This window comes from Achromobacter sp. 1014246743, from assembly GCF_059760725.1.
This window is the reverse complement of the sequence record NZ_JCBANA010000044.1, coordinates 1-54,084: the sequence shown is the minus strand read 5'-3', so window position 1 is coordinate 54,084 and position 54,084 is coordinate 1. Positions and strand designations below refer to the sequence as shown.

Annotated in this window: 59 protein-coding genes, 1 tRNA gene and 1 pseudogene (1 of these 61 only partly in view); 40 read left to right on the top strand and 21 right to left on the bottom strand. The window is 67.8% G+C overall.

Translation table 11 applies throughout. The annotated features are described in order from the left end of the window. From AC6LJ2_RS19005 to sctC, 23 genes are all read left to right on the top strand, one after another. Positions 1-368: the 3' portion of a hypothetical protein gene (locus tag AC6LJ2_RS19005; RefSeq protein WP_445658156.1), read on the top strand. The gene continues 358 nt to the left of window position 1, outside the view; 368 of the gene's 726 nt are visible here — the last part of the coding sequence; the start codon falls outside the window, past its left edge; it ends in the stop codon at positions 366-368. 31 nt (positions 369-399) lie between these two features. After that, positions 400-1,203, top strand: a complete 804-nt coding sequence (locus AC6LJ2_RS19000) for a hypothetical protein (RefSeq protein WP_263914225.1) — start codon at positions 400-402, stop codon at positions 1,201-1,203. A gap of 82 nt (positions 1,204-1,285) precedes the next feature. Then, positions 1,286-1,882 (top strand): hypothetical protein, encoded by a 597-nt coding sequence (locus tag AC6LJ2_RS18995; RefSeq protein ID WP_498151936.1) that lies wholly within the window; start codon positions 1,286-1,288, stop codon positions 1,880-1,882. A 38-nt stretch (positions 1,883-1,920) separates the two neighbouring features. Beyond that, entirely contained in the window at positions 1,921-2,232 is a 312-nt protein-coding gene (locus tag AC6LJ2_RS18990; protein WP_263914223.1) for a hypothetical protein, read from the top strand. Between the two features lie 25 nt (positions 2,233-2,257). Continuing rightward, positions 2,258-2,761, top strand: coding sequence for a SycD/LcrH family type III secretion system chaperone (locus AC6LJ2_RS18985; protein ID WP_498151935.1), 504 nt, complete (start codon positions 2,258-2,260; stop codon positions 2,759-2,761). A gap of 1 nt (position 2,762) precedes the next feature. Continuing rightward, on the top strand, positions 2,763-3,581 hold the full coding sequence (gene sctB, locus AC6LJ2_RS18980) for a type III secretion system translocon subunit SctB (RefSeq protein ID WP_263914220.1): 819 nt from the start codon (positions 2,763-2,765) through the stop codon (positions 3,579-3,581). Between the two features lie 22 nt (positions 3,582-3,603). Continuing rightward, entirely contained in the window at positions 3,604-4,887 is a 1,284-nt protein-coding gene (gene sctE / locus AC6LJ2_RS18975) for a type III secretion system translocon subunit SseC family protein (protein WP_263914218.1), read from the top strand. Positions 4,888-4,912: 25 nt separating this feature from the next. Continuing rightward, a complete protein-coding gene (locus tag AC6LJ2_RS18970) occupies positions 4,913-5,392 on the top strand; it encodes a CesD/SycD/LcrH family type III secretion system chaperone (RefSeq protein WP_445658159.1) in 480 nt (159 codons plus the stop codon). A gap of 12 nt (positions 5,393-5,404) precedes the next feature. After that, entirely contained in the window at positions 5,405-5,842 is a 438-nt protein-coding gene (locus AC6LJ2_RS18965) for a tetratricopeptide repeat protein (RefSeq protein ID WP_263914217.1), read from the top strand. A 7-nt stretch (positions 5,843-5,849) separates the two neighbouring features. After that, a complete protein-coding gene (gene sctI / locus AC6LJ2_RS18960) occupies positions 5,850-6,278 on the top strand; it encodes a type III secretion system inner rod subunit SctI (RefSeq protein WP_263914216.1) in 429 nt (142 codons plus the stop codon). After that, positions 6,278-7,114 (top strand): type III secretion system inner membrane ring lipoprotein SctJ, encoded by an 837-nt coding sequence (gene sctJ, locus AC6LJ2_RS18955; RefSeq protein WP_263914214.1) that lies wholly within the window; start codon positions 6,278-6,280, stop codon positions 7,112-7,114. Before sctI ends, sctJ begins: the two co-directional genes overlap by 1 nt. Before the next feature lie 2 nt (positions 7,115-7,116). Further along, positions 7,117-7,773: a SctK family type III secretion system sorting platform protein gene (locus AC6LJ2_RS18950; protein ID WP_498151934.1), complete on the top strand. Its 657-nt coding sequence runs from the start codon at positions 7,117-7,119 to the stop codon at positions 7,771-7,773. Beyond that, the gene (locus tag AC6LJ2_RS18945) at positions 7,743-8,381 is read left to right on the top strand and encodes an HrpE/YscL family type III secretion apparatus protein (protein ID WP_263914212.1); all 639 of its coding nucleotides are present in this window, start codon (positions 7,743-7,745) and stop codon (positions 8,379-8,381) included. Before AC6LJ2_RS18950 ends, AC6LJ2_RS18945 begins: the two co-directional genes overlap by 31 nt. A gap of 2 nt (positions 8,382-8,383) precedes the next feature. Then, positions 8,384-9,715 (top strand): type III secretion system ATPase SctN, encoded by a 1,332-nt coding sequence (sctN, locus tag AC6LJ2_RS18940; protein WP_263914211.1) that lies wholly within the window; start codon positions 8,384-8,386, stop codon positions 9,713-9,715. Next, a complete protein-coding gene (sctO, locus tag AC6LJ2_RS18935) occupies positions 9,712-10,218 on the top strand; it encodes a type III secretion system stalk subunit SctO (protein WP_445658162.1) in 507 nt (168 codons plus the stop codon). Before sctN ends, sctO begins: the two co-directional genes overlap by 4 nt. Further along, positions 10,215-10,778 carry a hypothetical protein gene (locus AC6LJ2_RS18930; protein ID WP_263914209.1) on the top strand — a complete coding sequence of 188 codons (564 nt, stop codon included), beginning with the start codon at positions 10,215-10,217 and terminating at the stop codon, positions 10,776-10,778. The genes sctO and AC6LJ2_RS18930 overlap by 4 nt, the downstream gene beginning before the upstream one ends. Before the next feature lie 12 nt (positions 10,779-10,790). Continuing rightward, on the top strand, positions 10,791-11,855 hold the full coding sequence (gene sctQ, locus AC6LJ2_RS18925) for a type III secretion system cytoplasmic ring protein SctQ (protein WP_498151933.1): 1,065 nt from the start codon (positions 10,791-10,793) through the stop codon (positions 11,853-11,855). Continuing rightward, positions 11,852-12,520 carry a type III secretion system export apparatus subunit SctR gene (gene sctR / locus AC6LJ2_RS18920; RefSeq protein ID WP_025137539.1) on the top strand — a complete coding sequence of 223 codons (669 nt, stop codon included), beginning with the start codon at positions 11,852-11,854 and terminating at the stop codon, positions 12,518-12,520. The genes sctQ and sctR overlap by 4 nt, the downstream gene beginning before the upstream one ends. A 7-nt stretch (positions 12,521-12,527) precedes the next feature. Beyond that, positions 12,528-12,794, top strand: a complete 267-nt coding sequence (sctS, locus tag AC6LJ2_RS18915) for a type III secretion system export apparatus subunit SctS (protein ID WP_008163300.1) — start codon at positions 12,528-12,530, stop codon at positions 12,792-12,794. A 15-nt stretch (positions 12,795-12,809) separates the two neighbouring features. Further along, positions 12,810-13,610 (top strand): type III secretion system export apparatus subunit SctT, encoded by an 801-nt coding sequence (gene sctT / locus AC6LJ2_RS18910; RefSeq protein ID WP_025137538.1) that lies wholly within the window; start codon positions 12,810-12,812, stop codon positions 13,608-13,610. After that, the gene (gene sctU, locus AC6LJ2_RS18905; RefSeq protein ID WP_498151932.1) at positions 13,607-14,665 is read left to right on the top strand and encodes a type III secretion system export apparatus subunit SctU; all 1,059 of its coding nucleotides are present in this window, start codon (positions 13,607-13,609) and stop codon (positions 14,663-14,665) included. Before sctT ends, sctU begins: the two co-directional genes overlap by 4 nt. Beyond that, entirely contained in the window at positions 14,662-15,054 is a 393-nt protein-coding gene (locus AC6LJ2_RS18900; RefSeq protein ID WP_498151931.1) for a CesT family type III secretion system chaperone, read from the top strand. The genes sctU and AC6LJ2_RS18900 overlap by 4 nt, the downstream gene beginning before the upstream one ends. A gap of 47 nt (positions 15,055-15,101) precedes the next feature. Then, complete coding sequence (sctC, locus tag AC6LJ2_RS18895) at positions 15,102-17,003, top strand: type III secretion system outer membrane ring subunit SctC (RefSeq protein WP_263914283.1); 1,902 nt, start codon at positions 15,102-15,104, stop codon at positions 17,001-17,003. A gap of 82 nt (positions 17,004-17,085) precedes the next feature. Here the strand turns inward: sctC and AC6LJ2_RS18890 are convergent. The 4 genes and pseudogenes from AC6LJ2_RS18890 to AC6LJ2_RS18875 form a co-directional block, all read right to left on the bottom strand. Next, positions 17,086-17,697: pseudogene (locus AC6LJ2_RS18890) on the bottom strand (RNA polymerase sigma factor). Between the two features lie 27 nt (positions 17,698-17,724). Further along, on the bottom strand, positions 17,725-18,471 hold the full coding sequence (locus tag AC6LJ2_RS18885) for a BspR family type III secretion system anti-sigma factor (RefSeq protein WP_498151930.1): 747 nt from the start codon (positions 18,469-18,471) through the stop codon (positions 17,725-17,727). Positions 18,472-18,670: 199 nt separating this feature from the next. Beyond that, the gene (locus AC6LJ2_RS18880) at positions 18,671-19,882 is read right to left on the bottom strand and encodes an ABC transporter substrate-binding protein (RefSeq protein ID WP_263914203.1); all 1,212 of its coding nucleotides are present in this window, start codon (positions 19,880-19,882) and stop codon (positions 18,671-18,673) included. Continuing rightward, entirely contained in the window at positions 19,879-21,882 is a 2,004-nt protein-coding gene (locus AC6LJ2_RS18875) for a SpoIIE family protein phosphatase (protein ID WP_498151929.1), read from the bottom strand. Before AC6LJ2_RS18875 ends, AC6LJ2_RS18880 begins: the two co-directional genes overlap by 4 nt. 109 nt (positions 21,883-21,991) lie before the next feature. On the opposite strand from AC6LJ2_RS18875, the gene AC6LJ2_RS18870 reads away from it, so the two are divergent. After that, on the top strand, positions 21,992-24,460 hold the full coding sequence (locus AC6LJ2_RS18870) for an MFS transporter (protein ID WP_445658166.1): 2,469 nt from the start codon (positions 21,992-21,994) through the stop codon (positions 24,458-24,460). A gap of 36 nt (positions 24,461-24,496) precedes the next feature. On the opposite strand, the gene alr is transcribed toward AC6LJ2_RS18870, so the two are convergent. Together alr and AC6LJ2_RS18860 are read right to left on the bottom strand one after the other, a co-directional pair. After that, on the bottom strand, positions 24,497-25,648 hold the full coding sequence (gene alr, locus AC6LJ2_RS18865) for an alanine racemase (protein WP_498151941.1): 1,152 nt from the start codon (positions 25,646-25,648) through the stop codon (positions 24,497-24,499). A gap of 134 nt (positions 25,649-25,782) precedes the next feature. Next, a complete protein-coding gene (locus tag AC6LJ2_RS18860; RefSeq protein ID WP_263914200.1) occupies positions 25,783-26,214 on the bottom strand; it encodes an ATP-binding protein in 432 nt (143 codons plus the stop codon). 194 nt (positions 26,215-26,408) lie between these two features. Here AC6LJ2_RS18860 and AC6LJ2_RS18855 point away from each other — a divergent pair, with 194 nt between their 5' ends. Then, positions 26,409-26,744: an STAS domain-containing protein gene (locus tag AC6LJ2_RS18855; RefSeq protein ID WP_025137527.1), complete on the top strand. Its 336-nt coding sequence runs from the start codon at positions 26,409-26,411 to the stop codon at positions 26,742-26,744. Between the two features lie 27 nt (positions 26,745-26,771). Here the strand turns inward: AC6LJ2_RS18855 and AC6LJ2_RS18850 are convergent, their stop codons facing one another. Then, on the bottom strand, positions 26,772-27,002 hold the full coding sequence (locus AC6LJ2_RS18850) for a hypothetical protein (RefSeq protein ID WP_263914199.1): 231 nt from the start codon (positions 27,000-27,002) through the stop codon (positions 26,772-26,774). Between the two features lie 189 nt (positions 27,003-27,191). On the opposite strand from AC6LJ2_RS18850, the gene AC6LJ2_RS18845 reads away from it, so the two are divergent. The 3 genes from AC6LJ2_RS18845 (at position 27,192) to AC6LJ2_RS18835 (ending at position 30,153) form a co-directional block, all read left to right on the top strand. Continuing rightward, entirely contained in the window at positions 27,192-28,127 is a 936-nt protein-coding gene (locus AC6LJ2_RS18845; RefSeq protein ID WP_263914198.1) for an NUDIX hydrolase, read from the top strand. A gap of 128 nt (positions 28,128-28,255) precedes the next feature. Beyond that, a complete protein-coding gene (gene nadC / locus AC6LJ2_RS18840; protein ID WP_445658167.1) occupies positions 28,256-29,137 on the top strand; it encodes a carboxylating nicotinate-nucleotide diphosphorylase in 882 nt (293 codons plus the stop codon). A gap of 29 nt (positions 29,138-29,166) precedes the next feature. Then, a complete protein-coding gene (locus AC6LJ2_RS18835; protein ID WP_263914196.1) occupies positions 29,167-30,153 on the top strand; it encodes a tripartite tricarboxylate transporter substrate binding protein in 987 nt (328 codons plus the stop codon). A 38-nt stretch (positions 30,154-30,191) separates the two neighbouring features. On the opposite strand, the gene AC6LJ2_RS18830 is transcribed toward AC6LJ2_RS18835, so the two are convergent. Then, positions 30,192-30,869 carry a tellurite resistance TerB family protein gene (locus AC6LJ2_RS18830; protein WP_445658169.1) on the bottom strand — a complete coding sequence of 226 codons (678 nt, stop codon included), beginning with the start codon at positions 30,867-30,869 and terminating at the stop codon, positions 30,192-30,194. A 182-nt stretch (positions 30,870-31,051) separates the two neighbouring features. Between AC6LJ2_RS18830 and AC6LJ2_RS18825 the strand changes: the two genes are divergently transcribed. After that, on the top strand, positions 31,052-31,450 hold the full coding sequence (locus tag AC6LJ2_RS18825) for an OsmC family protein (protein WP_006392867.1): 399 nt from the start codon (positions 31,052-31,054) through the stop codon (positions 31,448-31,450). 91 nt (positions 31,451-31,541) lie between these two features. On the opposite strand, the gene fabI is transcribed toward AC6LJ2_RS18825, so the two are convergent. The 3 genes from fabI to gloB form a co-directional block, all read right to left on the bottom strand. After that, positions 31,542-32,327 carry an enoyl-ACP reductase FabI gene (fabI, locus tag AC6LJ2_RS18820; protein ID WP_029953785.1) on the bottom strand — a complete coding sequence of 262 codons (786 nt, stop codon included), beginning with the start codon at positions 32,325-32,327 and terminating at the stop codon, positions 31,542-31,544. A gap of 164 nt (positions 32,328-32,491) precedes the next feature. Next, the gene (locus AC6LJ2_RS18815; protein ID WP_263914193.1) at positions 32,492-33,907 is read right to left on the bottom strand and encodes a transglycosylase SLT domain-containing protein; all 1,416 of its coding nucleotides are present in this window, start codon (positions 33,905-33,907) and stop codon (positions 32,492-32,494) included. Between the two features lie 7 nt (positions 33,908-33,914). Beyond that, on the bottom strand, positions 33,915-34,736 hold the full coding sequence (gene gloB, locus AC6LJ2_RS18810) for a hydroxyacylglutathione hydrolase (protein ID WP_263914192.1): 822 nt from the start codon (positions 34,734-34,736) through the stop codon (positions 33,915-33,917). 20 nt (positions 34,737-34,756) lie between these two features. Here gloB and AC6LJ2_RS18805 point away from each other — a divergent pair, with 20 nt between their 5' ends. From AC6LJ2_RS18805 to AC6LJ2_RS18775, 7 genes are all read left to right on the top strand, one after another. Beyond that, entirely contained in the window at positions 34,757-35,536 is a 780-nt protein-coding gene (locus tag AC6LJ2_RS18805; protein ID WP_263914191.1) for a class I SAM-dependent methyltransferase, read from the top strand. Positions 35,537-35,586: 50 nt separating this feature from the next. Continuing rightward, complete coding sequence (rnhA, locus tag AC6LJ2_RS18800) at positions 35,587-36,048, top strand: ribonuclease HI (RefSeq protein ID WP_498151940.1); 462 nt, start codon at positions 35,587-35,589, stop codon at positions 36,046-36,048. A gap of 198 nt (positions 36,049-36,246) precedes the next feature. Beyond that, positions 36,247-37,326, top strand: a complete 1,080-nt coding sequence (locus tag AC6LJ2_RS18795) for an efflux RND transporter periplasmic adaptor subunit (RefSeq protein WP_498151928.1) — start codon at positions 36,247-36,249, stop codon at positions 37,324-37,326. Positions 37,327-37,353: 27 nt separating this feature from the next. Next, positions 37,354-40,461 (top strand): efflux RND transporter permease subunit, encoded by a 3,108-nt coding sequence (locus tag AC6LJ2_RS18790; RefSeq protein WP_263914188.1) that lies wholly within the window; start codon positions 37,354-37,356, stop codon positions 40,459-40,461. A 4-nt stretch (positions 40,462-40,465) separates the two neighbouring features. Further along, on the top strand, positions 40,466-41,188 hold the full coding sequence (gene dnaQ / locus AC6LJ2_RS18785) for a DNA polymerase III subunit epsilon (RefSeq protein WP_263914187.1): 723 nt from the start codon (positions 40,466-40,468) through the stop codon (positions 41,186-41,188). 60 nt (positions 41,189-41,248) lie between these two features. Continuing rightward, a tRNA-Val gene (locus AC6LJ2_RS18780) sits at positions 41,249-41,323 on the top strand. A gap of 225 nt (positions 41,324-41,548) precedes the next feature. Next, on the top strand, positions 41,549-41,716 hold the full coding sequence (locus AC6LJ2_RS18775; protein WP_183003513.1) for a hypothetical protein: 168 nt from the start codon (positions 41,549-41,551) through the stop codon (positions 41,714-41,716). Between the two features lie 45 nt (positions 41,717-41,761). On the opposite strand, the gene AC6LJ2_RS18770 is transcribed toward AC6LJ2_RS18775, so the two are convergent. Genes AC6LJ2_RS18770 through AC6LJ2_RS18750 form a run of 5 tightly spaced genes read right to left on the bottom strand, consistent with a single transcriptional unit; the run spans position 41,762 to position 45,806 of the window. Further along, a complete protein-coding gene (locus AC6LJ2_RS18770; protein WP_263914186.1) occupies positions 41,762-42,229 on the bottom strand; it encodes a YaiI/YqxD family protein in 468 nt (155 codons plus the stop codon). Beyond that, entirely contained in the window at positions 42,229-42,492 is a 264-nt protein-coding gene (locus AC6LJ2_RS18765; RefSeq protein ID WP_263914185.1) for a hypothetical protein, read from the bottom strand. The genes AC6LJ2_RS18770 and AC6LJ2_RS18765 overlap by 1 nt, the downstream gene beginning before the upstream one ends. A 42-nt stretch (positions 42,493-42,534) precedes the next feature. After that, positions 42,535-44,064, bottom strand: coding sequence for a TAXI family TRAP transporter solute-binding subunit (locus AC6LJ2_RS18760; RefSeq protein ID WP_263914184.1), 1,530 nt, complete (start codon positions 44,062-44,064; stop codon positions 42,535-42,537). Continuing rightward, positions 44,061-45,269: a sodium/glutamate symporter gene (gene gltS, locus AC6LJ2_RS18755; protein WP_263914183.1), complete on the bottom strand. Its 1,209-nt coding sequence runs from the start codon at positions 45,267-45,269 to the stop codon at positions 44,061-44,063. The genes AC6LJ2_RS18760 and gltS overlap by 4 nt, the downstream gene beginning before the upstream one ends. A 33-nt stretch (positions 45,270-45,302) precedes the next feature. Further along, entirely contained in the window at positions 45,303-45,806 is a 504-nt protein-coding gene (locus AC6LJ2_RS18750) for a GNAT family N-acetyltransferase (protein WP_498151939.1), read from the bottom strand. A 279-nt stretch (positions 45,807-46,085) separates the two neighbouring features. Here AC6LJ2_RS18750 and AC6LJ2_RS18745 point away from each other — a divergent pair, with 279 nt between their 5' ends. Both AC6LJ2_RS18745 and AC6LJ2_RS18740 read left to right on the top strand, forming a co-directional pair. Beyond that, positions 46,086-47,138, top strand: a complete 1,053-nt coding sequence (locus AC6LJ2_RS18745) for a glycosyltransferase family 2 protein (RefSeq protein ID WP_263914182.1) — start codon at positions 46,086-46,088, stop codon at positions 47,136-47,138. Next, positions 47,138-48,727, top strand: coding sequence for a glycosyltransferase family 39 protein (locus AC6LJ2_RS18740; RefSeq protein ID WP_263914181.1), 1,590 nt, complete (start codon positions 47,138-47,140; stop codon positions 48,725-48,727). Before AC6LJ2_RS18745 ends, AC6LJ2_RS18740 begins: the two co-directional genes overlap by 1 nt. Here AC6LJ2_RS18740 and AC6LJ2_RS18735 read toward each other — a convergent pair. Further along, on the bottom strand, positions 48,684-49,079 hold the full coding sequence (locus AC6LJ2_RS18735) for a GtrA family protein (RefSeq protein WP_263914180.1): 396 nt from the start codon (positions 49,077-49,079) through the stop codon (positions 48,684-48,686). The genes AC6LJ2_RS18740 and AC6LJ2_RS18735 overlap by 44 nt on opposite strands. A gap of 36 nt (positions 49,080-49,115) precedes the next feature. On the opposite strand from AC6LJ2_RS18735, the gene AC6LJ2_RS18730 reads away from it, so the two are divergent. After that, positions 49,116-49,982, top strand: coding sequence for a ChbG/HpnK family deacetylase (locus AC6LJ2_RS18730; RefSeq protein ID WP_498151927.1), 867 nt, complete (start codon positions 49,116-49,118; stop codon positions 49,980-49,982). 42 nt (positions 49,983-50,024) lie between these two features. Here AC6LJ2_RS18730 and AC6LJ2_RS18725 read toward each other — a convergent pair whose 3' ends face one another. Further along, on the bottom strand, positions 50,025-50,888 hold the full coding sequence (locus AC6LJ2_RS18725) for a LysR family transcriptional regulator (RefSeq protein ID WP_498151926.1): 864 nt from the start codon (positions 50,886-50,888) through the stop codon (positions 50,025-50,027). Between the two features lie 104 nt (positions 50,889-50,992). Between AC6LJ2_RS18725 and AC6LJ2_RS18720 the strand changes: the two genes are divergently transcribed. Then, complete coding sequence (locus AC6LJ2_RS18720) at positions 50,993-51,478, top strand: multidrug/biocide efflux PACE transporter (RefSeq protein ID WP_263914177.1); 486 nt, start codon at positions 50,993-50,995, stop codon at positions 51,476-51,478. Here the strand turns inward: AC6LJ2_RS18720 and AC6LJ2_RS18715 are convergent. From AC6LJ2_RS18715 to AC6LJ2_RS18705, 3 genes are read right to left on the bottom strand one after another with little or no spacing between them, the layout of a single operon-like run. Then, entirely contained in the window at positions 51,465-52,115 is a 651-nt protein-coding gene (locus AC6LJ2_RS18715) for a GntR family transcriptional regulator (protein WP_025137502.1), read from the bottom strand. The genes AC6LJ2_RS18720 and AC6LJ2_RS18715 overlap by 14 nt on opposite strands. Continuing rightward, complete coding sequence (locus AC6LJ2_RS18710) at positions 52,115-53,080, bottom strand: branched-chain amino acid ABC transporter permease (RefSeq protein WP_498151925.1); 966 nt, start codon at positions 53,078-53,080, stop codon at positions 52,115-52,117. The genes AC6LJ2_RS18715 and AC6LJ2_RS18710 overlap by 1 nt, the downstream gene beginning before the upstream one ends. A gap of 1 nt (position 53,081) precedes the next feature. Then, positions 53,082-53,984 (bottom strand): branched-chain amino acid ABC transporter permease, encoded by a 903-nt coding sequence (locus AC6LJ2_RS18705; RefSeq protein ID WP_498151938.1) that lies wholly within the window; start codon positions 53,982-53,984, stop codon positions 53,082-53,084. Positions 53,985-54,084: the final 100 nt, after the last annotated feature.

Here is a 54,084-nt window from a genome sequence, read left to right as displayed (position 1 = left end):
ACACCCTGGCCCAGATCAAGGCGGCCGGCTTGACGATCCCGACCGGCGACGACGCGCCCCGCGACGTCGACCGCAACGGCACCATGGACGCCAAGGGCCGGGTCGTGCAGAACTTCGTGGACCAATTGAACGGCAAGATCGCGGCGCTGGAAGCGAAGATCGTCGACAACGGCAAGACCATCGACGCCAACAAGCAGGCCGTGAACGAGATCAAGTCGTCGCTGGACAACCTGAGCAACACCCAGCAGATGGAAATGCTGCGCCTGCAAAGCCTGACCGGCAAGCGCAACGAAGCCTTCGACGTCATGACCAATTTCCTGAAGAAGATGCAGGAAAGCCGCTCGTCGATCATCGGCAACATGCGTTGAGCCCGGGGCGGCCAATGAACAGGGGCGATCGATGAGCGGACCGGTAAGCGGCAGCCAGCCCGTGCTGGGCGGCGTCGGCCTGGAAAGTTCCAGCGGCGTGCGTGGCGCGGACCTGGTGGGCGCCGACCAGGAAACGGCCATGTTGAGCGTGCAGGGCGAGCGTGGCCGCCTGCTGGACAAGCAGATCGAGACCCAGATCCAGGAATTGCGCGCGCTCAACCGCCGGCTGGAACTGCTCAATACGGTGCAGGCCGGCCTGAAGGCGGTGCAGGCGCAATTCAATGCCGACGCCAAGTACAGCAAGGAATGGGACGATGCCAGCGGCGGCTGGAGCTTTCGCCGCGCCGACGAGATCAACCGGGCGGCGGCCGAGGCCGGCTTGAACCTGGGGTTTGCCTCGGACAGCAATACCTGGCGCCTGTTCGGCCACATGGGCGACATGAAGGAATTCGCCCATGCCTACCTGCCGCCCGACCAGGCCGACCTGCTGGTGAAGTGGCGCGACAAGGGTGATCTGCGCGGGCATTTCGTGGCCGAGACGCTGGTCAAGAAAATGGCCGGCCACGAGGGGTTCATGACGCCCGATTACCCCGGCCAGACCTTGAACCGCTGCCCGGGGGGCATCCGCTACGACTCGGAATACGGCGAACTGCGCCAGGCCGTGCAGCGGGTGCAGGGCGCGATCGACGAGACGTCCAGCCGGCAGCAGGACCAGATGCTGCGCCTGCAGGCCCTGACCAACCGCCGCAACGAGTCGGCGGAAATGCTGAGCAACTACGTCAAGAAGATGCAGGACAGCAAGATGGCGATTTCCGAAAAGATTCGTGGAACCTGAGGCCGGGTTCCGTTACTTACGCTGCATCGTCGGTCAACCGAAACATTGAAGCCGGGCAGCCCGCCCGGGCCAGGAGCTCACCGTGAACGTAAACGTCAACACGTCCAATATCGGAAACATCGGTCAGATCGATCTTTCCAGCATGGATATCGAGACCGCCCTGATGATGGTGCAGTCCGAACGCACCAAGCTGCTGGACAGCCAGCTCAAGAGCCAGATCGAGGAAGTGCAGAAGCGCAACGAACTGACCGGCGCCCTGAACGACATGCAGGCCAAGCTGAACGGCATGAAGGGTTCGCTGGAGTCCAAGGACGCCAAGCCGGGCGACGTGGTCAAGGGCAGCGCCGGCACGCCGACGAATGACGCGCTGGCGAAGGACTACGCCATCCTGGCGTTCAAGCTGGGCATGGACCCGGCGCCGGTCAAGGCCACGCCGGTCAAGGATGCCCAGGGCAACGTCATCAGTGCGAACGTCACCGGCCTGCCGACCCGCGAGGGCCTGGAGAAGGCGATTCCCGACCTCAAGAGCAAGCTGGATGCCGCCAGCAACAGTCAGCAGATGGACATGCTGCGACTGCAAAGCCTGTCGAACAAGCGCAACGAAGCCTTCGACACGATGACCAACTTCGTCAAGAAGATGCAGGACAGCCGTTCGTCGATCATCGGCAACATGCGCTGATCTGCCCCTGATAAATACGCCCACCCCGGAGAACGGCAATGGCCGACACCCAAGACCAGAACATCCAGGACATCATCGAGCGCGCCGAGGCCGCCGTGCGCGACGCCCAGCGGTCCATCGAGGAATCCGACGACAAGCTGCGCAAGCTGGGCCTGGACCCGGAAAAGGTTCGTTCCACGCTGCAGGCGCAGCCGATGGACGAGCGCCAGCGCGACGAGGCGCAGGCCCTGTTCCGCCAGGACATGGAAGCGATCGAACGCGAAGTCGAGCAAGAGGCGGCCTACGCCCGCCAACGCAGCGCCCCGCGCGCCGCGGGCGCGCCGGTCAAGCGTCCGCGCACGATGGTCTGATTCCGAACGCACCAGGAGCCCCCCGATGAATACCGCCGTCCAGGCGCCGATGACCGGCGAAGAGTACGCAGCGCTGCACGACCAGATCGTCGGCCAGTTGGCCCGGGGCGGCAGCCTGGGCCAGCTCAAGGGCATGACCGCCGACGAATGCGAGGCGCTCTACAGCCTGGGCTACGGCCTGTACGAAAAGGCGCGCTATGCCGACGCCCTCAAGGTGCTGGCCTACCTGGTGTCGCTGGACCACACCGAACACCGTTACCTGGTGGCGCTGGGCGCCACCGCCCAGGCCATGGGCAAGCACGCCGACGCACTGCAGCAATACATGGCCGCCACCTTGCTGGACCCGCTGGAGCCGGCCCCGGTGTTCTACGCCGCCCAGTGCCTGCTGGAAATGGGCCAGCCCGACGCCGCGCTGCAATCGTGCGACCTGGCGCTGGCCATGTGCAAACCCGACCGCTACGCCGTGCTGGCCGAACGCGCGCAGGCCCTGCGAACCCTGCTCGCCGCGCGCGGCGCCAAGGAGAATTGACATGATCAACATCAACAACGCCGGCATCAATCCGGCGCTGCTCAATCCCCTGGCCGGCGCCGATGGCGCGCCGCCGCCGGCCGCCGGGTTCACCGAACTGGACGCCACGCAGTACGTGGCCAAGGGCAGCGCGGCCGACAAGCTGGCCGCGCTGGGCCTGCCCCTGCCGTCGGGCAACGCCGCTGCGGGCGCCGCGGACGCACTGAGCAAGCTGATGGGGTCGGCCGAGACCGACATGTACGCCGTCATGGCGCTGTTTCAGAAGATGGCGCAAGAGCAGCGCAACGCCGCGCGCACGGAACGCGCCGCGTCGATGGACGCGCAGGTCCAGGCCCTGCATTCCGCGGCGGACAAGATCAAGGAAGCCGCAGAAGAGCGCTTCAAGGGCGCGCTGGCCCAGGGCATCAGCCAGATCGTGGGCGGCGTCATGCAGGCCGGCGTGGGGCTCGGCGGGATGGCCGCGATGGGCGCGTCGGCGCGCATGACGACCACCTCCAGCCCGCTTACCGCACAGCAGACGGTCACGCAGGCCAAGCTGGACGGCTTTGCCGCCAACTCCTCCGGCATCGGCCAGGGCCTGAGCGGCGTGGCCGGCGGCGTCGGCGGCATCATCCAGGCGAACTACGACCGCAAGGCAGGCGAAGCCGACGCCGCGCGCGCCCACCTGGAAGCCGACGCCAAGGTATTCGAGTCGGGCGTGCAGCATGCCAACGACCTGATGCAGCAGATGATGGACGTCATTCGTGATGTTCGCGACAAGCTCGGCGCCATCGAACAAAGCCGCAGCGAGACGAATCGCGGCATCGCCCGCAACCTCTGAACCCGCCTGGGGAGCCATCACTATGGATATCCGGCCTTCTACCGGCAACGCCGGCCTGACACCCGCGCTGGACCCGTCCGGTGCCGGCGCGGTCGCGGGCGCCGCGGCCCAGGCCGCCTTGCAGGCGGCCAGCGGCTTGGACCTGGCCGCGCTGGCCTCGCAATGGGCTTCGAGCGTGGCGCAGGCGCGCAACGGCGCCGGCGACGGCGTCACCAATGCCAACGGCAAGCCCGCCATCGCGCCGCCGGCGCGTGAATTCTCGGCCTCGGAAATGGTGGACCTGCTGCGCGCGCTGCAAGGCAAGACGCAGGACGCGCAATTGCGCAGCGCCAAGGAAAACATCGAGAACAACCGCATCGAGCAGGCCAAGAACAACGAAGAGCAGCTGCGCAAGGTCGACGAGTGGATCCAGAAGAGCAAGGACGCCGAGAAGGGCGGCATCCTGGGCAAGATCTTCGGCTGGATCGGCGCCATCGTGGCGGCGATCGCGGCGGCCCTGATGGTGGTGGCGGCCGTGGCGGCCACCGCGGTGACCGGGGGCGCGGCAGGTCCGGTGATGGTCACGCTGGCGGCGATTGCGGTGGCAGGGGCGGTGAGCATGCTGGCCAACCAGATATCGGCCGAGTGCGGCGGGCCCGAGATCAGCATCAGCAACCTGGTCACGCAGGCGGTCAGCAAGCTGTTGCAGGCGTTTGGCGTCGAGCCTGAAATGGCCGAGAAGATCGGCAACATCGTCGCGGGCGCATCCATGCTGCTGACCGGCGCGATCCTGATCGAACCCGGTGCGCTGGGCAAGATGGCCGGCGCCATTGCGGTGCTGGCCGGGGCAGATCCGCAGACCGCCGGCTATATCGCCATGGCCGTCGGCCTGGCGGCCACCATCACCGTGGGCATCGTGATGGCGGTGGCCACTTTCGGCGCGGGCGCCGTGTCGGCCGGGGCCAACGCGGCGGCCAATGTCGGTTCCCAGACGGCGCGCACCGTGGCCGATTCGGTCAAGACAGCCGGGCAGGTGGCCTCGGGCGCGGCGGCGGTGGTCAAGGGCGCGGGCCAGATCGCCACCGGCGTCGAAACCATCCAGTCGGCCCAGGCGCAGGAGGCGGCCGACAAGGTGCTGGCCGACAAGAAGGCGCTCGAGGCCCTGCTGGTCAAGCTGCAGGCCTCGATGGAAGAAGACCGCGAACAGATCAAGACCGTGATGCAGGCGATGGACGAGTCCATGCAGCTGGTCAGCAAGATGATCAACGCCGCCGCCGACAGCATGAGCCAGGTCACCGCCAATATCGGCAAGCGCGCCATGGTTTGACCAGCGCAACATCGGAACCCACACCATGTCCCAATCTTCATCCGCGAATGTGCGCAGCCCCTTCGGGCAGCAACTGTATGACGGCCTGGCGGCGCTGCCCGGCAGCCAACGCCTGACCGCCGACCAGCTCGAAGTGATCTACGCGATGGCCTATGCCCACGTGGCCCAGGCCCAGTACGCGCAGGCCTTGCCGCTGTTCGCTTTCCTGTCGCAGTACGGGCCGACCCGCAAGCACTACCTCGCGGGCCTGGCGTTGTGCCTGCAGATGCAGGCCCGCTTCGAAGAAGCGATCCGCATCCAGTCGCTGATCGGCGTGCTGTTCCCGCCATCGCCGGAAGCCACCTTGCGCGTGGCCGAATGCCAGCTGGCGCTGGCCCAATCCGAAGCCGCGCGGGAATCGTTGCGGCTGGTGGTGGCGGCGGCCGAGGCCGACAGCGCCTATGCCCAGGCCGGCGCGCGCGCCGCCTCTTTGCTGGCGCTGGCTGAGAAGGAGGTCCGCCCATGAGTCGGGAACGCCATGAACGATAGGGTGGGCACAGCCTCGGCAACGGCCGTCTCGGGTGAGACGGCTTTTGTACTTGAGGCGGACGACGCGCGTTGCCTGGCCGAAGTGGGCTTTCTGGCCGCGGGCCGCGGCGACGTCGCGCGCGCCGATGCCATCTTCCACGCGCTGCGCGCCTTGCGCCCCGGCCGCGCCTACCCCTGGCTGGGTTTGGCGGTGGCGCGCCTGAACGCGGGCCGGGCCGACGAGGCCGTGCGGCTGCTGGAGCAGGGCGAGGCCAGCGCCGCGGGGGAACGCACGCTGCTGGCCGCCTGGCGCGGCCTGGCGCTGCAGCTGGCGGGCCGCAACGCCGAAAGCGTGCGCCTGCTGCAGGCCTGCGCCGAGACAGACGCCGACGGCGAGGGCGCTGTGCTGGCGCGTTCGCTGTTGGGATTGCAAACCGATCAACGCTAGGAAAATCATGGAAATCACCGCGCTTTCCGCCGCCTTGTCGCCCGCGCTGGACTCGGTCAAGGCCGCGCCGGCCGCCACGCCGTCCGAGCTGGCCACCGAACGCTTCAACCAGTTGATGGCCGCGCCCGAGGCCGGCGCGCCGGCCTTGACCGGCCTGCAAGCGGCGCTGCAATCGGCATTCACGCCCGGCGTCGACGCGGCCCCGGCCACGCTGGGCAACCAGATCCTGTCCAGCCTGCGCAGCACCACCACCGAGTATTCGGAAAAGTGGCAGAACATCTCCGGCCGCCTGGACGCCATGTCCACCGAGCCGTCCATCGCCGACATGCTGCGCCTGCAGGCCGATCTGGTGCAGATCTCGGTGCAGTACGAAATGGTCGGCAAGGCCGTTTCGCGCACCACGCAAAACATCGATACGCTCGTCAGGATGTCCTAATGCACGCCGTTGCCCCGTTGTTCCTTCCCGCCGTTCCCGGCGCCTCAGCGCTGCGGCATCTGCGCTGGCTGCTGTTCGCGCTGGCGCTGCTGCTGGCCGCGTGCGGCTCGCGCGTCGAGCTGTTTTCGGCCGCCAATGAAAGCGAGGCCAACGAGGTGCTGTCGGTGCTGCTCGATGCCGGCATCTCGGCGCAGAAGGCCACCACCAAGACCGGCGTGGCCGTGTCGGTGGACGGCCAGCAGGTGGCCCGCGCGCTGGATATCCTGCGCGCCCGCGGCCTGCCGCGCGAACGCTTCGACGGCATGGGCCAGATCTTCCGCAAGGAAGGCCTGGTGTCGTCGCCGCTGGAAGAGCGCGCCCGCTACATCTACGCCCTGTCGCAGGAACTCACCAACACGCTGTCGCAGATGGACGGCGTGCTGGCCGCCCGGGTGCACGTGGTGCTGCCCGAGCGCGGCGGCGTCGGCGAAACCACCACGCCGTCCACGGCCGCGGTGTTCATCAAGCACCAGACCGGCTACAACCTGGACGCGCTGCAGCCGCAGATCCGCAAGCTGGTCACGCATGCCATTCCCGGGCTGACCGAAGACCGCGTGTCGATCGCGCTGGTGTCGGCGCAGCCGGCCGGCGCGGCGGCGGCCGCGGCCAATGCGGCGCGCCAGGCCATGGGGGGGGATGGGGGCGAAGGCACTTCTCCGGCGCTGACCGCGTGGCTGATCGGGCTGATCGTGCTGGTGCTGGCGCTGGCCGGCGTCATTGGCTACCTGCTCTGGCGCTATGGCATGCCCCGCCGCGCCCGGCCCGAGCGCCGCGAACCCGTGGCGGACGGGCGCTAGCGATGACGCTGGCGTTGACCGCGCTGGACCGTCGGCTGGTTGAATTCAACCAGTTGCCCAGCCGCACCCTGCACCCCAGCCGCCATGCGGCCTATGCGCCGCCGGCCACGCTGGCGGCGATCGCCGCCGCGCCGGCGCTGGCAGCGAGTTGGCACCGGCACTGGTCGCGCGACATCCTGGACGCCTTGGGCCTGCGCCAGCGTCCCGTGACGGACCCGGACCGGCCCGAACTGGCGCTGGCGCTGCTGGCCCCCGATGCGTTGGCGCAGTGCGCGCGCCGGCTGGGTGCGGTGCTGTGCGGCCCGCGGCTGCGCCGCGCCATAGCTGGCGACGAGGTGCGCATGCTGATCGCGGCGCTGGGCGCGGACCTGCTGGACTTCACCCGCCGCACCGCCGGCTCGCTGCATGGCGGCATTGCCGCCAGCAGCGCCTGGTCGCTGGCCGAGACCACCGCCGCGGTGGACACGCTGGGGCGCGACGCGCTGCGCGCCGCCCTGGCCCGCGGCGGTCCCGAACTGGCGCAGCGCGCCGAATTGAAACTGCCCGACCTGCCCGCCGGCCCACCGCCCTTGCCGGGGCAAGAGGCGCTGTCGCTGGGCTTGTCGCTACTGAAGAAAACGGATCCCACATGGCTTTCCTCATTCCCCGCGATCCGCTGACGCCGCGAGCCGCCGCCGGCCGCATCGATCCGGCCCTGCGCGTGCTGCGGGCGGCCGATCACGCGGCCTGGGCGGATGCCGGGCAACTGCTGGCGCAGGCGCGGACTCAGGCTGACGAGATCATCGGCGGCGCCCAGGCGGCCTTCGAGGCCGAGCGCGAACGCGGCTATCAGGAAGGCCGCGAATCGGCGCTGCTGGACCAGGCCGAAAAGATGATCGAAACCGTCGGCCGCACGGTCGAGTATTTCGCGGGCGTCGAAAACGAGATGGTCGAACTGGTCATGTCGGCCGTGCGCAAGGTGGTCGATGGTTTTGACGACCGTGAAAAAGTCATGGTGGTGGTGCGCAACGCCCTGGCGGTGGTGCGCAACCAGAAGCAGATGACGCTGCGCCTGAACCCGGCCGAAGTGGACACGGTGCGCGAGCAGATCAACGACCTGCTGGCCGCCTACCCCGGCGTGGGCTACCTGGACATCCTGGCCGACGGCCGGCTGGCGCGCGGCGCCTGCATCCTGGAAAGCGAGATCGGCATGGTCGAAGCCAGCCTGGAAGGGCAGATCCAGGCGCTGCGCCAGGCTTTCCAGCGCACCCTGGGCAGCCGGGTCTAGCGATGCGCCAATTCGACTACATCTCGGAAATGATGTCGCTGGCGCTGCAGGACACGCCGACGCTGCGCATCAAGGGCCGGGTCACGCAGGTGATCGGCACCATCATCAAGGCCGTGGTGCCCTCGGTGAAGGTGGGCGAGGTCTGCATCCTGCGCAATCCGGGCGAGAACTTCGAGATGAAGGGCGAGGTCGTCGGCTTTGCCCGCGACGCCGCGCTGCTCACGCCCATCGGCGACATGTACGGCATTTCCACGGCGACCGAGGTCATTCCCACCGGCCGGGCCCACATGGTGCCCGTGGGCCCGGGCCTGCTGGGCCGCGTGCTGGACGGCCTGGGCCGGCCGCTGGACGAGGCCGAACTGGGGCCGCTGGAAGCCAGCAAGTTCTACCCCGTGTTCGCCGAGGCGCCGGACCCGCTCAAGCGTCGCATCATCTCGCAGCCGCTGGAACTGGGCGTGCGGGCGCTGGACAGCGTGCTGACCTGCGGCGAAGGCCAGCGCATGGGCATCTTCGCGGCGGCCGGCGGCGGCAAGTCGACGCTGATGGGCATGCTGGTCAAGGGCGCCGACGTGGACGTGACTGTGGTGGCGCTGATCGGCGAACGCGGCCGCGAAGTGCGGGAATTCCTGGAACACGAGCTGGGCCGTGAAGGCCGCCGCAAGAGCGTCATCGTCTGCGCCACCAGCGACAAGTCGTCGATGGAGCGGGCCAAGGCCGCCTATGTGGCCACCGCCATCGCCGAGTATTTCCGCGACCAGGGCAAGCGCGTGCTGTTCCTGATGGATTCGGTGACGCGCTTTGCCCGCGCCCAGCGCGAGATCGGCCTGGCCGCGGGCGAACCGCCGACCCGCCGCGGCTATCCGCCGTCGGTGTTCGCCACCCTGCCCAAGCTGATGGAGCGCGCCGGCATGAACGAGCACGGCTCCATCACCGCGCTGTACACCGTGCTGGTCGAAGGCGATGACATGACCGAGCCCATCGCCGACGAAACGCGCTCGATCCTGGACGGCCACATCGTGCTGTCGCGCAAGCTGGGCGCCGCCAACCACTATCCCGCCATCGACGTGCTGGCCTCGGCCAGCCGCGTCATGAACGCCGTCATCACGCCCGAACACAAGCAGGCCGCCGGCCGGCTGCGCGAGCTGATGGCCAAGTACCAGGAAGTGGAGCTGCTGGTGAAGATCGGCGAATACAAGCGCGGCGGTGACGCGGTGACCGACGAGGCCATCGACAAGATCGGCGCCATCAACCAGTTCCTGCGCCAGCGCACCGACGAACGGGCCACGCTGGCCGACGCCCTGGCGCAGATGAGCGCCATCGTGGGGACGCGATGAGCGTCTTTGACGAACTGCTGGCCATCAAACGGTTCCGCGAGGGCCAGGCCGAGATCGCGGTGTCGCGCCAGCGCCTGCGCCAGGCCGAGGCCGATGCTGCGCGGCAGGCCTCGGAACAGGCGCTGGCGGATTTCCGCGAGGCCGCCGACAGGCAGGAACGCGAGATGTACCGCGACCTGTGCAGCCGCGTGGTGCGGGTGCGTGAAATCGAAAACGTACTGCAGGGCGTGGCGGGCCTGCGCGAGGGCGAGCGCCAGTGCGAAACGGCGCTGGAACAGGCCGCCCAGCGCCTGCACGAAGAAAGCCAGGCGCTGGCTGACAGCCGCGTCCGCCATCAGCAGGCGGTGCGACTGACCGGCAAGTTCGTCGAGCTGGCCAGCATCCACCTGGCCGAGCACCTGAAGGCGCTGGAGCACAAGGAAGACATGGAAATGGAAGAGGCCGCCACGTTGTCGCGCGACCGCGAAGACTGGGAACAGCACGAGGAGTTCGAGCCGGCATGAGCATCGACCGACGCATCGGCCTGGAAACCGCCATCCCCCAGGGAACCGGCCTGGCGCAATCCGATGGCCAGGCCCCCGGCCGCCACGCCAGCGACGCCGACCGGCGCGCATTCGAACAGGCGCTTGCGCAGGACGCCGACGCGGACGGCAAGCCGCCCGCGCCGCCCGCTGCGACGCCGTTTTCCTTGTTTGGCGCCGCCGCATCGGTCGCGACCGGACCTGCCGAGGCACCGTCCACCGCGCTGACCGATGCGCTGCTGGACAGCGCCGAACAACTGCTGGTGGCCGATGGCAGCCAGGGCCGGCGCCAGGTGCGCGTGGAATTGAAAGACGACGTGCTGCCCGGCGTGAGCGTGTCGGTCTATGAAGAAGAAGGCCGTGTCGTCGCCGACTTCGTCTGCGCCAACGAAGACTCGCGCGAGCGCCTGACTGCGATGGCGCGGCCGCTGGCCGAGCAATTGGCCGACAGCCTGGCGCGGCCGGCGCGCGTGCGCGTCAGCGCCGACGATCCCGAATATCCCTGCCTGGCCGAGACCGACGCTTCGGCGCCGGCCCGTTGACCCCTGGAACCCATGACCGCAAGTTCGCAACATCTCTTGCCGCGCCTGACCGCCAACGAAGCCCGCGCCCGCTCGCTGATCGCGCGCCACGGCGCCGACCTGTCCGTGACGCTGGCGCCGCTGGCCGGCGCCGACGCCGAACCGGCGCACTGGCGCCTGGGCTTCACGCCCGGTGTGCCCGACGCCCTGCGCCAATCCGCCACCCTGGCGGCCGACCTGGAATGGGCCGGCGCGCGGCTACGCCTGGGCCTGCCTGCCAGCGCCGCCGATGCCTGGCTGGCCGCAAGGTTGCCGGGCCTGGAAGCCGACGCCTTGCCGCCCGCGCTGGTGGCCACCGCCATCGAGACCCTGCTGGCCGAAGTGGTGGCTGGCCTGAGCGAGGCCTCGCCCGGCGGCCCGGTGCGCGTGGTGGGGCGTGACGGCCCGGCGCCCGCCCTGGCGCAGGCCTGGACCCTCGCCGCGCGCCATCCGGCCACCGGCCATACCGTCTACGCCACGCTGGAGGCCGACGGCCTGGGCCTGATGCTGCTGGCCGGCCTGGTGGGCCGCGCCGCGCCCGCCGCCAACGAGATCGACGCCGACGCGGTGCCGGTGCGCATCGCCGCCTGCCTGGGCTGGACCTGGTTGCCGGCCGCGGAACTGCGCACCCTGGCCCCGCGCGACACCGTTTTCCTGGACCACAGCCGGGTGACGCCGGACGGCGAACTGTGGCTGGGCGCCGGCGGCCAGGGGCTGCGCGTGCGCCAGCAGGATTCCTCATACCTCATCACTCAAGGCTGGACTTCCCTCATGACCGAGACGCCGCAAACACCGCCCGATGCCGAGTCGGGCGCCCCGACGCCGCTCGACATCGATGCCATTCCCGTCAGGCTCACGTTCGAGCTGGGCGAACGCCAGATCACGCTGGGCGAACTCAAGCAGTTGCAGCCGGGCGAAACCTTCGACCTGGAACGGCCACTGGCCGACGGCCCCGTGCTGGTGCGCGCCAACGGCGCACTGGTCGGCAGCGGCGAACTGGTCGAGATCGACGGCCGCATCGGCGTGACCTTGCATCGCCTGGGCAAGGCGGGCGCATGAGCGGCGCGGATCCCATCAGCCTGGCGGTCGTACTGGCGCTGTTGGCGCTGGTGCCGCTGGCTGCCGTCATGACCACCTCGTTCCTGAAGATCGCGGTGGTGCTGACGCTGGTGCGCAATGCCATGGGCGTGCAGCAGGTGCCGCCGAACATGGCGCTGTACGGGCTGGCGCTGATCCTGTCGGCCTACGTGATGGGGCCGGTAGTGATGCAGATCGGCGACGAACTGCGCGCCCCGCCTGCCGTGGTGGCGCCGGGCCAGCCCCAGCCTGACCGGCTGGAAGGCATCCTGGATGCCGTGGCGCGCGGCGCCGAGCCGATGCGCGCCTTCATGCTGAAGAACAGCCGGCCCGAGCAGCGTGACTTCTTCATGCGCACCGCGCGCGGCCTGTGGGGCGAGCAACAGGCGCGCAACCTGAAGCAGGACGACCTGCTGGTGCTGATTCCGTCGTTCCTGCTGTCGGAACTGACCGCGGCCTTCCAGATCGGCTTCCTGCTGTACCTGCCGTTCGTCATCATCGACCTGATCGTGTCCAACATCCTGTTGGCCATGGGCATGATGATGGTGTCGCCGGTCACGATCTCGATGCCCTTGAAGCTGTTCCTGTTCGTCATGGTCGACGGCTGGACGCGGCTGATCCAGGGCCTTGTGCTGTCCTACGCCTGAGGCCGCCATGGGAACCGTCGACCTCGTTTCCTACATGACCCAGGCGCTGTACCTGGTGCTGTGGCTGTCGCTGCCGCCGATTGCCGTGGCGGCGATCGTGGGCACGCTGTTCTCGCTGTTCCAGGCGCTGACGCAGATCCAGGAACAGACGCTGTCGTTTGCCGTCAAGCTGATCGCCGTGTTCGCGACCATCATGCTGACGGCGCGCTGGCTCAGCGCCGAGCTCTACAACTTCACGATTTCCGTGTTCGATCTCTTCTACAAGATCCACTAGGAGCGACACGCGGCCATGATCTCGGGCATCACCTACGTCGAAGCGAAAGTCTTCCTGGGCACGCTGGCGCTGACGCAGCCGCGGATCCTGGCGCTGTGCGCGATGCTGCCCCTGTTCAACCGCCAGCTGCTGCCCGGCATGCTGCGCTACGCCATCTGCGCGGCCATCGGCATCGTGCTGGTGCCGGCGCTGTCGCCGCGCTACGTGCAGATGGATCCGTCCGCCATCGAACTGGTGCTGCTGGTCGTCAAAGAAGTCTTCGTCGGCCTGGTCATGGGCTTTCTGGTGGCGATTCCGTTCTGGATCTTCGAGGCCGTGGGCTTCGTGGTGGACAACCAGCGCGGCGCCAGCCTGGGCGCCACCATCAACCCGGCGACGGGCAATGACTCGTCGCCGCTGGGCATCCTGTTCAACCAGGCCTTCATGGTGTTCTTCCTGGTGGGCGGGGGCTTCACGCTGATGCTGACGATGCTGTACGACAGCTTCCGGCTGTGGGACCTGTGGGACTGGGCCCCCACGCTGCGCCGCGAAAGCGTGCCGCTGATGCTGGACCAGCTGGGCCGCTTCCTGCGGCTGACGCTGCTGTTTGCCGCGCCCGCGATCGTCGCCATGTTCCTGGCCGAAGTCGGCCTGGCGCTGGTCAGCCGTTTCGCGCCGCAGTTGCAGGTGTTCTTCCTGGCCATGCCCATCAAGAGCGCGCTGGCCCTGCTGGTGATGGTGCTGTACATGAACACGCTGTTCGAGTACGCCGCCGAGGCCACCGGCCAGATCAGTTCGGCCCTGCCGTTCCTGGACAACCAATGGCGGGCGCCATGAGCGGCGAAAAGACCGAACAGCCAACCACCAAGAAGCTGCGCGACGCCCGCCAGAAGGGCGACGTCGCGCACAGCAAGGACTTCACCCAGACGTTGCTGGTGCTGTCGCTGTTCGGCTACATGCTGGGCAACGCCCACGGCATCGTCGAGGCGCTGGGGCGGCTGATCCTGATCCCCTCGACGCTGGTTGGGCAGCCCTTCGAACAGGCGCTGCCCCTGGCGCTGGACGCGGCGCTGCGCGAGGCGGTGTACCTGGTGCTGCCCTTCGTGCTGATCGTGCTGGTGGTGGGCATGTTCTCGGAATTCCTGCAGGTGGGGGTGGTGCTGGCATTCGAAAAGCTCAAGCCGTCGGCCAAGAAGCTGGACGTGATGAGCAACCTGAAGAACATCTTCTCGAAGAAGAACCTGGTCGAACTGATCAAGTCCATCGTCAAGATCGCCTTCCTGTCGGTGCTGGTGACGCTGGTGGTGCGCGATGCGCTGCCCGAACTGATGGCGGTGCCGCACAGCGGCCTGGCCGGTCTTGAGGTCGGCGTGGGCGGCATGATGCGCACGCTGATCATCAACATCGCCGTCGCCTACGTGGTGATCTCGCTGGCCGATTTCGTCTGGCAGCGCATGCAGTACCGCAAGGGGCTGATGATGAGCAAAGAAGACATCAAGCAGGAATTCAAGGAGATGGAGGGCGACCCCCACATCAAGCACAAGCGCAAGCACCTGCACCAGGAAATGGTGATGCACGGCGCGGTGGCCAATACGCGCAAGGCCTCGGTGCTGGTGACCAACCCGACCCACCTGGCGGTGGCGATCTACTACGAACCCGGCGAAACCCCCTTGCCGATGGTGCTGGCCAAGGGCGAGGGCGCCCTGGCCGAGCAGATGATGCAGGCGGCGCGAGAAGCCGGCGTGCCGGTGATGCAGAACATTCCCCTTGCGCGCGCGCTGATGGCGTCCGCGCAACCCGATCAGTACATTCCCAGCGAGTTGATCGAGCCCGTTGCCGAAGTCTTGCGGCTCGTCAGGAAACTGGCTGCCCATCCGGACGCCCCGACATGAACGCACATCCCCTGATTTCCGCCTACGCCGCCCGCCATGGGCTGGCGCCCTCCACCCGGTCCGACGGCCGCGTCACGCTGGTGATCGACGACACCTACCGCGTACATCTGCAACCCGGCCGCGATGGCTGGCTGGCGATGAGCGCGCGGCTGTGCGCCCTGCCGGCCAGGAACGCCGGCCGCGACGAGCTGGTGCAGGAGATCGGCAAGCTCGCCGCCGGCATGCTGGCGCGGCATGCGGCCGCCTGCGTGGTGGATCCGCAGGGCCGGGCGCTGTGGCTGCAGCAGTCGCTGCGCCCGGGCAGCAGCGAATTGGAACTGGACGAAGCCATGGGCGCGTTCGCGAACGCGCTTTCCTTTTGGGCCGGCGCCGTGCGGCGGCTGGCATGAACACGCGATACGGGCGCAGCGCCCGAGGAGAAAGAGTGTTGAAGCGGATGATACTGGCGACCGCGTTGTCGCTGGGCCTGGCGGCAGGCGCGCAAGCCGCGCCGAACTGGCCGAACGTGCCCTATAGCTACTATGCCCGCGACGAAAACCTGCAGACGCTGCTGCGCGAGTTTGCCGGCGGCTTCAGCCTGTCGCTGCAGCTCGGGCCCAACGTCACGGGCACCGTCAACGGCAAGTTCAACGCCAATACGCCTACCGAATTCCTGGACCGGCTGGGCGGCGTCTACGGCTTCAACTGGTTCGTCTATGCGGGCACGCTGTTCGTCAGCCGCACCAACGACATGAAGACGCGCTCGGTCAGCGCCATGGGCAGCTCGATCAGCGCGCTGCGCCAGGCCTTGCAGCAACTGGGCGTGCTGGACCCGCGGTTTGGCTGGGGCGAATTGCCGGACCAGGGCATTGCGCTGGTGTCCGGCCCGCCGGGCTATGTGGACCTGGTCGAACGCACCGTGGCCGCGCTGCCGATGGGCGCGGGCGGCCAGCAGGTGGCGGTGTTCCGGCTCAAGCATGCTTCGGTCAATGACCGCACCATCAGCTACCGCGACCAGAAGGTCGTGACGCCCGGCCTGTCGACCGTGCTGCGCAACCTGATCACGGGCGGCGGCGGCGGGGCCAACAACGAAACCCTGGCGGCCATCGCCGCGCCCCTGCGCGACAACCCGCCGGCCTTTCCGCAGGTGGGCGGCGACAGCGCGGCGCCGCCAGCCAATGCCGGCGGCGGCCAGGCGCCGGCCCCGGCAGGTGCCGCCAAATCGGGCCTGCGCCTGCGCGAACCCACGGTGCAGGCCGATGCGCGCCTGAACGCCATCATCGTGCAGGACATTCCCGACCGCATTCCCATCTATCGCAGCCTGATCGAACAGCTGGACCTGCCCAGCACGCTGGTCGAGATCGAGGCCATGATCGTGGACGTGAATTCCGACCTGGTCAGCGAACTGGGCGTGACCTGGGGCGCGCGCGCCGGCAGCACCTCGTTCGGCTACGGCAACATGGCCTTGAGCCCCAGCGGCGGCCTGCCGCTGGAAAGCGGGGCGGCGCTCTCGCCGGGTACCATCGGCATCAGCGTGGGCAACACCTTGGCGGCGCGCCTGCGTGCGTTGCAGACCAAGGGCCAGGCCAACATCCTGTCGCAGCCGTCCATCCTGACGGCGGACAACCTGGGTGCCATGATCGACCTGTCGGACACCTTCTACATCCAGACCCGCGGCGAGCGCGTGGCGACCGTCACGCCGGTCACCGTGGGCACGTCGCTGCGGGTGACGCCGCGCCATATCGAGGCCAAGAGCGGTTCGCGGGTGGAACTGACGGTGGACATCGAAGATGGCCGCATCCAGGAAGAGCGCCAGATCGACAACCTGCCCACGGTCAGGAAGAGCAACATCAGCACCCTGGCCATCGTCGGCAACGACCAGACGCTGCTGATCGGCGGCTACAACAGCAGCCAGAATTCCGAGCAGGTCGACAAGGTGCCGATCCTGGGCGACATCCCGGGCCTGGGCATCCTGTTCTCCAACAAGTCCAAGACCGTGCAGCGTCGCGAACGCCTGTTCCTGATCCGGCCGAAGGTGGTGGCGATCAATGGCGAAATGGTGGCCACGCCGGGCGGGGCGGGCACCGGGCCGATGCTCAACGCCACCTGGGGGGACGGCCGCATGACGGCGGGACAGTATCTGGACCTGGCGCAAAGCCAGCGCACCCGCATCCTGTTCGGACCGAACGTGGAATTGCGGCGGTCGAGCGGCCCGTTGCGGGCCTCGGAATGGCTGGAGGGCGTGCCGACCGCCGACCCGGTCGCCACGCCGGTGCTCGAAGGCAAGTCCAGCGCGCGCCAGGGGCCGGTGATCCAGATCGAACCGGTGGCGGCGCCGGGGACGGGCAGGGCGCCGTGATGGGGCGGCGCGGCATCGGCTATCGAATGGGGTCGGCGCCGCCGGCACGGGCCGCCGTGCGGTCGCCGGCGCCCGCCGATGCTCAGTCGTCCAGGTGCAGGCCCTTGGCGGCCAGCTTGTCGCGCAGGGCTGTGCGCGCGCGTGACAGGCGGCTGCGCACGGTGCCGATCGGCACCGTCAGCAACGCGGCAGCGTCTTCATAGGAAATGTCGTCCAGCCCGACCATGAGCAGGATGTCGCGCATGTTGGCCGGCAGTTCGTCCAGCGATTCCTGCAGCAGCGCCATAGTCTGGTTCTACTCCAGGATGCGATCCGGGGACAGGGCGTTGGAGGCATGCTCGGCCAGCACGCTGTCGCTGACGAAGTCGTGACGTCGCTCGGGCGCCCGCGACAGGTAGTTGCGCACCAGGTTCAGCGCGATGCCGTACAGCCAGGAAGACAGTTGCGATTCGCCGCGAAAGCTGCGGTAGGACCGGGCGGCTTCGACGAACGCCTGCTGGGCCAGGTCTTCGGCTTCGGTGGTGTTGCCGATGTGCTTGATGATGAAGCGCTGCAGGCGGGTGGAATGTTCGCGCACCAGGTCCCGCAGCAGGTATTCCTCGCCCGTGTCCCAACCCGGCCCGTCGCCGTCAGCGCGAATGGGCGGCAGATCCGCTTCCGGGGAAGCGGTTGTGCAATCGCTGGGGTTGGTCATGGAAGGGGAAAAGAAACGTGTATTAAGCTACAAGTTACTACCGGGATGACGCGAATTATCGCAGCATACCGGTGTCACAATATTTCGAAAATGGAAATATTGAGGCAAAAGTAGCTTTTTTTTAGTCAGAAATGTAAATAGAAGTAAACCGTTACTCGGCGGTATTCCGGCACCCGGAATCAGGGACGGAAAAGTCCTGGCGGGTTTACGCCTTGAGCAGTTCGCGCAGCCAACCGGCTGCGGTGCTGAGTGCGACGGGGCTTTGGCCAGACTGGGCGGCGTGTTCGAAGCGGGCCTGCATGGCCTGGTCGAGCTGGCCGCGGCGCGCGGCATCCAGGCTGGCCGGCGCCACGCCGGCATCGGCACAGGCCTGCTGGAACGCGGGGTGCCGTGTGCGGCCGAGACCGCCAACCGGGTCAGGAAATCCACGCCCGACAGCGCATCGCTGGAGGTCTGCGCCATGTCGAGCGCCAACGAAACCGTGCGGGCGGAGAGGGGCTTGCCGGGGTTGGGCTCCAGGCCCAGCTCGCGCGAGACGGCGCTGGCGATGCCTTGGCCGTAGCTGCGGGCCAGCGCCTGGGCGAACATTTCGGTCGTGTCGACATTGGGTGCGACCCATGCCACGCTGCGGCCGCCGGGCGTGGCGCCCATGCCCAGGACCTGCAGTGTTTCGCCCGCGATGTCGACATAGATGTCTTGACCGCTCTCGGCGGCCTTGGAGAAGGCCTCGAGAGAGACGAATGACGACGAAGGGGTAACCGATGAGATTGTCATGCAGCCAATAAATCCGGCGTGTCCGAAATCCGGCCAGAAAGAGGTCTTAACGGCGGGGTCCGAGAACCCCTGTGATTAAGTAACCCCGATGGCGCTTTGGTTCCATCGCCGGGACACGTACGCGAATTTTAAGCTATTGCGTGGGTTGGGGCAGGCAGCGCGAAACAGGGCGTTACCGCATTGCGGCTGCGCCCGCGCGCTACTTCGCTTCGTAGACCTCGTCAGCCGCCAGCAGGATGTCCACGGGAGGGTCAAAGCCGATGACCCGCGCGGTCTGCAGGTTCAGCGCGATCTTGGCCGGGTCGATCCACACCTGGCTGAGTTCGCGCGGCTTGGCGCCGTTGAAGATGCGCGCCATCGTTTCCGCGTAGAACAGCCCTACGTACGAGTAGTCCGCCTGGGCCAGGCTCAGCAGCAGGCCATGCTTGACCTCTTCGGACCCCAGCATCGAAAAGCTGGGGACCCGCGCCTGGCGCAGGATCTCGGCCACCGTGTCGACCGACGCGGGCGTCACGCCCCGGTGCACCGTCACGTAGGCGGCATCGATCTGCGGCGCCAGCCTGGCATAGCATTCCAGCGCGTTGCGGGTGGCGACTTCGGGGGCGATGCCATTGGACGGCGCGTTGCACGTCAGCACCTTGAAACCCTGTTCGCGCGCCACCTGCTCCACTGCCTCCACCGCGCTGTAGGTGCGCCCTTCGGGGCTGTCCTCATACACCAGTCCCAGCCGCTTGAACGGCACGATCTCGTGGAACAGGCGCACCTGGCGTTGATAGCGTTCGGGCTGCACGCGGGCGTGCAGATTGTCCAGCCCGCTGTCCTGCGCCGAGCGGGTGATGCGGGCGCCGACCGCATCGCTGGTCGAGGCCACGATGGTCGGCACGGGCGCGCCCATGCCCGCCATGTCCTGGCCGGCCCAGGTGCCCATGGCGAGGATCAGGTCGATGTCTTTCTTGCCTTCCAGCCGCTGCTTGATCGATTCGCGCACGGCCGGGCGCTGGGCGGCGTCGAAATTGCCGGGCTGCCACCAGGCGTCGCGCACGAATTCCAGCGTGTCGCTGCGAGCGTTGTCGGCCAGGAACTCCCACATCTGCTTGCCGCTCAGGCCATCGGGAATGGTGGGCACGGTGATCCAGCCCAGCTTCTGCAGGCCGTCCACCGTGACGCGCAAGGTGCGGGGGTATTCGCTGTAGTCGCCGCTTTCGAAATAGCCGATGCGCCACTTCTTGCCATCGGGGCGGGCCACGGGCTTGGTGGGGAACACCTGGGGGGCGGCAGCGGGGGGCGCCGCTGCCGGCGTCCCGGCCGTGGCGCCAGCCGCCGATGCGCCAGACGCCGCGGCCTGGGCCAGGCACGCGGCGGGCGCCAGCAGGGCCAGGCTCAGCAATAGGGTGGGCAGCGATGTCTTCATGGGCGGCGGATCACGATCAAGGTGATGTCATCGGATTGTTCCGCGCCGTCTGCAAAGGCCTGCACGTCTTCCAGCAGACGCTTGGCCAGGCTGGCTGCCGGCACGGGGGGGTTGGACAGCACGGCCAGCAGGCGCGGGTCGCCATACTGCGCATTCTGCGGATTGACGGCCTCGGTGACGCCATCGGTGTAGCCCACCAGCATTTCGCCGGGTGCCAGCAGCGTCGACAGGCAGCGGTATTCCAGGTCTTCCTGCACGCCGCAGGCCGGGCCGCTGCGACCTTGCAGCAGCCGCACCACGCCGTCGGCGCCCACCACTGCGGGCGGCAGGTGGCCGGCGTTGGCCCATTGCAGTTCGCCCGTGGTCATGTCCAGCACGCCGATCAGCAGCGTGACGAACATCATGTTCGGGTTGTTCTCGGACAGCCGGTTGTTGATCTTCTGCATCATCAACGCCGGGTCGGTCTCATCCTCGGCGGTGGCCCGGATCAGCGTGCGCGTGACCGCCATGAACAGCGCGGCCGGGACGCCCTTGTCCGACACGTCGCCGATGGCCAGGCACAGCCGTCCGTCGGGCAGCGTGAAATAGTCGTACAGGTCGCCACCGACTTCCTTGGCCGGCAGCATCACCGCGTTCAGGTCGATCCGCTCGCGCGTGATGGCCGACAGCGGCACCGGCAGCAGACCCAGCTGGATCGCGCGGGCGATGTTCAGTTCGCTCTCGAAGCGTTCGCGCGCGGTGGTTTCGCGCATCAGGCGGGCGATGTTCTCGCGCAGCTTGCGGTCCATGAACAGGAACGACGATGCCAGCCGGCCGACCTCGTCCTTGTGCCTGGCCGGCAGCGCCGCGATGTGGGCGGGTACGCTGGATTCGGCGGTCAGGTCCTGCTCGGGCAGCTGGCGGGCATAGCGGGTCAGCGTTTCCAGGGGGCGCACGATGCGCGCGGCCACCAGCCAGGCGCACACCAGCGCCACCAGCATCATGATCCCGAAGATCAGCGCCTGGCGGTTGAGCAGTTCGCGCGCCGGGGCGGTCAGGTCGCTTTCGGGCACCACCGCCACCACCGTCCAGCCCAGCGGCGCGAAGCGCGCGCTGTCGATCTGCCAGGGGCCGTCGCCGCCGTCAAAGCGCAGGCTTTGCAGCTTGCCGCTGTTGTCTTGCCGCGCCAGCAAGGCACGCAGCGTGTCGCCGCCGCTGTTCCTGGCATCCAGCAGGCCGGCCCGGGCCTGGGGCGGCGGCACCACCATGCGGCCGTCGTCGGTGGCGATGAAGATGAAGCCCGATTGCGCCAGCGTCAGCTTCGACAGCGTGTCGCGCACCGAATTCTCAAGCTGGGTGCGGCGCGTGTCGATCTGCTCGATCACGTCCTGGGCGCTGTCCGAAATGGCGAACACCCAGTTCCAGGGGCGGAAGTAACCGAAATAGGCGTAGCGCGTTTCGCCGTCGCCGCGCTGGGCCGAGGGCGGCCAGCGGTAGATGGCAAAGCCGTAGCCTGACGTGCGGCTTTCTTCCAGCAGCGCCTGCGCCAGGGGCCGGTTCTTGAAGTCGGACAGCGTCGACAGATCCCGGTCGACCATGTCGGCATTGCCGCAGGCCAGCACCTGGAAGTCGGCATCGTAGACAAACGCGTAGCGTCGGTCATCCAGCTTCAGGCGGTTGATCCAGGCGCGGGCCATGCCCTTGGCCGCTCCCTGGGTGATGATGCCGCGCTCGGCCAGGTCGGCGTAGGCGCCCAGCGCCGCCGCCACCACGGTGCCGCTTTGCATCAGCTGGCGCCGACCGCTGCGCACGGTGGATATCTTGTCCGCCAGCAGCGCGCCCCAGCGGGCCTCGACGTCGCGCAGCACCAGCTCCATTACGTTGCTGACGGCGTGGCGCTCGCTGTTCATCACCGTGCGCGTGACGTTGCGTTGCGACGTCAGCATCACGAATGCCGCCACCGCCAGGAGCAGCGCTACGACCAGTAGAAAAATCTTGCTACGGAGCGAGCGCAACGACATGGGGGATATAGGGGGCGGGTGAGGTGATGGCGTGAAATAAGATGCAATTTGCATTAATTGTAAATACCATTGGTGCCCGTGTGTAAATACTTTGCGGCGGCGGGGCCCCATGCGTAGCGAACCAATACAAATAGTGCTCGATGGGTTGCGTCGCCGCCCCGTGCTGGAAGTCACATTGGCCTGTCTGGCCGTGTTGCTGCTGGCGCAGGCGCTGATCGGCGCCCTCAGCTTGTCGGCCCTGAACCGGCTGGTGGTGGACACCACCGCCGACCGCGTTGAAGTGGTGGCGCGGCGCGTGGCCGGCAACATCGAAAACGGCTTGCGCCTGGGTAAACCCCTGGAACAGTATTTCGGCCTGCGCGATACCTTGCGCGACGGCGTGGCCGGCTCGCGCGGCGTGCAAGGCGCGGCGGTGCTGCTGGCCGATGGCCAGGCCCTGGCCGCGCAGGGCGAGCTGCCTGACGATGCGGCCGCGCTTGCCCGCACGCTGGACACGCGCGGCACGCCCGGCGCCGGCCTGGCGCGGCGCGGTTCGGGCGCCATCGTGGCGGTGGCCGACGACCGCGTCACCGTGGCCGTGCCCTTGACGGCCGCGGGCGGCAAGGCGGTGGGCGCGGTGGTGCTGTCGGCCGCCAAGGATGGCGAAGCCAGCCGCCGCCTCATCATCGACAACCTGCAGGTGCTGCTGGTCGTCACGGTGCTGGTCGGGCTGGGCCTGGCCGCGGTCTTCAAATATGTCGTGCCGCTGACCTCGCTGGCCGCGGGCGGCCGTGCCCGTTTCGTGGTGCCGCTGTTGGCGCTGGTGGTGGCGCAGGGCGTGTACGCGGCCTACACCATCCATACCTTTCGCAGCGGCTGGCTGGAAGTCACGCGCAACAACGTGGGGCTGCTGGCCGAAGGCCTGCAGCGCGACCTGAACCGCGTGCTGGGCTACGGCCTGGAGGTGGACCGGCTGCGCGGCGTGGACGCGCCCTTCTCGCGGCTGGCCGGGACCTTCCCGGCGGTGGCGCAGATCGAACTGGCCGACCGCAATGGCCGCGTGCTGTACGGAGCCGACGCCCGTGGTCCGCTGGATGTCGCGACGTTGCCGCAGACGCGGGCGCAGCCCGACGACCTGACGCTGGTGCTGCCGCTGGGTGCTGGGCTGGCCGACCCCAAGGCGCATGGCGACCTGGTGCTGCGGCTGTCCGGCGACGTGATCGCCGCGGGCGTGCGCAGCCGCGCCCTGGACGCGGTGACGGTGGTGGGCGTGGCGCTGGTGGCCGCCATCGAAATGCTGTTGCTGCTGTCCTTGCTGATGAACCGTGCATTCGCCGCGCGCGCCACCCTGCCGGATGGGTCGCGCGTGGGGCCCGACGACGAATCCGAAGTCGGCCGCATCGCGCGGCCCGTCATGTTCGGCTTTCTGTTCGCCTGGGCGCTGCCGCTGGGTTTTCTGCCGCTGTACGCGCGCAGCCTGTCCGCGGGCGGCCTGGACCTGCCGGCCAACCTGCTGCTGGCCTTGCCGATCTCGGTGGAAATGGGCTGCGGCCTGCTGACCTCGCTGCTGGCGGGCCGCCTGACCGACCGCAAGGGCTGGCAGGTGCCGGTGCTGGCCGGGCTGGGTGTGTCCGCTGCCGGCATGCTGGCCTGTGCGGCCGCGACCAACCTGCTGATGTTCAGCGCGGCCCGCGGCCTGGTCGGCCTGGGCTACGGCCTGACCTGGATGGGCCTGCAAGGCTTCATCGTCACGCGCAGCCCGCCGCAGTTCCGCGGCCGCAACATGACCGGCGTGATCGCGGGCCTGTTCGCCGGCCATCTGTCGGGCGCCGCGGTCGGCGCGATGCTGATGGAACAAGTGGGGTTCCGCGCGGTGTTCGCGGTGGGCGCCGTGATGCTGGCGATGCCGCTGGCCGGCGTGCTGGTGCTGATGCGGCCTTACATGGACCGCGGCCGCAAGCTGGCCGCGCAGACGGCGGGCCGCGCCCGCGCGCACGTCTCGGACACCTTGAAGCTGCTGTTCACGCGCGATTTCGGCCTGCTGCTGCTGGGCAGCGTGATCCCGTTTTCGATCGCGCAGGTCGGCCTGCTGTCGTTCGCGCTGCCGCTCTACCTGGAAGCCGAAGGCGTGGCTGCGTCCAGTATCGGTCGCGTGCTGATGATCTACGGCCTGTGCGTGATCTACGTCGGCCCGCTGATGGGCCGCGTGGTGGACCGCAGCCGCATCAAGAAAAGCTGGATCGTGCTGGGCGGCCTGGTCGGCAGCGTCGGCATGCTGGGCCTGTATTTCAACAGCGGCCTGGTGGCTGCCGCTGCGGCCGTGTTGTTGCTGGCGCTGGCCAGCTGCTTTGCCGGCGCGTCGCAATCGCCCTACATGCTGGCGCTGCCGGATGTGCAGCGCTATGGCGCGGCAGGGGCCACCAGCGTCATGCGCGCTGCCGACAAGCTGGGCCAGATGGCCGGGCCGCTGGTGGTGGGGGCGATGTTCGGCGCCGCCGGCATGGGCGCGGGCCTGGCCGCGACCGGCGTGATCTACCTGTGCGCCACGCTGTTGTTCCTGCTGTTCGCACCGGCCCGGCCGCGCGAAGAGACGGCCTGATCGAAGGAGGGCGCCGCGCTGCGTGGGCGCCGCCATTCAGCGCGCCGGGCCCGCGCCGGCCAGCGCCACCGGCACCCGGGCCGACAGGCCCGTCAGCAATTGCGCGGCGATGGTGCCCGCCGACGCCGCCACGTCTTCCACCGACAGGCCGTCCGCGCCCCACAGCGTGACAGGCGCGCCGATGCCGGCCTGCGGCACGGGACCCAGGTCCACCGCCATCATGTCCATCGACACGCGTCCCAGGAGGCGCGTGCGTGTGCCCGCCACGACCACGGGCGTGCCGGTGGGCGCATGGCGCGGATAGCCGTCGGCATAGCCGCAGGTGACGATGCCCACGTCCATCGATTCCGTGGCCTGGAACGCGCCGCTGTAACCCACCCCGGCGCCGGCCTTGACGCGCTGCACGCCCACCACTTGCGAGTGCAGCGACATGGCCGGCAGCAGGTCCAGGTCGGCCGCGCTGCGATCGGCGAACGGGCTGGCGCCGTACAGCGCCAGCCCCGGCCGCACCCATTGCGTTGCGGCGGCCTGCGCGCCATGGCGCAGCACGGCGGCGGAATTGCTGGTGGACACCGGACCCGGCAGGCCGCGGATCACGTCTCGGAATTCGGCGTCGGCCGTGGCCACGCCGTCGGCCTCGTCGGCGCGGGCGTAATGGTTCAGGTGGCCGACTTCGCCGACCAGGCCGCGTGCGGCCAGCGCGGCCGCCGCCTCGAAGGCGGCGGGGTAGTCGTCGGCGCAGAAGCCGGTGTGGTGGATATCGCCTGCAAAACGCAGCCACACTGCGGGCCGTTCGGCCGCAGGCGACTCTGCCAGCCATTGCAGCTGCGCCGCATGGGTAATGACCAGGTGCAGGCCGGGCGTGTCCAGCAGCAGCGTATCGGCCTGCGAATACAGGCCGCCGTACACCAGCACCGGGCCGCGCCAGCCCAGCCGGCGGCAGGTGCGCGCCTCGTCCAGGTGCAGCACGGCCAGCCCGTCCGCCTCGCGCAGCGCGGGCAGCACGCGCGCCAGGCCGTGGCCATAGGCATCGGCCTTCACGGTGGCCCACAGGCGCGGCGCGCCGGCGGCCGGCAGCGCCGCGCGCAAGCGGGCAAGGTTATGGGCCACGGCGCCCGCGTCGACGCGGGCATACAGGGGGCGGGCAAGCAATCCTTCTGGACGGTAGGGTGCGTTCACGGGCGGCATCGGGGCGTGGGCTGCACGCAGGCACGCGCGCAGTCTATGCATGAGTGACAGATCGACCGATTTTGTTCGGTACTTTCTGCCTATGCACTGCAAGTTGTCGATAGCGCGTCTTGATCAACCGCGCCAGGGGAAGGTCAGGCGGCGCGCATGATGAGCGTCAGGCGGTTTTCGTCGCCGTGGCGTGCGTAGCGCAGGTCATGCAGGTAGTGCTGCATCAGCCGCACGCCGTGCCCGCCGATCTCGGCGTCATCGAGCGTCGCAGCCAAAGGCGGAGGCGGGGTCTGGGTGGGATCGTACGGCCGGCCATTGTCGATTATCTCCAGCGATATCCATTCGCCGTCCTGGCGGCAGGCAAGGCTGACGCGGGCGGGGTCCGGGGCAAGAAGGGGATCGTCGAAGGCGTATGAAACGATGTTCGTCAGCGCTTCGTCCAGGCTCAAGGACAGACCGAAACTCAGCTTGGGCGACCAGGCGTCGCGCTCGCCGATGGCCTCGATCCATTGCATGGCGGAGGCGACAGCGTGGGCGTCGGGGACGAGGTCAAGCGTATCGGGCTGAGAGGGCATGGTCGCCTTGCGTTCAGTGGTACACGTGCAGGTGCAAGTATGCCCGATTGCTGGCGGGTGGCGTATCGGGCGGCGCTGTCCGCCGTATGGAAGATTGCGTTTGGCTGGGCGGGCGCCTCGCGTATCATCTCGGCATCGCGCCGCCACCCGCATGGGCCGGGACCCGGGGCGCCGGTCACTTATCGGGAACCACTATGAATCTCGCAGTCGAGAAAGTCGGAGAAGTGCTGGTTGTCTCGCCCGAAGGCCAGATCAACAGCGGCAATGCCGCCGGCATCGAAGCCGACCTGCTGGCGCAGGTGGAAAAAGGCGAACGCCGCTTCGTGCTGGATATGTCGAACCTGAACTACATCTCCAGCGCGGGCCTGCGCGTGGTGCTGGTGCTGGCCAAGCGCCTGAAGCAGGGTTCGGGCGCGTTGGCGCTGTGCGCCATGCAGCCGCATGTGCGCGAAGTGTTCGACATCAGCGGTTTCCTGGCCATCCTGACCGTGGTCGATACGCGCCAGGAAGCCGTGGCCAAGGTCGCCTGAGCGGCCCTTGGCCAGGCCTCGCAAGGCTCAGCCCTTGCGGTTTTCGTAAGACGTATCCAGCACGTCGTCTTCGGGCGTGATGACGCCGGGATCGCCGGGCTCTTCAATGGCGCGGCCGCGGCGCGGCATGCCGGCCACTGTCTCGCTTTGGTCGGGCATCGGCAGGATGCCGGTGCCTTTGCGGGGGTCGACGGGTTGCGGCTTTTCACCAGCGATGTCCGGCTTGGTGGCGGCGGGATCGGGCGTGTTTTTCAGCATGGTCTCGGCTCCGGTTGCGGGCGCCCCAGGATGGCGGCGCGCCGACATGCACGTCCCATGTTAGGGCCGCGCGGCGGCCATCAGGGGCTTTGCGCTGTCACGTTTGCAAGGGGCTGTTGCAGGGCCCGAACCTTATAATGCCGAGCGCTTCGCAGTGCCCGGTTTCTTCCCATTTTTCCTACGCCTACCTTGACCGAATCCGTCGAACGCTCCGTGCATGCCGAACTCGTCGCCGTCCTGGTCGCCGTCACCCACGGCGAACCACGGGTCCTGACGACCGACGACGCGCGGGCCCTGCCGGCCGGGCCGTTCGAACTGTCTCACCGCTCCTTGCAGGCGGGCCTGCGCGCCTGGGTCGAAACCCAGACGCATCATCCGCTGGGCTATGTCGAGCAGCTCTACACCTTTGCCGACGGCGATCGTTCCGACGAGTCGGGCGCGCGCGTCATGTCGGTCAGCTATCTGGGGCTGACGCGCGAGGCCGGCGAAACCGGCGTGGCGCAGGTGGGCTGGCAGGATTGGTACCGCTATTTCCCCTGGGAAGACCGTCGCGCGGGCCCGCCAGCCCTGGTCGACGCGCAGATCGTGCCGCGGCTGCTGGCCTGGTGCGACGACAGCGCCGACGCCGCCACCCGCAGCCGCCGGCGCCAGCGTGCCGCCATCACGTTCGGGCTGGAGGGCGCGGCCTGGAACGAAGACATGGTGCTGCAGCGCTACGAGCTGCTGTTCGAAGCCGGCCTGGTGCCCGAAGCGGCCCGCCGCCAACCGGGCGCGGGGGCGGCGGCGCTGCCGGGCGAGCCCATGCGTCACGACCACCGCCGCATTCTCGCCACCGGCATCGCGCGACTGCGCGCCAAGATCAAGTACCGCCCTGTCGTGTTCGAACTGATGCCTGCGCAGTTCACGTTGCTGCAACTGCAGCTGGCGGTCGAGGCCCTGGCCGGCCGCGGCCTGCACAAGCAGAACTTCCGCCGGCTGATCGAACAGCAGGCGCTGGTGGAAGAAACCGGCGACATGGCCACCGGCACCGCGGGGCGTCCCGCCAAGCTGTTTCGCTTTCGCCGCGACGTGCTGCTCGAACGCGCCATTGCCGGCAGCAAGCTGCCCTTGTCCCGCGGTCTCTAGCGCTTCGCGGGCGCAATGCGGGTAGGCGTCCGATATGTTGCGGTGCCGCTTGACAAGCAATATGCTCATCTCTAGCATAAGTAGTGCGCATTCCTTGCGCGCCTTTTTTTAACTACTAAATACTCAAAATGAGCATAAAAGGTGATCTGCCCGCTGCCGCCCGTTTGGCCATTCCCGCGCTGCCGGATGTGATGCTGGAGCCGCTGGTGCGCGCGGCCTTGCTCGAAGACCTGGGCCGCGCCGGCGACCTGACCACCGATGCCATCGTGCCCGCCGACGCTGTGGCGCAGACGCGCCTGGTGGCGCGGCAGGAAGGCGTGCTGGCCGGGCTGGACCTGGCCCGCCTGGCGTTTCGCGCCATGGATCGCGACATCGAATTCATCGTGGCGCAGCGCGATGGCGCCGCGCTCGAACCCGGCATGGAAATCGCGCGCATCCGCGGCAATGCCCGTGCCATGTTGACCGCCGAGCGGGTGGCGCTGAACTTCCTGTGCCACCTGAGCGGCGTGGCGACCGCCACCGCGTCCATCGCCCGCGCCATCGAAGGCTACGGCGCCCGCGTGACCTGCACCCGCAAGACCCTGCCGGGCCTGCGCGCCGTGCAGAAGTACGCGGTGCGGGTCGGCGGCGGCAGCAACCATCGCTTCGGCCTGGACGACGCGGTGCTGATCAAGGACAACCACATCGCCCTGGCAGGCGGCGTCGAAACCGCCGTGCAGCGCGCCCGCGCGGGCGTCGGCCACATGGTCAAGATCGAGCTGGAAGTCGACACGCTGGCCCAGCTGGAAACCGCGCTGGCGCTGGGCGTGGACGTGGTGCTGCTGGACAACATGAGCCTGGACGAACTGCGCCAGGCGGTCGCCATGGCGCGCGGCCGCGCCATTACCGAAGCGTCCGGCCGCATCACCCCCGACACCGCCGCCGCGGTAGCCGCCACGGGCGTCGACCAGATCGCCGTGGGCTGGCTGACCCACAGCGCCAAGGTGCTGGACATCGGCCTGGACGCCTGAGCCCGGCCCCGCCACGACAGGCAGAAACCATGAAACGCGCACTGCTTTCCACTTCGCTGCTCCTGACCCTGGCGCTGGGCGCCTGCGGCAATCCGCCCTCGGGCGATACGCCGTCCGATGCGTCCTATCCGACCCATCCCATCACGATCGTGGTGACCTTTCCGCCGGGCGGGGGCACCGACCTGCTGGCGCGCCGCCTGGGCGCCAGCCTGCAAGAGCAATTCGGCCAGCCGGTGGTGGTCGAGAACCGTCCCGGCGCCAGCGGCAACATCGGCGCGCGCATCGTGGCCGAGTCGCCGCCCGACGGCTACACGCTGCTGATGGTCAACAGCTCTTTCGCGATCAATCCCGGCGTCTACCGCAACCTGGGTTTCGTGCCCAAGCGCGACTTCGCGGCGGTGATCAACGTGGCTTTCGTGCCGTCCGTCTTCGTGGTGCCGGCGGCATCGCCCCTGCACGACCTGGACGACGCGCTCACTGCTGCGCGGCCGGACAAGCCCTTGCCGTTCGCCTCGTGCGGCAACGGCACGCCGCAGCACCTGGCGGGTGAAATGCTGGCGCGCGCCACCGGCGCGTCGCTGCAGCACGTGCCGTACAAAGGGTGCGGACCGGCGTTGACCGACGTGATGGCCGGCCAGGTGGGGGTGGGGGTCGTGACCGCCTCGAGCGCCGCGCCGATGATCGCGGCGGGCAAGCTGCGGGCGCTGGCAGTGACGTCGCCGCAGCGTTCGCCGCTGTTGCCGGCCGTGCCCACGGTGGCCGAGCAGGGGGTGCCCGACTACGCGCTGGATCAATGGCATGGCCTGCTGGCGCCGGCCGCCACGCCGCCCGCGGTGGTCGCCAAGCTGAACGCCGCGGTTGCCCGGATCGTGCAGCGGCCGGACGTGCAGGCCTCGCTGCGCGAGCAAGGTTTTACGCCGACGATCAGTTCGCCGCGGGCGTTCCAGAACATGATCAATGCGGATATCGACCGCTACACGGCGCTGACCGAGGCGATCGGGCTGCGCGCGGACTGACGCCCGGGCCGTCACGCTCCGGGGCCTCGAACCCGGCCTCAGGCCACGGCCGCGCGGGCGTGCTGCTCCAGCTGTTCCTTCAGGCCCGGCTGCAACTGCAGCTGGCGCGCCAGTTCGTCCAGGTAGGCGCGTTCCATGTAGCTTTCCTCGTCCACCACCAGCAGGCTGGCCAGATACATCTCGGCCGCCATTTCCGGGGTCTTGGCGGACTGCGCGATCGCGGCCGGGTCCAGCGGACGCGCCAGCTCGGCTTCGAGCCAACGGCGGTCCTGCGCGTCGGCCGACAGCTTGCCCATTTCGGTTTCCAGCAGGGCGCGTTCCTCGGGGCCGATATGGCCGTCGGCCTTGGCCGCGCCGATCATGGCCGTCAGCACCGCCGTGCTGTGTTGTTCGGCTTCGGGTGGGGGCAGGCGGTCCAGCGTCTGCGGCGGCCCGGACGGCGCGCCAGCCTGGCTGCGCTGCCAGTCGCCATAGGCCCGGTAGGCCAGAGCGCCCAGCGCGGCCATGCCGCCGTACATGGCGACCTTGCCGCCGATCTTGCGCGCTTTCTTGCTGCCCAGCAGCAGGCCCAGCGCGCCGGCGCCCAACGCGCCGCCGCCCAGCCCGGTCAGGAACGAGCCCTTGCCGCCCGTGGCGCCCTGCACTTTGGCACTGGCGTCGGACAGCAGGCCCTGGCCGGATTGCAATAATTGATCGAGAAGTTGTCTGGCGCTCATGCGGCCCCCTGGTGAAAGCAAAGGATCTTGCGGATAGGGATATCCGACCTTCGTTGCGCCAGGAAGTTCAGCTTACAGTCAGAAATGGATGTTGCGCGCCCGGGCGGGCGCCATCGGCGGATGCTACAACGTGGGGCAGAGGCGGTGCGTGCGCGCCGTCCGCAACGCAAGGAACCCCGCTCATGACCATCCACGTGCGCCAGAACGCGCCCAAGACCCTGCAATTCACCGCCACGGCCGAAGGCCACGACCTGCCGCTGGACATGCCGCAGCCGCAGGGCGCCGGCCCGGATCCGCACGACTACTTCGACACCGCACTGGGCGGCTGCAAGGCCATGACGTTGATGGTCTACGCCCAGCGCAAGGGCCTGCCGCTGGAATCGGTGGGGGTGGACGTGGTGCGCGATGCCGGCGAAGAGCGCAAGGGCATCTACCGCCTGACCGCCAAGCTGACGCTGCACGGCGAGCTGAGCGACGCGCAGATCGATGAACTGCTGGCCGTGGCCGAAAAGTGCCCGATCCACAAGCTCATGACGGCGGTGGACGTGCAGGTGTCCACGCTGATCGTGCGCCCGGCCTGAATCAAAAAAAGCGGACCCGCGGGTCCGCTTTCTGTTCTGCCCAAGGTTGGCAGGGCGGGCTTGGCCGCGCCGGGCCGGGCCTTGTGCGGTGTCAGTCTTCCATGCCCGGGACGACGGTCGAGAAGCCCGCGTCCACGTGGGTGATCTCGCCGGTGACGCCGGCGGCCAGGTCCGACAGCATGAACGCGGCCACGTTGCCGACGTCGTCGATGGTAACGTTGCGGCGCAGCGGCGCCTGGGCCTCGACGAACTTCAGGATGGCCGAGAAGTCCTTGATGCCGCTGGCGGCCAGGGTCTTGATCGGGCCGGCCGAAATGCCGTTGGCGCGGATGCCGCGCGGGCCCAGCGCCGTGGCCAGGTAGCGCACGCTGGCTTCCAGCGAGGCCTTGGCCAGGCCCATGGTGTTGTAGTTGGGCACCACGCGCTCGGCGCCCAGGTAGGTCAGCGTCAGCACCGAACCGTTGCGGCCTTCCATCAGCGGCAGGGCGGCCTTGGCCATGGCGGCAAAGCTGTAGGCGGAAATGTCATGGGCGATGCGGAAACCTTCGCGCGACAGGCCGTCCAGGAAGTTGCCGGCAATGGCTTCGCGCGGGGCGAAACCGATGGAATGCACCAGGCCGTCCAGGCCGTCCCAGCGCTTGGCCAGGTCGGTGAAGGTGGCTTCGATCTGGCTGTCTTCGGCCACGTCGCAGGGCAGCACGATGTCGCTGCCGAATTCGGCGGCGAATTCGCTCACGCGGTCCTTGAAGCGGTCGCCCACGTAGGTGAACGCCAGTTCGGCGCCTTGCTGGTGACAGGCACGCGCGATGCCGTAGGCGATGGAGCGGTTGGAAAGCACCCCGGTGACCAGGATGCGTTTGCCGGCGAGAAAGCCCATGTGTGTGATTCCTTTGAATTTTTTCCTTCTGGAGGCCGCCTATTTTAAGGAGTTTGGCGGCTCCGCGGACAAAACGGCGCGGCGCCCTGGTGGGCGCCGCGAGAGAAGGCGGGGATATCGGGGGCCTGGCCGGGGGACGGCCCCCGGGTTGCCGCCTCGATTCTTCAACCGCGGGCGTTGGTGCCCGGCACGCGCAACTGGGCGCCTACCTTGAGCGCATTGCCCTTCAGGTTGTTCAGGGCGCGCAGCGCATCCACCGAGGTGCCGTACTGCTTGGCCAGCGAGAACAGGGTGTCGCCCTGGCGGACCTTGTGGGTGCGCACGTTGGGGCGGGCCGAGGCACCGCGCGGGGCGGGGGCTGCGGCCTTGCCACGCGGCGCAGGCGTCTTGTTGCTGACCGGCGCCGAATCCAGCGCGCCCACGGGGGCGGCCAGCGAGGCCAGTTGCACGCCGCCCGTGCCGGGATCGCCCGGCACCAGCAGCGACTGGCCCGACGCAACCTTCTGGCGCGAGCCGATGTCGTTGGTTTCGCGCAGCTTGGCTTCGGTCACGCCGAAACGCTTGGCGATCGAGGCGTAGGATTCGCCGCGGCGCGAGTGGTAGACCTTCCAGGCGCTCAGGTCGCCCTTGTAGTTGGTCAGGTTGGCGTTGAAGATTTCGACGCGGTCGGCCGGCAGCAGCAGGGTGGGGCCGTGGTCGCCGCGGATGACGGGGCGGTTGAACGACGGGTTCAGGGCCTTGAATTCATCCAGCGGCATTTCGGCCAGCTTGGCGGCGATTTCGAGGTCGATGTCGCTGTTCTTCTGCACCGTCACGAAGTAGGGCGTGTTGCCCACCGGGGGCAGGGCCACCGCGTAGCGCTGCGGGTCGGCGATGATGTTCTTGATGGCCTGCAGCTTGGGGACGTAGTTGCGGGTCTCGTCCGGCATGTTCAGCGACAGGTAGTCGGTGGGCTGGCCGGCGGCTTCGTTCTTGGCCATGGCGCGCTGCACCGAGCCTTCGCCCCAGTTGTACGAGGCCAGGGCCAGGTACCAGTCGCCCTGCATCTCAAACAACTTTTCCAGGTAGTCCAGCGCCGCGTTGGTCGAGGCGATGGGGTCGCGGCGTTCGTCGCGCCACCAGTCCTGCTTCAAGTTGAAGTGCTGCCCGGTGGCCGGCACGAACTGCCACAGGCCGGAGGCCTGGGCGCGCGACAGGGCGGTCGGGTTGTAGGCGCTTTCGACGAAAGGCAGCAGGGCCAGTTCGGTCGGCAGGCCGCGGCGGTTGATTTCGTCGACGATGAAATACAGGTATTTGCCGGCGCGCTCGGCCATGCGCTGCACTGCCTCGGGGTGGGACGCGTAATAGTCGGTCCACTGCTGCGAGAGGTCGGTGTTCAGGTTGGGGATGGCGAAGCCGCGGCGGATGCGGTCCCAGGCGTCGGCCGGCGGGTTGGTCAGGTCAACCGTGCGGGACGTGTCGCGGGCGATGTAGCGCCCTTGGGAATTGGTGGTGAGGTTCTTGCTGTCGGGGGATTTGGTTCCTGCGCAACCGGCGAGGACTGCCAGCAGAAGTGGCAGAAGGAGTCGGGATAGCTTCATCGGGCGGTCACTTGAATTCGTTCTTCCATTCACGAAGGGAGGCAAAAACCTCTACCGGCGTAGTTTGGTCGCGTCCGGCCCAGTCAGTTGCGGCGCGGACGACGTCAGCTTGCTGCGTACGCAAAAACGGATTGGTCGCGCGTTCCTGACCGATGGTCGAGGGAAGCGTGGGAAGACCTTCTGCGCGTAATTGCCGGGCCCGCTGATACCACTGTTGCAGGGTGCGGTTGGCGGGTTCGACTGCCATGGCCCAGCGCAAGTTCGCTAGAGTGTACTCGTGTGCGCAAAAAACCTGTGTATCTGGCGGTAAAACAGAAAATTTTTCCAAGGAATCATGCATTTGCGCGGGAGTCCCCTCGAAAAGGCGACCGCACCCCCCGGCAAACAATGTGTCCCCACAGAACAGCACAGGCTGTTTTCCCGCGGCCCGGCCGACGTACGCGATATGTCCCGCGGTGTGTCCAGGCACGTCGAGCACGGCCAGGTCCAGGTCCAGTTCGGGGATCACCACCCGGTCGCCCTCGACCAGCGGCACGTCGCAGCGCGGCAGCGTCTCGCGGGCGGGCCCATATACCGTGATGCCGCCAATGCGGGACAATTCCAGGACGCCTCCTACATGGTCGCCGTGGTGGTGCGTGAGTAGAATGGCGCGCAGCTTCAGGCCTTCGCGGGCCAGCCATTGCAGGACGGGGTCGGCATCGCCGGGGTCGACCACCGCGGCTTGCCCGTCGCGCACGATGGCCCAGATATAGTTGTCGGTAAAGGCGGGCAAAGGCAAGACCGCGGCAGTGCTTTCGCGGCCGCCTGCGGGGGCGGTCAAGGCTTGCATGAGATTCGAAGGAATAAGACGTGGCAGAAGAGACTGCGCCGATTGTAGAGCTGGCCGAATGGTTCCAGACGCCGCCCGGGCAGTATGCCCTGGCCTGGGAACGCGCGCAGTTCGACGCGGCCGTGGCGGACGTGTTTGGATATTACGCCTGGCAGGTCGGCCTGGCCGACATGAACCTGCTGCGCGCCAACCGCATGCCTTTCAAGGGCTACGTCGGTACCGAGACGCCCACGCCTGAAAACATCGCCGGCTGGCAGTCGCGCGTGGTGTTGGCCCAGCCCGAGGCCCTGCCGTTCGAATCCCAGAGCGTAGACCTTCTGATCCTGCCGCACGCTTTCGAATGCACCACCGATCCGCACAACGTGCTGCGCGAGGTCGAGCGCGTGCTGGTGCCGGAAGGGCGGGTGGTGATTTCCGGGTTCAACCCCTGGAGCATGTGGGGCGCGCGCACCCGCATGCCCGGCATGGAACCCTGGCTGCCGCAGCCGCCGTCGTCGCAGGTGTCGCTGCCGCGCCTGAAAGACTGGTTCAAGCTGCTGTCGCTGGAAGTCGAGCAAAGCCATTTCGGCTGCTATGCGCCCGCCTGCCGCAGCGAAAAATGGCTGCAGCGCTGGGGGTTCCTGGAATCGGCCGGCGCCCGCTGGTGGAGCCTGGGCGGCGCCGTCTACCTGGTGTCGGCCGTCAAACGGGTGGCCGGCATGCGTATCATTGGGCCCGCCTGGAAGACCAGGCCCAAGCGCGCCCGCGCGGCCTCGGTGGTGGTCAACCGCCAGGCGGACGACGGTTTCGACCGCTCCTGAAGCGCGCCGTCGGATTCACTGTGACCGTACAAGGACATACCAGCAGCACCATGCAGGACAACAACGCGAACGACCAGAAAGTGGAAATGTGGACCGACGGCGCCTGCAAGGGCAACCCGGGTCCGGGCGGTTGGGGGGTGCTGATGCGCGCCGGCGCGCACGAGAAGACGATCCACGGCGGCGAGGCCCAGACCACCAACAACCGCATGGAACTGCTGGCCGTCATCGAGGGCCTGCGGGCCCTCAAGCGCCCGTGCACCGTCATCATCCACACCGACTCCCAGTACGTCATGAAGGGCATGACCGAATGGCTGGCCAACTGGAAGCGCCGTGGCTGGATGACGGCCGACAAGAAGCCGGTCAAGAATGCCGAGCTGTGGCAGGCGCTTGACGACCAGGTGCGCCGCCACACCGTGTCCTGGCGCTGGGTGCGCGGCCACGCGGGCGACCCCGGCAACGAACGCGCCGACCAGTTGGCCAATCAGGGCGTGGAATCGATCAAGCGCGCCTGAGCCGTGTGAGGGGGGGGCGGGCGGCCCCCGCGCCGCATCGGGATATACCCTGGGTCGGGTGGATTAGTGCTTTCAGCGCGCTACAGGATTGTTCCAGTATGTAAATCCGGGTGCTACAGTGCCAAGCCTTATTCCATCCAGCGGCGCCGCCCCAGCGGGGCATGCGTGGCGCGCGCCGCGATACCGCCACATTCGCGCATGAAAAAAGCTGTACTGTTGGCCGCCGTCGCGGCCGGGTTGGCCGCGGGGGCCGCGCTTGGCGTATTCGTGCCGCGTTGGTTTGCGCCCGCGGCGGTCGATGCCAAGGCCGCAGCCAAACCGGTGCCCAAGCCCGCCGCAGTGCGGGTCAAGGTCGCCGCGGTGACCGAAATTCCATTTGCCCGGGGCCTGTCGGCCGTGGGCAGCCTGCGCTCGGATGAGGCAGTCGTGCTGCGGCCCGAAGTCGCCGGGCGCATCCAGTCCATCGAATTCAAGGAAGGCCAGCCGGTCAAGCGCGGCCAGCCCCTGATCCGGCTGGACGATTCGGTGCCGCGCGCCGAACTGGCCCAGGCCCGCGCCAACCTGACGCTGGCGCAAAGCCACTACCGCCGCGCCGTGGCGCTGCAGGGCAAGGGCTTCGTCAGCCAGCAGGCCCGCGACGAGTCGGCCAGCACGCTCAAGGTGCAGGAAGCCGCCGTGGCGCTGGCGCAGGCGCGCCTGGACAAGATGACCATCACTGCGCCTTTTGCCGGTTTCGCCGGCCTGCGCAGCGTCTCGGTGGGCGATTACGTCAACCAGGGCCAGGACCTGGCGCCGCTCGAGGCCATCGATCCGCTCAAGGTCGATTTCCGCGTGCCGGAAATGTATCTGAACAAGGTCGGCGTGGGCCAGCAACTGACGCTGCGCCTGGACGCGCTGCCCGGCCAGGAGCGCCAGGGACGGGTGTACGCCGTCAGCCCGCTGATCGACGCGGGTGGCCGTTCCATCCTGCTGCGGGCCACGGTGGCCAACCAGGACTCGGTGCTGCGGCCCGGCATGTTCGCCCGCGTGCAATTGATGTTCAACCAGGACAAGGCCCTGGTCGCGCCCGAAGCCGCGCTGTCGCCGTCGGGCGAGACGCAGTACGTCTACCGGGTCAAGGACGGCGTGGCCGAGCGCCGCGAAGTCACCATCGGCGAACGCCGCGAAGGCCGCGTCGAGATCCTGACCGGCGTGGCCGTGGGCGACCTGCTGGTGGTGTCCGGCCTGCAGCGCGTGACCGACGGCGGCGCCGTGCAGGTCGTGAACAACGGCGCCTGACGCCACATTCCGAGCGAGCGGCCGCCCATGCGTATCTCCGAAACCTGTATCAATCGGCCGGTGTTCGCGTCGGTGCTGTCGCTGATCATCGTCCTGATCGGCCTGATCTCGTATTCCCGCCTGACGGTGCGCGAATACCCCAAGATCGACGAACCCATCGTGTCGGTGGACACCACCTACAAGGGCGCCTCGCCCGAGGTGATCGAATCGCAGGTGACCAAGCCGCTGGAAGACCAGTTGGCCGGCATCGAGGGCGTGGACGTGATGACGTCGCGCAGCCGCTCCGAGCGCAGCCTGATCAACATCAAGTTCAACCTGTCGCGCAATCCGGACGCGGCGGCGGCCGAAGTGCGCGACAAGGTCTCGCGCGCCCGGCGCTTTCTGCCCGACGAGATCGACGAGCCCATCATCGGCAAGGTCGAGGCCGATTCCCAGCCCATCATCTACATCGCGGTGGAATCCGGTTCGTACTCGGCGATCCAGACGTCCGACTACATCAACCGCTACATCAAGACGCGGCTGTCGGTGCTGCCGGGGGCGGCCGAAGTGCGCGTGTTCGGCGAGCGCTTGCCGTCCATGCGCATCTACGTCGACCGTGACAAGCTCGCCGCCTACGGCCTGACCGTGCAGGACGTCGAGACCGCGCTGCGCAGCCAGAACGTCGAAATCCCCGCCGGCCGCATCGAATCGCGGGCCCGGGAATTCTCGGTGGTGTCGTCCACCGACCTGCAGACGCCGGCCCAGTTCGAGAACGTCATCGTCGCCAACGTGAAGGGCTATCCGGTGCGGCTGCGCGATGTGTCCAAGGTCGAGATCGGCGCCGCCAACGACCGGGTGCTGTCGCGCTTCAATGGCAAGCCGGCGATCAACATCGGCGTGACGCGCCAGTCCACCGCCAACCCGCTGGAACTGTCCAAGGCGGCGCGCGAGGAAATCGTGCGCCTGAACGAGAACCTGCCGGCCGGCATGAAGCTCACCATCGCGTATGACTCGTCGGTGTTCATCGAGCGGTCGATCGATTCGGTGTTCCACACCATCGGCGAGGCCATCATCCTGGTGGTGCTGGTGATCTTCTTCTTCCTGCGCAACCTGCGGGCCAGCATCATCCCCATCGTCACCATTCCGGTGTCGCTGGTGGGCGCCTGCGCGCTGATGTACCTGTTCGGCTTTTCCATCAACACGCTGACGCTGCTGGCCATGGTGCTGGCCATCGGCCTGGTGGTGGACGACGCCATCGTGGTGCTGGAGAACATCTTCCGCCACATCGAAGACGGCATGCCGCGCAAAGAGGCCGCGCTGCGCGGCTCGCGCGAGATCGGCTTTGCCGTGGTGGCCATGACCATGACCCTGGTCACCGTGTACGCGCCGCTGGCGTTCGCCACCGGCCGCACCGGGCGCCTGTTCATCGAGTTCGCGCTGGCGCTGGCCGGCGCCGTGCTGGTATCCGGTTTCGTGGCCCTGACGCTCACGCCCATGATGTGCTCGGTGCTGCTGCGCCACCAGAGCAGCCACAGCCGCTGGTACAACCTGATCGAAGGCTGGCTCAACGGCATGAGCAACGGCTACCGCCGCCTGCTGGGCGCCTCGCTGCGGCACCGCTGGCTGGTGGTCGTCATCGGCGTGGCCGTGGCCGCCGGCAGCGGCGTGCTGTTCAAGGTGGTCAAGAGCGAACTGGCGCCCATCGAAGACCGCGGCGTGGTGTTCGGCATCGTCAGCGCACCCGAAGGCGCCACGCTGAACTACACGCTGGACAGCATGCAGGGCATCGAAGGGTTCTACGCGGCCATTCCCGAAGCCAGCGGCAGCCAGGTCACGGTGGGCTTTCCCACGGTCACCGACGGCACCGCCATCCTGCGCCTGAAACCCTGGGAAGAGCGCGGCCGCAAGCAGCAGGCCATCACGCAGGAACTGCAGCCGCTGTTCTCGTCGCTGCCTGGCGTGCGCGCGTTTCCCACCAACCCGCCGTCGCTGGGCCAGTCCGCCCGGTCCAAGCCGGTGGAATTCATCATCATGAGCCAGGCGTCCTATGAAGAGCTGGCCCGCCTGACCGAGGTATTCCTGACCGAGCTGCGCAAGTATCCGGGTCTGATGAACCTGGATACGGACCTGCGCCTGAACACCCCCGAACTGCGGGTGCGGGTGGACCGTGACAAGATGGCGGACGTGGGCGCCAACGTCGATACCGTGGGCCGCACGCTGGAATCGATGCTGGGCGGCCGCCAGGTCACGCGCTACAAAGACCAGGGCGAGCAGTACGACGTGATCGTGCAGGTGACCCCGCGCGACCGCGCCAACCCCACCGATATTTCCGGCATCCACATCCGGGCGCGCGATGGCAGCATGGTGCAGCTGGACAACCTCCTGGGCGTGCACGAAGGCGTGTCGCCGCAGTCGTTGAACCACTTCAACCGCCTGCGCGCGGTCAAGATCGACGCCGCCGTGGCGCCGGGCTACGCGCTGGGCGAGGTGCTGACCCACATGCACCAGGTGGCCCGTGAAGTCCTGCCCAACACGGTGGTGACCGACCTGGACGGCCAGTCGCGCGAATTCCGCGACTCGTCCGGCAGCATCTACCTGGTCTTCGCCATGGCGCTGGCCTTCATCTACCTGGTGCTGGCCGCGCAGTTCGAAAGCTGGCGCAACCCGTTCATCATCATGCTGTCGGTGCCGCTGTCCATGACCGGCGCGCTGCTGGCCCTGTACCTGACCGGCGGCACGCTGTCGATCTACAGCCAGATCGGATTGATCACCCTGGTGGGCCTCATCACCAAGCACGGCATCCTGATCGTGGAATTCACCAACCAGCTGCGCGACGAGGGCAGGGAGCTGTTCGCGGCCGTCACCGAGGCCAGCGTGCTGCGCCTGCGGCCGATCCTGATGACCACGGGGGCCATGGTGCTGGGCACCGTGCCGCTGGCGCTGTCGACGGGCGCGGGCGCCGAATCGCGCCAGCAGATCGGCTGGGTCCTGGTGGGCGGACTGATGCTGGGTACACTACTGACCTTGTTCGTCGTGCCGGTGGCCTACACCCTGATCGCCACCGCACGCAAGAAACCCGGCCCCGCCGGCAGCGCAGCGCATCCCGAGCCGGATGCCCCGACGCCGCCGGCGTCTGCGGCCCAAGCGTCGGAATAGCTTTATGCGCCAGATCATCTTTGACACTGAAACCACCGGGCTGGACCCGGCCCAGGGACACCGCATCGTCGAAATCGGCTGCGTCGAACTGGTCAACCGGATGGCCACCGGCAACAACCTGCACATCTACCTGAACCCGGACCGCGACAGCGACCCCGAGGCGCTGGCGGTGCACGGCCTGACCACTGAGTTCCTGTCCGACAAGCCGCGCTTTGCGGACGTGGCCGACGAATTCGTCAAGTTCATCCAGGGCGCCGAGCTGATCGCGCACAACGCCGCATTCGACGTGAAGTTCTTCAACGCCGAGCTGGCCAAGACCGGCCGCGGCGTCATCACCGAATACTGCGAGACGATCACCGACTCGCTGCTGCACGCGCGGTCGCTGTTCCCCGGCAAGCGCAACTCGCTGGATGCACTGTGCGACCGCTTCGGCATTTCCAACGCCCACCGTACCCTGCACGGCGCGTTGCTGGACTCGCAGTTGTTGGCCGAAGTCTGGCTGGCCATGACTCGCGGCCAGGACGCGCTGCTGATCGACGTGGACGACAACGACCAGGGCGCCAATGGCGGCGTGGTGCTGGCCCGCTTCGATGCCTCAGGCCTGCCGGTGGTGAAAGCCAGCGAGGCCGAACTGGCCGAGCACGAAACCTACCTGGCGGCGCTGGACAAGTCGGTCGGCGGTGAATGCGTCTGGCGCAAGATTGACGTGCCGGCGGCGGTCAGCTGAACTTTTTCACGGGCGACTTGCACACTTTCAAAAAAGCGTGCTAATATTTCGCCTCTTTCGGGGTGGTTAGCTCAGTGGTAGAGCACTGCCTTCACACGGCAGGGGTCACAAGTTCGAAACTTGTACCACCCACCAAAGACCCTCGAAGAACCTGCCTGGCTGCAAAGCGGGTGAGCGTGATTCGAGATAGCAGTGCAAAGCAAGGCAGCAGTACAAAGCAATAGAGCCAACCCCAGCGGTTGGCTTTTTTGTTTTCTGCGCCGGCTTTGACGTGGCGCAAGCCTGGCGTTGGCGCTTGCGCGCGATCGTCCCTGGGGTTGTCTATCATGGAAGCTGAAATCGACGCTCCGGGAGACCCTTATGCACCCCAGCACCAACACCATGTTGATCATCATCGTCACCGGCGTGGCGCTCATGCTGGTCGGGTTCGGACTGCGGGACCGCAATATCGGCATGGGCCTGATGGGCGTCGGCCTCATCACGGCCATCGGCACCATCATCTACAAGGCGTACATCACGTTCTATTGATGACTGCGTAGTCCGCGCCCGCCCCGGCAGGGCGGGCGGCGCCGGTCAACCCTTGGCCGCGGCCTGGCGCGCCACCCGGGCCAGCAGCGTATCGAGCTGGTTGGCGAAGGCCTTGCGGTCCGCCTGGCTGAACGAGGGCGGTCCGCCCGTATCCACCCCGCCGGCGCGCAATTCTTCCATCATGTCCCGTACCGCCAGCCGCTCGCGGATGGTTTCCGGCGAATAGCGTTCGCCGCGCGGATTCAACGCCATTGCCCCTTTTTCCAGCACCTGCGCCGCCAGCGGAATGTCGCCGGTGATGACCAGGTCGCCCGCGGCCGCGCGTTCGACGATATGGTCGTCGGCCACGTCAAAGCCGCGCGGCACCTGCACCGCGCGGATCAGCGGCGACGGCGGGGTGTGCAGCGCCTGGTTGGCCACCAGGGTCAGCGGCACCTGCCAACGCTGCGCAGCGCGAAACAGGATGTCCTTGATGACCCCGGGGCAGGCGTCGGCATCGACCCAGATATGCATCAGCCCAGGGCCTTCTGCAGGGCCTCGGCCACGATGTCGTGGGTGGTGACGCCGCGTTCGGCGGCGGCGGCGCGCAACTGGTCGGCTTGGGCCTGCGACAGCTTCAGCGGAAACGGCACCAGGCCGGCGGCCTGGTCCAGCTTGCGCTGCTCGCGGCGGTCGGGCGCCTGCGAGGCGGTGCCGAAACGGTCGGGCGTGGCGGCTTGCTTGAGTTGGCCGGCCAGTTTCAGCGCCTGGTTCTTTTGCAGATCGAATTTATTCATGAAGATTCCTGATTGGGACCGCAATCATAAGCGCAAGCGGCGTCAAGGCTTGCCGGGTTCGGCGGGCGCCGGACGGGGTTTGGGATGTTCCAGCGCGGCCAGCCCTTCCTCGGCGCCGTCATGCAGCGGCACCGTCAGGCCGCGCCGGGCGGTCGCCACGCTGACCTGGGCGCCCTGGGCCGAGCCGGCGGCCAGCAGGTCCTGGCCGGTCTGGTAGACCGCGCGCACCACTTGCAGGGCTTCGTCACGGGTCAGGTCGGACGTGGTCAGCAGCAGCGCGGCCATGCCCACGGTGGCGACCGGTTCGGGCTGGTTGGGGTAGGTGCCGGCCACGATGTCCATCGGCATCAGCGCACTGTCCTGGGCCGCCAGGGCCTTGACCGCGGCGGGGTCCAGCGGCAGCAGCATCAGGTGCGCCTGGGTCAGCGCGTCGCGCAGCGGCGTGGCCGGCACGCCGATCACCTGCGCGGCGGCGTCGATCGCACCCGAATTCAACGCCGACAGCGATCCGGTGAACGTGGCGGGCACGGCCTCGTAGTCGCGACCTGCCTGCAGGCCATGCGCGGCCAGCACGGTTTCCAGCGTGGCGCGCACGGCCGAGCCTTCGGCGCCCATGGCGATCTTCTTGCCCTTCAGGTCGCGCACATTGCGCAGCCCCGCGTCATCGCGCACGACGATGTGCACCATTTCGGGGTACAGGCTGCCCAGCGCCCGCAGTCCCGTGAAGGGGCCTTGCGCGGCGAACGGGCCGCGGCCTTCGTAGGCCAGTTTGGCCGTGTCGGCCTGGGCCAGCCCGACGACCGCATCGCCGCTGCGCAGCAGGGCGATGTTCTCGGCGCCGCCGCCGGTGATCAGCGGCGTCACGCGGATCTGGCGGGCCTGGCCCACGTTGCCCAGTGCGCGGGCGAAGGTGACGTACTCGCCGCGGTCCGGGCCGCCAGCCAAGGGATAGCCTTGCTGCATGCGCGCCAGCCGGCCGTTGATGCGGGCGACCGAGCGTTCCAGTTCCTGCTGCACCACGTGCTGCGCGGTGCTGGACGCGCTGTAGGCGACCGAATGGGTGATCTGGTCCAGGGTCTCCAGCAGCCGCTGCGTGACGGGCGGCGGCGCGCCAGTGTCCAGCGACGGCGCCTCGGCGGCCTTGAAGCCCGCCGGCGTCACCAGTGCCCAGGTATCGCCATCCTTGCGGTAGATGGCGCTGGCGTGCGCCACGATGCGGTCGCCGGCCTGGTTGCCGCTGGATTTCACGCCGCTGATGCTGCGCGGGCCCGCGCCCAGCAGCGTCACCAGGGCGGCGGCGCCGGGCTGGTCCCACGCGCCCAGCGAGATGTCGCGTGTCACTTCCAGCCGCAGGTCGTAATAGACCACGCGGCGGGTTTCGCCGGCCGGCGCACTGCTGTCGGCCGCCGAGCCCATGCGCTTGATGTCATCGATGCGGAACAGGTCCGCGCCATAGGTGGCGGCCAGGCCGCGCTCGACGTCCGCGCGCAGCGCATCGGTATCGGGCGCGCGGCCGCAGGCGGCCAGCAGCAGGCACAGGGCGATCAGTACGAAGCGTTGCAGCATGCTCACATCCCCCCCACGAACGGCAAGGAGATCAGGGACGTCAGCACGATCACGTTCAGGATGTCCACCAGGAAGGCGCCGGTCACCGGCACCACGATGAAGGCCTGCGGCGCCGGGCCGTGGCGGCGCGTCAGCGCCTGCATGTTGGCGATGGCGGTGGCCGTGGCGCCCAGCGAAAAGCCGCAGAACGCGGCCGACATGATGGCGGCCTCGTAATCGCGCCTGAGCAGCCGGAACACGACCAATGCCGCGTACAGCGCGCAGAACAGCGTCTGCACCGCCAGGATCAGCGCCAGCGGGCCGGCCAGCCGCGCCACGCTGGACAGGTCCAGCGTCATCATCGTCATGGCCAGGAACAGCGACAGCGTGATGGTGCCGATGATCTCGGTGGCGCGGTCATCGAGCTTCAAGCCCAGGCGTTCGCCGCCGTTGCGGATCAGCACGCCGGTCGCCAGGCACCACAGGAAGTTGGGCAGGCTGACGGGCGCGCCTTCCACCAGCGTCGCCAGGAAGCCGCCAGCTACCAGGCAGACGAAGGCGGCGGTCATGGACGTGATGAACGACGCCGAGGTCGACGGCGCCTGCGCCTCGCCCAGGTCGGGCGCTTCATGGCCGCCGTCGGCTTGCGGGTCCAGGCTGCCGCGCAGCTTGTGGCGCCGCATGATCCATTCGGCCACCGGGCCGCCCACCACGCCGCCCAGCACCAGCCCGATGGTGGCCGCGGTCATGGCCAGGGCCATCACGTCCTGGATGTTGTTGACGTCGGCAAAGCGGGTGGCATAGGCCGCGCCCGTGCCGTGCCCGCCCACCAGCGTGATGGTGCCGCCCAAAAGACCCATCAGCGGATGCATGTCCAGCAGCCAGGCCATGCCCAGCCCCACCGCGTTCTGCAGCACCAGGAAAGGAATCAGCGCCAGCAGGAATGCGATCAGGCGCGGGCCGCCCTTGGCCAGCAGCTTCAGGTTGGCCGTCAGGCCGATGCAGCCGAAGAACAGCAGCAACAACGTCGGCTTGATGCTGGTTTCCAGGGCAACCGACACGCCGCCCCAGGTGGACAGCAGGTAGGCCGCGATGGCGAACAGCAGCCCGCCGACGATCGGGTCGGGGATGCTGTAGCGCGCCAGCACGCCGATCCGGGTGGTCAGCACGCGGCCGATGGCGAGCACCAGGCAGCAGGCCAGCAGGGATTGGACGGGGGAAAGCGAAATCATGGATACCTTCGCGCCCCGCGGGGCGCAGTCAATTCAAAGCGGAAATGCACGCGCCATGTAGCGGGCTTGCGGCCCGTAGCCTTCAAGCTTGGCCGCCAGGTCTTGCCCGCCGGCCGCAACGGGCGCATAGCCGTGGCGGACCCAATACCCCACCGCGGACCCCAGCGATACCAGGCTGGCCCGCTGTAAACCGCACAGCATGGCGGCCTGGGCCGCGGCTTGCAGCAGCGCCTGCCCGACGCCCAGGCCCTGGGCCGACGGCGCCACCGCGCAGTCGTGCAGGAACCAGTGATCGGCTGGTTTGGGCAGGGTCGTCAGCGGTGCGTCCAGCGTGGGTGGCAGGCCTGCGTCCCACGGGTACGACACCAGATAGCCCAGCACAGCCTCCGCGGCCTTCGGCGCCGCGGCTTGCGCCACCCAGCAATACGCCGGCGCGAGCGCCAGCCGGTTCAGGAAGAATTCAGCGCTTTCCAGCAGAAAGCCCGGGTAAGCCTGGGCCTGGACCTGCAGGATGGCATCGACGTCGCCGGTCAGCATGGGGCGGACTTGATATTGCATAACACCCTTGGAAAACAAGAACTTCGCGCATTTTACCGGTCTGGGGGCAGCGACCTGGCCCCGGTGCTTTACGTCCTTTCACATATCGGGGACAGAGATTCACCGGGCTTTATACGGCTTTATACATTTGGCCCGTCCGGCTTTTTAGAATCCTCGCAAGGGATGCGATATGGCCGTCGAGGCATTTCATGAAAATTCGACGAGGGGCTGCGCATACTGCCTGTCATACCGTCCCGCATACCCGTTTTTCAAAGTCCTATGCACATCCAATTCCGGTCCGAGCCCATGGGGCAGCAAGTCCTGGCCAAAGCGTTTCCCTTGGAAACGGTCTGGCCGACGGCTGCCGCCAACGTGCCCTACGACACCTGCGTGACTTGCGTCATTCCCTGCCTGAATGAATGCGAGAACCTGCGCGTGCTGCTGCCGTTGCTGCGCAGCCGCCTGGCCGCGCTGTGCAGTGGCTGGGAAATCATCGTGGCCGATGATGGCAGCACGGATGGCACCGAAGCGCTGATGGCCGAATGGACCCAGTACGACGGCTTTCGCTACGTGCAACTGTCGCGCAATTTCGGCAAGGAAGCCGCGCTGAGCGCCGGCCTGGAAAGTGCCACGGGCAACGTGGTCATCTGCCTGGACGCCGACATGCAGCATCCCCCCGCGCTGATCGAGCAGATGCTGGCCCGCTGGGCCGCCGGCGCCGAAATGGTCTATGCCGTGCGCGAAACCCGCAACGACGAATCCTGGATCAAGCGCACGGGCGCACGCTGGTTCTACAAGCTGCTCAGCGGCGCCCGCGGCGTCGACGTGCCGGCCCATGCCGGCGACTTCCGTCTCATGGACCGTGGCGTGGTGGATGCGCTCAATGCCCTGCCCGAACGTACCCGTTTCATGAAGGGCCTGTACGCCTGGGTGGGCTTCAAGGGCGAAGCGCTGCCCTACACGCCCGACGAGCGCATGCATGGCGACAGCCGCTTCGGCAACATGCGCCTGGCGCGGTTGGCCCTGGATGGCCTGACCGCCTTCACCACCTGGCCGCTGCGCCTGGTCAGCCTGGTTGGCTTGCTGTTCGCCGTCCTGGCAATGGCCTACGCGACCTATCTGGTGGGCGAATACCTGGTGTCCGGCAACGCAGTATCCGGTTGGACCACGATCGTCACGGCGGTGCTGTTCTTTGCCGGCGTCAACCTGATTTCGCTGGGCGTGGTGGGCGAATACGTCGCCCGTATCTTCGATGAGGTCAAGGGGCGCCCGCTGTTCGTGGTGCGCCGCCGCCAGGGGCACGCCGCCCGCTCCGACAAGGCCGCACACTGATGAGCACCGTTATGCAACGCCCGGCGCGCTCCGAATGGATCCCGCCGGCGGGATGGTTCCTGCTCGCGATCGGCTTCTGGCTTGCCTTCCTGGCCTGGGTCAGGCCCCTGACGCTGCCCGACGAAGGCCGCTATGCCGGCGTCGCCTGGGACATGCTGCGCAGCGGCTCGCATGCCGTGCCGCTGCTCGATGGCATGCCGTATTTCCACAAACCGCCGCTGTACTACTGGATCACCGAACTGTCGTTCACGCTGTTCGGCGTGCATCCGTGGGCCGCCCGCGTGCCCTCGCTGCTGGCATCCTGGGCCGCCATTGCCGCGCTCTACGCGTTCGTGCGGCGTTACCGCGATGTCGCCAGCGCGACCATCACCGCCCTGGTGCTGGCCACCTTGCCGTTCTTCTATGGCGGTTCGCAGTTCGCCAACCTGGACATGCTGGTCGCCGGCCTGATCACGCTGTGCGTGCTGGCCGCGGCGGACACCGCGCTGCGCGTCGAACGCGGCCAGGCCTATCGCTGGATGTCTCTGGCCGCCGCCGCGCTGGCAGGGCTGGCGGTACTGGCCAAGGGCCTGATCGGCCTGGTGCTGCCCGGTGCGATTCTGTTCATCTGGCTGGTCTGGAGCCGTCGCTGGCGCGGCCTGGCCGCGCTGGTATGGCCGCCTGCATTGCTGGTGTTCGCGGCAGTCGCCGTGCCGTGGTTCGTGCTGATGCAGATCCGCTACCCCGGCTTTTACGACTATTTCTTCGTCTACCAGCACTTCCAGCGTTTTGCCGAAGGCGGCTTCAACAATGCCCAGCCGTTCTGGTTCTACCTGCCGGTGGTGGTGGGGCTGGCGCTGCCCTGGTCGTTGTGGGGCGGCGGCATCCTGCGCAAGGCGTTCTGGGCGGAAGGCCCGCAGCGTGACCTGCGCCGCCTGGCCCTGATCTGGTTCGTCGTCGTGGTCGGTTTTTTCTCGCTGCCCAATTCCAAGCTGGTCGGCTACGTGCTGCCTGCGTTGCCGGCGCTGGCCTTCTTGCTGGCCGAAGTCATCGTTGCCGCCTGGCGCCAGAAGGACGATACGCTGGCGCCCCGGCTGGTGCGCATCTGCGTCGGTGTCGGCGCAGGCATCTGCGTGCTGGCGATCGGCATCGCCGCGCACAGCGCCCGCGGCAGCGCGGGCCCGCTGGCCGCCGTGATCCGCCCGCTGGCGCAGCCGGGCGATACGTATGTATCGCTGCATACCTATCCGTTCGACCTGGCACTGTATGCCCAGGCGCCCCAGCCTTCATGGGTGGTGGACGATTGGCTCAATCCGGACGTGCCGGTGCGCGACAACTGGCGCAAAGAACTCTACGACGCCGCCAAGTTCGAACCGCAGGTCGGCAAGCAGGTGTTGATCAGCCGGGAGGAGTTCGATGCCCGCCTGTGCGCCGCGCCGGAAGGCTCGCGCTATTGGGTCTGGGGCACCAGTTCGGACGGCGGCAATTACCGGGCGCTGCAAGGCTTGCAGCCGGTGGCGACCAGCGTGAAATACGTGATCTGGCAGGTGGTGGCGGATGCCGCCTTCAAGCAGCGGGCTTGTGGCGGAATGCCCAAAGCCGGCTCGTGATGAAGGTGGCCACCGCCAGGGCGATAAGAATGAGGGCCAGCAGGATGTCGTAGCGTACGGCCGTTACGCGCAGCAACCAGGCGTAAGCGGATTCATTGATGATGAAGCCGACGGCTGAAATGAAGAAGAAACGGCGGACTGCTATGGTCCAGGGTGTGTGGGAATGTCTGAACGTAAGCCGGTAGTGCCCGCTGAAGGAAACCACGAACGCCACCAGCCAGCCGATCAGGTTGGCCAGGAGCGGCGCGGCGCCCAGGGCCTCGACGCAGGCAACGGCGACGCCCCAGTGCGTGGCGGCCGCTGCGCATCCGACGGCGATGAACAGACTGACTTGTTGAAGCAGGGCGCGCATGTGGGGCGTGTCGAAGAAGAATGGCGGGGTGAAAGCATGAGCAAACGCATAGTGGTCTGCGGTGACGATTTTGGCATGAATGCCGATATCGATGAAGGCATGATTGCGCTGGCCGGCCTGGGCCGCCTCAGCGCCGTCAGCTGCCTCGTGCAAGGCCCGACCTTTGCCGCCAACGCGCCGCGCCTGGCGGCCCTGGATGTCGACATCGGCCTGCATCTGAACTTCTCCGAATCGCTGGGCCCGGACGATGCCGACGTGCCGTCGCTGTCGCGCCTGATCCTGCGCGCCTACGCCCGCCAGCTCGATGCGGCCTGGGTCGACCAGCGCCTTGAACGCCAGTTCGATGCGTTCGAAGCGGCGTTCGGCGGCGCGCCCGACTACGTGGACGGCCACCAGCACGTGCACCAGCTGCCTGTCATTCGTGAACGCCTGCTGCGTCTGCTCAAGCGCCGCTATGGCGCCAGCATGCCCTGGCTGCGCCAGACCACGCCCGGCGCGCTTTGCGGCATTCCTGCCAAGGAATCGATCAAGGCCCGCATCATCGGTGCGCTGGGCGCGGCCGAACTGGGCCGCCAGGCCCGCAAGGAAGGCCTGCGCACCAACCGCCGCCTGCTGGGCGTATATGGGTTCGAAGGCGGCAAGCGGCGCTATGCCGACCTGCTGCAGAACTGGTTGTTCAATGCCCAGGATGGCGACCTCTTGATGTGCCATCCGGCGCTGGACAGCCAGGGCGGCAGTGCCATGGCGCGCCAGCGCCGGGCTGAATACGACGTGCTGGCCAGCCCCAAGCTGGGCGATTGGCTGTCCGCCAACGGCGTGCGCATCACGCGCCTGCCGGCCGTGCTGGCCGGCGTCGCTGTGCAAGCGCACCGCACACCGCGCCGGCAAGCCGCCGCCGGCTAAGGCCGGGCAGGGCTCGAAGCGGCATCTACGCGGCCATTCCGCCTAGGCCCGCGTCAAATTCTGCAGCAACCACGCACCGGCCGGCCCGAGCGGCCGCCGGGTCGACCACACCGCATCCACCCGAATCTGCCTGGGCCAGCCCGGCACGGCCAGTTCCACCAGTTGTCCGCGGCCAAAGCGCTGCAGCATCCAGCGCGGCAGTTCGGCCCAGCCGAAACCCAGGTTGGCCATTTCCAGCAGCATCAGGTAGCCCGGCGCCGACCAGGTCGATTGCGACGGGGCGGGTTCCTTGTCGTCCAGCTCATAGGTGCTCAGGCGCAGTTCGCGTTCGTTCTTCAGGTGGTCCGCCGTGACGCCCTTGAGCGCCGCCAGGGGATGGCTGCGGCCCACGCACAGCACGATCTCGGACGCATCGCGCAGGCTGGCATGCGCCATGTCCGGCGGGTAGCTGTCCTGCGCCGCCATCAGCCCCAAGTGGGCGCGGCCCTGCTGCACCAGCGCCACCACGTCTTCGTATTCCGCGATCAGGCATTCGAAGCGCAGCGCCGGGTAGCGCTCGTCGATCTGGCTGAGCATGTTTTCAAAGGTTTCGGACTGAAACGTGTCCGACAGCACCACGGTCAGTCGGGGCTCCAGTCCGGCCGACAGCTGGCTGGCGCTGCGGTTCAGGCGGTCGTTCGCGGCCAGCACCTGCAAGGCCTGGGTCAAGAGCACCTGGCCGGCCTCGGTCAGCGCAGGCTGGCGTTGGCTGCGGTCGAACAGGGTCACGTTCAGGTCCACTTCGAGATTGGCGATGGTTTCGCTGACGGTGGATTGGCTTTTGCCCAGCTTGCGGGCCGCGGCGGAAAACGTGCCTTCGGCGGCGACCTGGGCGAAGGTGGCCAGGGACTCGAGGGAATGGCGCATGGTAGTTTTTGGGTATCGGTTTTTCCGATGGATATCATCTTTATCGTACCGGAAATATCGTCGAAAATCGCCGGGTTACTCAAGCAACCGACCTCAGGTGGGTCATGACGCAAGCCAAGAAAACCCTCAAAGAACGCTTTTTCCACGCCTTCCTGTTCGAAATCCTGGCCATCGGCCTGTGCGCGCCAGTCGCGGCCTGGGCCATGGGCAAGTCGCTGTTCGAAATGGGCGTGCTGACCGCGGTGATCGCCTGGATCGCGCTGGTCTGGAACATGATCTACAACGCCGCGTTCGACCGCCTGGAAAACCGGCTGGGCATCACCCGCAACCTGCGTGTGCGGGTGGTGCATGCGTTCGGCTTCGAGCTGGGGCTGATCCTGATCGTCATTCCGCTGGCGGCCTGGTGGCTGCAGATCAGCCTGTGGCAGGCGTTCGTGCTCGACATCGCGCTGGTGCTGTTCTACCTGCCCTATGCGTTCTTCTACAACCTGGGCTACGACCGGGCCCGCCCGCGCGTCATGGCCTGGCTGGCGCGCGGCGCCACCGACGCGGCCGAGCCGGCGACCCCCGCCGCCGCTACGCGTCAATGACCTTGCGCGTGAACATCTCCAGGTAGTCCATCAGCGAATCCGCGCCACGGATGGCCGCGGCGGCGTCGCCCGTGGCGATGCCCTCGGCCATGGCCATGTGGCGCCGCGCGCCCTCCGTAATGTCGCCTTCGTGCTGGTAGGCATACCAGAAGCGGCGGCACTGGATGATCAGCGGTTCCACCGCATTCACGGCGGACACGTTGCGGCAGGCGTTGTGGCAGACGTGGTCCAGCGATTGGTCCGCCTGCATGTAGTCATCCAGGTTGCCGCCTTCGGCCGCGCGGATCATCTGGGCCGCGCATTCCACGATCTGGCTGCGCTGGGCGGGCGTGGCGCGGCGCGCGGCGCTGGCGGCAATCAGTTGTTCCAGCGCCCGGCGGGTCTGGATCAGGTCCATGTGGTCGGCCAGCTGGATCATCGACACCCGCAGCCCGCGGCGCGGTTCCTGGCGGATCAGCCCGGCCGCCACCATGCGCAGCAGCGCTTCGCGCAGCGGGGTGCGGCCCAGGCCGGTCTTCTCGACCAGGTCGGCCTCCACCACCGCGCTGCCCGGCTGCAATTGCAGTGTGGCGATCATGCTTTCGATCTGGTCGTAGGCGACGTCGGCGGCGCGCCGTTTGGGTTCTGCTCCGGCCATCAATTATTGTTTTCCTTCGTTTTGCGCCACTGCGTGTAGGCCAGCCATTCGCCGACGAACCCGCGCCGGAAGAACGACACGCACAACACGAAAATCAACCCGATGACGATGGTGACGACATCGCCCAGGGTGGCAAGGTAGTTCTGCAGGCTGACCACCAGGGTGGCGCCCACCACGGGGCCCCACTCGGTGCCGATGCCGCCCAGCAGGGTCATCAGCAGCACCTCGGTGGAGGTGGCCAGCGACACGTCGTTCAGCGCCACCAATTGCAGCACCAGCGCCTTGAGCGAGCCGGCCAGGCCAGCGACCGAGGCGGACAGCACGAAAGCCAGCAGCTTGCACCGATCCGTATCGTACCCCAGTGAAATCGCCCGCGGCGCGTTGTCGCGGATGGTCTTGAGCACCTGTCCGAAGGGCGAATGGATCACCCGATACACGAACAGGAATCCCAGCACGAAGACCCCCAGCGCGAAGTAGTACATGTGGGTGTCCGAGCTCAGGTCGAGCAATCCCAGGAATTTGCCGCGGGGGATGCCCTGCATGCCGTCCTCGCCGCGCGTCCACTTCACCTGCACTGCCATGAAGTACGCCACCTGCGACAGCGCCAGCGTGATCATCGCGAAATAGATGCCGGTGCGGCGGATGGCCAGCCAGCCGATCGCATAGCCGATGGCGGCGGCCATGGCCACGCCGCACAGCATGGCGATTTCGGGCGGCAGGCCGGCCGCGCCGTACAGGATCATCATCTGGCCGGCGGCATAGCCCGCCCAGCCGAAGAACGCGGCATGGCCGAACGACACCAGGCCGGTGAAGCCGGTCAACAGGTTGAAGGCCAGCGCGAACAGCGCGAAGCACAGCACCTTCATGACGAACACCGGATAGACCACCTGCGGAAAAAACGGCACCAGCAGGGCCGGCACGAGCAACAGCGCCAGGATGCGGATAGAAAGGGGGAAGCGGGACACCTTATTTCTCCTTGCCGAACAGGCCCGCGGGGCGCATCAGCAGCACCACCGCCATCACGATGAACACGACCACGGTGGACGCTTCGGGGTAGAACACCTTGGCCAGGCCTTCGAGCAGGCCCAGCGCCAGGCCGGTAACGATGGCGCCCATGATCGAACCCAGGCCGCCGATCACCACTACCGCGAACACGATGTTCAAGAGGTTGGACCCCATCAGCGGATTGATCTGCATCACCGGCGCGGCCAGCACGCCGGCCACGCCGGCCAGCGCCACGCCAAAGCCGTAGGTCAGGGTGATCATCACGGGCACGTTCACGCCAAAGGCCTGCAGCAGCCGGGCGTTTTCGGTGCCGGCCCGCAGCAGCGCGCCCAGCCGGGTGCGTTCGAACAGGTACCACGTCACCAGGCACAGCGACAGCGACGCCACCACCACGAAGGCGCGGTAAGCGGGCAGGAACATGAAGCCCAGGTCGAAGCCACCCTGCAGGATCTCGGGCGGCTCGTAGCCCACGCCGGAAATGCCGTAGAAGTTGCGAAAGCCCCCCTCCATCATCAGCGCGATGCCGAAGGTCAGCAGCAGGCCGTACAGGTGGTCCAGGTGATAAAGGCGCTTGAGCAGCGTCTTTTCGATCACCACGCCGACCGCGCCGACCATCAGCGGCGCCAGCACCAGCGCCGCCCAGAAGTTGACCTGCACGCCGGGGCCCAGCAGTTGCGGCAACTGCGTGAAGCCGATCCACGCCAGGAACGCCGCCATCATGAACTGGGCGCCATGGGTGAAATTGACGATATTGAGCAGGCCGAAGATGATGGCCAGCCCCATGCTGAGAATGGCGTAGAAGCAGCCGTTGATCAGCCCCACCAGCAGTTGGGCGAGCAGGGCGGGAAGCGAGATGTCGAACATAGTGGGCGGCAGGCGGATACGCGGACGCGTCGGTTTCCAGGAAAGCGCGCGCACGGCGCACGCCTCGTGCGGGTCGAACCGGCGCCGGGCGTGACCGCCC

Coding starts and splice junctions, on each gene's coding strand:
- AC6LJ2_RS18790 (WP_263914188.1), top strand. CDS start 37,354: ATGCGTATCTCCGAAACCTGTATCAATCGGCCGGTGTTCGCGTCGGTG.
- sctN (WP_263914211.1), top strand. CDS start 8,384: ATGCGCCAATTCGACTACATCTCGGAAATGATGTCGCTGGCGCTGCAG.
- AC6LJ2_RS18875 (WP_498151929.1), bottom strand. CDS start 21,882: ATGTCGTTGCGCTCGCTCCGTAGCAAGATTTTTCTACTGGTCGTAGCG.
- AC6LJ2_RS18900 (WP_498151931.1), top strand. CDS start 14,662: ATGAACGCACATCCCCTGATTTCCGCCTACGCCGCCCGCCATGGGCTG.
- sctQ (WP_498151933.1), top strand. CDS start 10,791: ATGACCGCAAGTTCGCAACATCTCTTGCCGCGCCTGACCGCCAACGAA.
- dnaQ (WP_263914187.1), top strand. CDS start 40,466: ATGCGCCAGATCATCTTTGACACTGAAACCACCGGGCTGGACCCGGCC.
- AC6LJ2_RS18830 (WP_445658169.1), bottom strand. CDS start 30,869: ATGAGCGCCAGACAACTTCTCGATCAATTATTGCAATCCGGCCAGGGC.
- AC6LJ2_RS18870 (WP_445658166.1), top strand. CDS start 21,992: ATGCGTAGCGAACCAATACAAATAGTGCTCGATGGGTTGCGTCGCCGC.
- sctC (WP_263914283.1), top strand. CDS start 15,102: ATGATACTGGCGACCGCGTTGTCGCTGGGCCTGGCGGCAGGCGCGCAA.
- AC6LJ2_RS18775 (WP_183003513.1), top strand. CDS start 41,549: ATGCACCCCAGCACCAACACCATGTTGATCATCATCGTCACCGGCGTG.
- AC6LJ2_RS18770 (WP_263914186.1), bottom strand. CDS start 42,229: ATGCATATCTGGGTCGATGCCGACGCCTGCCCCGGGGTCATCAAGGAC.
- AC6LJ2_RS18720 (WP_263914177.1), top strand. CDS start 50,993: ATGACGCAAGCCAAGAAAACCCTCAAAGAACGCTTTTTCCACGCCTTC.
- fabI (WP_029953785.1), bottom strand. CDS start 32,327: ATGGGCTTTCTCGCCGGCAAACGCATCCTGGTCACCGGGGTGCTTTCC.
- sctU (WP_498151932.1), top strand. CDS start 13,607: ATGAGCGGCGAAAAGACCGAACAGCCAACCACCAAGAAGCTGCGCGAC.
- AC6LJ2_RS18835 (WP_263914196.1), top strand. CDS start 29,167: ATGAAACGCGCACTGCTTTCCACTTCGCTGCTCCTGACCCTGGCGCTG.
- AC6LJ2_RS18950 (WP_498151934.1), top strand. CDS start 7,117: ATGACGCTGGCGTTGACCGCGCTGGACCGTCGGCTGGTTGAATTCAAC.
- AC6LJ2_RS18930 (WP_263914209.1), top strand. CDS start 10,215: ATGAGCATCGACCGACGCATCGGCCTGGAAACCGCCATCCCCCAGGGA.
- AC6LJ2_RS18965 (WP_263914217.1), top strand. CDS start 5,405: ATGAACGATAGGGTGGGCACAGCCTCGGCAACGGCCGTCTCGGGTGAG.
- AC6LJ2_RS18740 (WP_263914181.1), top strand. CDS start 47,138: ATGAGCACCGTTATGCAACGCCCGGCGCGCTCCGAATGGATCCCGCCG.
- AC6LJ2_RS18750 (WP_498151939.1), bottom strand. CDS start 45,806: ATGCTGACCGGCGACGTCGATGCCATCCTGCAGGTCCAGGCCCAGGCT.
- sctI (WP_263914216.1), top strand. CDS start 5,850: ATGGAAATCACCGCGCTTTCCGCCGCCTTGTCGCCCGCGCTGGACTCG.
- AC6LJ2_RS18745 (WP_263914182.1), top strand. CDS start 46,086: ATGCACATCCAATTCCGGTCCGAGCCCATGGGGCAGCAAGTCCTGGCC.
- AC6LJ2_RS18725 (WP_498151926.1), bottom strand. CDS start 50,888: ATGCGCCATTCCCTCGAGTCCCTGGCCACCTTCGCCCAGGTCGCCGCC.
- gloB (WP_263914192.1), bottom strand. CDS start 34,736: ATGCAAGCCTTGACCGCCCCCGCAGGCGGCCGCGAAAGCACTGCCGCG.
- AC6LJ2_RS18885 (WP_498151930.1), bottom strand. CDS start 18,471: ATGACAATCTCATCGGTTACCCCTTCGTCGTCATTCGTCTCTCTCGAG.
- sctB (WP_263914220.1), top strand. CDS start 2,763: ATGATCAACATCAACAACGCCGGCATCAATCCGGCGCTGCTCAATCCC.
- AC6LJ2_RS18970 (WP_445658159.1), top strand. CDS start 4,913: ATGTCCCAATCTTCATCCGCGAATGTGCGCAGCCCCTTCGGGCAGCAA.
- sctR (WP_025137539.1), top strand. CDS start 11,852: ATGAGCGGCGCGGATCCCATCAGCCTGGCGGTCGTACTGGCGCTGTTG.
- sctT (WP_025137538.1), top strand. CDS start 12,810: ATGATCTCGGGCATCACCTACGTCGAAGCGAAAGTCTTCCTGGGCACG.
- sctE (WP_263914218.1), top strand. CDS start 3,604: ATGGATATCCGGCCTTCTACCGGCAACGCCGGCCTGACACCCGCGCTG.
- AC6LJ2_RS18860 (WP_263914200.1), bottom strand. CDS start 26,214: ATGCCCTCTCAGCCCGATACGCTTGACCTCGTCCCCGACGCCCACGCT.
- AC6LJ2_RS18825 (WP_006392867.1), top strand. CDS start 31,052: ATGACCATCCACGTGCGCCAGAACGCGCCCAAGACCCTGCAATTCACC.
- AC6LJ2_RS18855 (WP_025137527.1), top strand. CDS start 26,409: ATGAATCTCGCAGTCGAGAAAGTCGGAGAAGTGCTGGTTGTCTCGCCC.
- AC6LJ2_RS18990 (WP_263914223.1), top strand. CDS start 1,921: ATGGCCGACACCCAAGACCAGAACATCCAGGACATCATCGAGCGCGCC.
- AC6LJ2_RS18945 (WP_263914212.1), top strand. CDS start 7,743: ATGGCTTTCCTCATTCCCCGCGATCCGCTGACGCCGCGAGCCGCCGCC.
- rnhA (WP_498151940.1), top strand. CDS start 35,587: ATGCAGGACAACAACGCGAACGACCAGAAAGTGGAAATGTGGACCGAC.
- AC6LJ2_RS18795 (WP_498151928.1), top strand. CDS start 36,247: ATGAAAAAAGCTGTACTGTTGGCCGCCGTCGCGGCCGGGTTGGCCGCG.
- AC6LJ2_RS18765 (WP_263914185.1), bottom strand. CDS start 42,492: ATGAATAAATTCGATCTGCAAAAGAACCAGGCGCTGAAACTGGCCGGC.
- AC6LJ2_RS18715 (WP_025137502.1), bottom strand. CDS start 52,115: ATGGCCGGAGCAGAACCCAAACGGCGCGCCGCCGACGTCGCCTACGAC.
- AC6LJ2_RS18850 (WP_263914199.1), bottom strand. CDS start 27,002: ATGCTGAAAAACACGCCCGATCCCGCCGCCACCAAGCCGGACATCGCT.
- AC6LJ2_RS18735 (WP_263914180.1), bottom strand. CDS start 49,079: ATGCGCGCCCTGCTTCAACAAGTCAGTCTGTTCATCGCCGTCGGATGC.
- gltS (WP_263914183.1), bottom strand. CDS start 45,269: ATGATTTCGCTTTCCCCCGTCCAATCCCTGCTGGCCTGCTGCCTGGTG.
- AC6LJ2_RS18880 (WP_263914203.1), bottom strand. CDS start 19,882: ATGAAGACATCGCTGCCCACCCTATTGCTGAGCCTGGCCCTGCTGGCG.
- sctJ (WP_263914214.1), top strand. CDS start 6,278: ATGCACGCCGTTGCCCCGTTGTTCCTTCCCGCCGTTCCCGGCGCCTCA.
- sctO (WP_445658162.1), top strand. CDS start 9,712: ATGAGCGTCTTTGACGAACTGCTGGCCATCAAACGGTTCCGCGAGGGC.
- AC6LJ2_RS18985 (WP_498151935.1), top strand. CDS start 2,258: ATGAATACCGCCGTCCAGGCGCCGATGACCGGCGAAGAGTACGCAGCG.
- AC6LJ2_RS19000 (WP_263914225.1), top strand. CDS start 400: ATGAGCGGACCGGTAAGCGGCAGCCAGCCCGTGCTGGGCGGCGTCGGC.
- sctS (WP_008163300.1), top strand. CDS start 12,528: ATGGGAACCGTCGACCTCGTTTCCTACATGACCCAGGCGCTGTACCTG.
- AC6LJ2_RS18730 (WP_498151927.1), top strand. CDS start 49,116: ATGAGCAAACGCATAGTGGTCTGCGGTGACGATTTTGGCATGAATGCC.
- AC6LJ2_RS18705 (WP_498151938.1), bottom strand. CDS start 53,984: ATGTTCGACATCTCGCTTCCCGCCCTGCTCGCCCAACTGCTGGTGGGG.
- nadC (WP_445658167.1), top strand. CDS start 28,256: ATGAGCATAAAAGGTGATCTGCCCGCTGCCGCCCGTTTGGCCATTCCC.
- alr (WP_498151941.1), bottom strand. CDS start 25,648: ATGCCGCCCGTGAACGCACCCTACCGTCCAGAAGGATTGCTTGCCCGC.
- AC6LJ2_RS18815 (WP_263914193.1), bottom strand. CDS start 33,907: ATGAAGCTATCCCGACTCCTTCTGCCACTTCTGCTGGCAGTCCTCGCC.